Raw genomic sequence first — 57671 nt, 5'->3', positions numbered from 1 at the left:
CAGGCCCAAGCCGAGCGCAGCGCCCAGGGGCCACTGGTAGCGTTCGATCCGCGGCCTCACCGCCTCGCCGGGCTGCCGGATCGGCTCGAGCCGATCGATTTCGGCGTAGATGCCTGCCAGCTGCGCGGTGTCGCGGGCGCGGAAAAACCGTCCGCCGGTGCTTTCCGCGATCTGCGTGAGCGTTGCCTCGTCGACCTCGTCCTCGCCGGCGGGAACCGGCAGCTGGAACCCGAACACCGACATCGCGCCATCACCTCCAAAGGCGACGGTGTAGACACGCACGCCAGCGTCGCTCGCGAGCTCCGCGGCCTTCAGCGGTTCCAGCATCCCCGCGTTGTTGACGCCGTCGGTGAGCAGGATCAACACGTGCTCGCCGGACTCGCGATCCTCCGCGCCGCTGACCAGGCGCTTTACCGCCAGGCCGATGCCGTCGCCGATCGCGGTTTCGCGACCGGCCAGTCCGACCACGCTGTCGCCGAGCTGTTGGCGTACCGTCGCCAGGTCCAGCGTCGGTGGCGCCAGCACATACGCGCGCTGACCAAACACCAGCAAGCCCACCCGATCGCCTTCGCGGTGGTCGAGGAAGTCCGACAGCACCGCCTTCGCCGCGGTCAGCCGGTCCACCCGGCGCCCGCCGAGCATCATGTCGGGCTCGCTCATGCTGCCGGAAAGATCCAGCGCGACCATCATCTCGCGCCCCGATTGCGGCGGCATGACCGCCTCGCCGACCTGTTGCGGTCGCGCCGCCGCCAGGCACAGCAACACCCATGCGGCCCATGCCAGCCATCCGCCAGCGCTGCGGCCGCTGCCAGCCACGGTCGCAGCCAGACCCGCCAGACGATCACCGAAGGGCACCGCCAGCGCCGGCGCCGAACTCCGCCGGGCCGGCAGCGCCCGACGTGCCAGCCAGGGCAGCGGCAGGGCCAGCAGCAACCACGGCCACGCGAAACCGTCCAGCCACGCACCCACGGTATTCGCCAGCAGACCGCTCATCGGCCCAGCATCCACTGCTGGAACCGCGCGCGCGCCAGCGAGCGCAGCGCTGCGACATCGGCCGGGTCGACCTCGGGCCGGAACGCACCCTCCAGCAGCAGGCGACCGGGCTCACCGGCGAACCGACCTTCCGCCTCGTTGGCCCGGCGTTTGCGCCGCGCACTGCCGGTCGGGCGATCGAGAAATGCCAGCCATGCATCGCCCTGCAGGCGGTCCGCTTCCGGATCGATGCGACGCGCGGCACGGCGCAGAAGCTGGGAGATCGCCGCCACTTCGGCGGTCGGGGTTGCCGCCTCATCCAGCGCATTGTCGAAGATCGCAGCGATCTGCCTCCGGCGCCGCGTGCGTCTCCAGCGCAGCGCCATGACGATGCCCAGCACGAGCAGGAGCGCACCGGCCAACAGCCACCATCCGGGCGCCGGCGGCCAGAACGGCGGCGCCGGCGGCTGATGGATGTCGCGCAGCAGCAGTGTGGGATCCTGCATCACGCGACCAGCGCGGGACGTCGGTCCTGCAGGGCGAGCCAGGATTGGCTGGGGGCATCGCTGGACAGGACGTGGACCCGCACGCCGCGGGTCGGCAGGGTCTTCAGCGCCATCTGCACCGGGGCGGAGAACTCGGCGCCCCAGCGCTGCCGCGCCGCGTCGCCGGCCAGATCGACCTCGACCCGATGGCCGCCTGCCTCGAACGGCAGGACCGCAGGCGGGGGATCGGCTTCAAGCGGATCGGTCAACAGCAGCAGGACCACCTCCTGGTGGCGCGCCAGCGCGGTCCAGCGCGACGCGGGCATGGCCGCGACACTGTCGGGATCGGCCAGCACCAACACCCGCGAACCGGGACGGAGCACCCGCTGGGCATGGTCCAGGGCGACCGCCAGGCCCTTGTCGTCATCGGGCGGTGCGGCATACCAGCGGGCCAGCGCCTCGATCACCCGCAGCGCGCCACGGGCGCCGCCGGCCGGGGAAACCGGTGGCTCGATCGTGGAACCGCGCAGCGCGGCGACGCGGTCGCCGTCGCGTATTGCCGCCCATGCCGCGATGGCGCCGGCGCGCGCGGCCTGCACCGACTTGAAGCGCACGCGGGTACCGAAATACAGGTTGGCCGCGGTGTCGGCGACGATCAAGCTCAAGCGCTCGCGCTCGGCCTGGTAGAGCTTGGTGTGGGCACGCCCGGTGCGGGCGGTGACCCGCCAGTCGATGTGGCGGGAGTCGTCGCCCGCGGCGTATTCACGCGACTCGGCGTACTCCATGCCGCGGCCCCGCATGGGGGAAATCGCCTGGCCGCCGCCGTGGCTGCCCCGGCGCGGCGTCCGGCGCCCGGTCACTGCGGCTCGCAGTGCCACCAGTTCCTCGATCACGGGGATGACCCCATCGCTCACGGCAACGGCACCTTCGCAATGAGTTCGGCGACCAGGCGGTCTCCGTCCCAGCCTTCAGCGGTCGCTTCGTAACTGGGCAGCACGCGGTGGCGCAGCACATCCGGCGCGACGTCGCGCACGTCGTCAGGGGTAACAAAATCCCGCCCCAGCAGCCACGCGCGTGCACGCGCGCAGCGCTCCAGCGCGATCGAACCGCGCGGGCTCGCGCCCCACTCGATCCGCCGCGCGAGCGCGGGGTCGTAGCTGCTGGCGTCGCGCGAGGCCAGCACCAATTCCACCAGATAACGCTCCACCATGGGCGCGACGTGCAGTTCGAGCACCTCGGCGCGCGCCGCGAAGACGTCTTCCAGTGGCAGCTTTTTGAACGCCGACTCGGTGTGGGTCAGCGCCCGCCGCGCCTGGTTCCGTGCCAGCTCCAGGATGCGCGTTTCGGCGTCCACGTCGGGATAGCCGATCCGCACGTGCATCAGGAAACGGTCCAGCTGCGCCTCGGGCAGGGGAAAGGTTCCCTCCTGCTCGATCGGGTTCTGGGTCGCCATTACCAGGAACAGGTCCGGCAGCGGATAGGTCGCCCGCCCCACCGTCACCTGGCGCTCGCCCATCGCCTCCAGCAGCGCCGACTGCACCTTGGCCGGCGCCCGGTTGATCTCGTCGGCCAGCAGGATCGGGTGGAATACCGGGCCAGGCATGAACTCGAAGCGGCCGTCCTGCGGCCGCCAGATCTCGGTGCCGGTGAGGTCGGAGGGCAGCAGGTCCGGCGTGAACTGCACACGGGCAAACTCCGCGTCCAGCCGCGATGCCAGCGCCCGGACCGCCGTGGTCTTGGCCAGGCCGGGCGCGCCTTCCACCAGCAGGTGGCCATCGGCGAGCAGTGCAATCAGCAGCCGTTCCACCAGCCGCGACTGGCCGATGATCTGTTCCGACAGCGCGCCGCGCAGGTCGTCAAACGCGGCCTGCAGCCGGCCTGGCGTGGCATGTTCGGCGGGCTCGGCGGCAGGCGCGAAATGGTCGGTCACATGGTCCATCAACAATCCCGGTTGCGGCCCCGGTTGCGGGCCTCGCACAAGTTTGACCCAAGTGGGCGTGACGGGTTCAACGCGTTGCCGTCGACGTTCAGCGTCCACCAAAAAAAACGGAGCCCGAAGGCTCCGTTTTCCGTTCCACCGCCGGATCAGTTGCGGTGGTTGCGCTGCGACACTTCCAGCACCTTGGGGGTGACGAAGATCAGCAGCTCCGCCTTCTCCTTCTGGCGACCCTTCTTCTTGAACAGGTTGCCAAGGAAGGGGATGTCGCCCAGGAACGGCACCTTGCTCGCGTCTTCGCGGTCGCGGAACTCGTACACGCCGCCGACCACGACGGTCTGGCCGTCTTCCACCAGCACCGCGGTGTTGACTTCGCGGGTGCTGATCTGGGGCACGTCGCCGATACCGGTCTTGACGAAGCCCTCGATCTCGTCCTTCTTGACGTTGAGGTTGAGGAACACGCGGCCGTCGTTGGTGATGGTCGGGGTCACCTTCATCTCCAGCACGACTTCCTTGAACTGCACGCTCGGGGTCGCCACGCCGCCTGCCGTCGCCGGCTGGATGGTCACGTAACCCACTTCCTGACCCTGCTTGATGATCGCCTCACGCTGGTTGCTGGTGACGATGCGCGGGTTGGAGATCACCTCACCACGTCCCTGCGTCTGCATCGCCGACAACTCGATGTCGAGCAGGTAACCGGCATTGAGGATCGACAGCGCAACCGCGCCGGCGGGGTTGGCGACGGCCAGGTTGCTCATCAGGGCGCGCTCGATGATCGTGCCCGGATCTGCGTCATTGACCGAGTTCAGGTTGTCCTTGTTCGTCTCAAGTTTGCCGCTGAAACCCACGTTATTCTTGGTGCCGCTGACCCCAAACCGTGCTCCCAACTCACGCGAGAAGCTCTCCGTCGCCACCACGACGCGCGCCTCGATCACCACCTGGTCGACCGGACGGTCGATCACGGCGATGAGTTCCTTCATCTCGGCGACCTTCTTCGGGGTGTCACTGACCATCAGGGTATTGGTGCGATCGTCGGCGACCAGCCGGCCACGGGGTGACAGGAAGCCGGTGTCGGTGTTGCTGCTGCCACCGCTGCCGCCACCGCCGCCGCCCGAACCGCCCACGCCCTTGGCCTCGGTCAGCGCCGTGTAGATCTGGCCCGCGTTGTGGTAGTTGATCTGGATGTACTCGGTGACCAGCTCGACGCGGTTGGACATGGCGATCCGCGCGTCTTCACGGGCCTGCTCATGCTGGGCCAGTTCGGCCTGCGGAGCGACCCAGACCACGTTGCCGCTGCGGCGCTTGTCCAGACCCTTGGCCTGCAACACGATGTCCAGCGCCTGGTCCCACGGCACGTTGATCAGGCGCAGGGTGACGTTGCCCTGCACGGTGTCCGCGGCAACGATGTTGAGGTTGGATTCCTCGGCGACCAGCTGCAGCACGGTGCGCACGGGGACGTCCTGGAAGTTGAACGTGACCGGACGGCCACCGTAGACCTTTGTCTCCGTCGTCGCCATGCCCGTGGTTGCGCCCATCGCCGGCGCACGGCTCGACTTGGCCGCCGTGGCCACCTCGGCGCGCGGCACGATCTCGACCACGTAGTCCTTGCCGGTCTGGTAGGCCATCGACTCGAACGGACCGCCGGTGTTGAGTACCAGGGTGGTGCCACCGCCGCTGCTGCGCGCCTCGATGTTGTCCACCGGAGTGGCGAAGTCGGACACGTTCAGCGGTCGCTGCAGGTTCGCCGGCAGCGAGGCGTTGGCCACGTTGATGACCACCGAGTTGCCCTGGCTGCGCATGTCCGGCGCAGCACCTTCGCCGGTGAAGCTCAGGATCAGGCGACCCGCGCCCCCGTCGCCCCGCTTGAAGTCGATGTTGGACACCGACACGGTTCCCGGCACCTGTTTGGCGGGATCCGGGCTGGAGGCCGGGGCGACGTGCGCACCGGTCACCTGACCCGGTTCGGCGCCCACCGGTCCGGCGGCATGGACACCGCTGACGGCGGCCATCGCCCCCAGCAGCAGGCCCAAACCTGTATTGCGGAGCACCATGGGGCGCTGCGCACGTGGCGATCGTATGGCTTTGTAAACGGTCATCGTGCTAATTCCCCAATCCTTATTGATCTTCCAAGGTGAGCGACGCCGGACGTTCCAGCCAGCCCCCCGCACCGTCCGACACCAGTTCCACCAACTCGATGCGGTCCTCGAACACGCCGGTTACCCGGCCGTCGCTCTGACCCATGTACTCACCCCGGGTCACTTTGTAGGTCACCTTGTCGGGCGCCATGACCAGGGCGACGGTTGCACCGCCGCGGCCCAGCGTTCCGACCATGTCCAGCGAATCCAGCGGGAACTGCTCCAGCGGCACCTTGCGCCGGTCCGAGTCCGGCCGCGGGCCGCCGCCGTTGTCGCGGTCGGTAAATGCATTGCTGAAAGGATCCCGCAGGCCGTGCGCGGCATATTCGAAGGTTTCGAACTGCTGCATGATCGGCAAGGGATCCAGCGGTGGAGCCGGTCGCGTCTTGACGTCGGCGACCCAGCCCTCCAGGTTCGGCGCGTCGCCGTAGGTGCTGGTCACGCCGCGGGTGCAGCCGGCCACGGCCACCAGGGCCACGGCCACCAGCAACAGGCGTGGCGCTCCCGCACGGCGGCGGATGGTCGAGTTGCCCATCATTTTGCCCCCTTCTTTTCAGCATCCGCGGCAGCGCTTTGCTCCGCCATTTCTTCCTCGTCCAGGTAGCGGTAGGTCTTCACCGTTCCGGCCAGTTCCAGCGGCGAGTTGGCGGTGATGCCGGTCTCTTTCGCGGCGCCGCGCGGCTTCAGCGAGATGTCGTGCATCGTCATGATCACCACCCGTGGCAGCGAGGCCACGCCGCTGACGAATCCGCCGAACTGGTGGTACGAACCCACCATGCGCAGGGAAATGGGCTTCTCGGCGTAGAACTCCTTGGGCTGCTCGGGACCGGGCTGGAACAGCTCGTTGGTGATGCCCGTCGCCAGCGCGGTCTGCGAGATGTCCACGATCAGGTCGGGCATCTCGGTCTTGCTTGGCAACTGGCGCAGCATCTGCTGCAGCTGCTGCTCCATCTCGGCCAGCTGCAGCTTCAGCGGCTCCAGGTTGGACGCCCTGCCCTGCTTGGTCTCGAAGGTGCTGCGCAACTCGGTTTCGGTCCGCTCCAGGCCCTCCAGGGTGTCGCGCTTGTCACGCACGAACAGCCACCAGCTGAGGCCCACGATCAGCAGGACCAGGATCACGCACAGGCCGACCTTGGCCTGTTGCGGCCAGCCGCCGATGTTGTTGAAGTCCAGTTCCTTGATATTGATTTTCTTGCTCACGACGCGGCTCCACTCTCAGGGGCATCGACCGGTTCGGCGGCGTCCTCGCTGGTCTCATCCGCGGGTGCGGCAAGGTCGGCAGCGTCTTCGCCGCGAGCGGCGTCGCTCAGCGGGGTGATCGTCGCGGCCGCCGGGACCGCGACGCCGTCGACGGCGGGCTCGGCCTGGGCGATCGGACCGTCGGCAATGCCATCGCCGTCCTCGTCACTGGGCGCGCTGGGGTTGGCCAGCTTGACCTGCAACTTGAACTCGTACGGCAGACCCTGTTCGAAGCCCTTGGCCTCGATGATCGAGAGCTCGGGGCGGGTCATCCAGCCCGAACCCTCCAGGTTGCGCATGTAGGTACTGACGCGTGCATTGGACTGCGAGCGTCCTTCCAGGGTGAGCGTCTCGTTGTCCTGCTTGATCGAGGTCAGCACGACCCCGTCAGGGATGGTGCGCACCAGTGAATCGAACAGATGGACCATCTGCGAACGGTTGGCCTGCAGCTCCTCGATCACTTCCTTGCGCGCCAGCAGCTGGGACTTCTTGCGGTCCAGCTCGTCGATCTCCTCGATCTTCTTGTCGACCTCGGCGATCTGCGCCGTGAGGTAATCGTTGCGCTCGGTCTGGCCCTCGATCTGGGCGTTGTGGTACCAGATGATCAGGAACGAAAGCACGACGGCGCCCAGCGCCGACAGCGCCAGCAGCATCATGGTGTCCTTCTGGCGCTGCTTGCGGCGCTCGGCGCGCCACGGAAGAAGGTTGATCCGTGCCATCAGTCGAAACTCCTCAATGCCAGGCCGCACGCGATCATCAACGCCGGAGCGTCCTGAGCCAGCGCATGCGCCTGCACCCGCGGCCCCAGCGTCATGTGGGCGAGCGGGTTGGCAACCATCGTCGGCACGCCCAGCTGCTCCTCGACCAGTGGCGCGATGCCGGCGATCGCCGCGCAGCCGCCGGCCAACACGATCTGGTCGACGCGGTTGTGCTCGCTACCGGCATAGAAGAACTGCAACAGGCGGCTGACCTGCTGCACCAGGGCCTCCTTGAACGGATCCAGGGTCTCTGTCTCGTAGGTCTCCGGCAGTCCGCCCTGACGCTTCGCCAGACCGGCTTCCTCATAGCTCAGGCCGTAACGGCGCATGATCTCGTCGGTCAGCTGTTTGCCGCCGAAGACCTGCTCGCGGCTGTAGATGCTGCGGCCCTGGCGGATGACGTTGAGCGTGGTCATCGTCGCGCCGGCGTCGATCAGCGCCACCAGCCCGTCGCGCGGGATGGGCAGCTGATCGGCAATCAGGGCGAAGGCGTTCTCGATCGCGAACGCTTCCACGTCCATGACCTGGGGGATGAGCCCCCCAAGCTCGAGCACGGAGGCACGGACCTCGACGTTCTCCGAGCGCGAGGCGGCCAGCAGCACCTGCACCGACTCCGGGCTGCCGGGCATCGGCCCGAGCACTTCGAAGTCGAGGTTCACTTCCTCGATCGGGTACGGCACGTAGTTGACCGCTTCCAACTCGACCTGGGCTTCCAGATCATCGCCGTCCAGCTCGGCCGGCATCGGGATCACCTTGGTGATCACCGCCGATCCGGAGACTGCTGCTGCGGCGTGTTTGGCGCGGGTGCCCGAGCGCGCCATGGCGCGCTTGATCGCCTCGCCAACCGCCTCGGGTTCCACGATGTTCATCTCCACCACCGCGTTGGGCGGCAACGGTTCCACCGCGTAGTGCTCCACGCGATACCGGTTGCCTGCCCGCGACAGCTGCAGAAGCTTGACCGCAGTCGAACTGATATCCACGCCGACGAGTGCCGGCTGGCTCTTCTTGATGACGCCCAAAGTTATCTCCCCTTGCCATCAGATGCTGTACGCACCGCTTGTGGCCGACCCTTAGATAACGGACTTTTCACAAGCCCGCAAGCACTTCCATCCCCAACTGCCCACCAGTGCCCGTTTCTGTCGCAAATGGGCTTGCCCCGGTCCGCAGTATTCCAGACCTGCGCCGCATTGTCTTGAGGCGCAGCAGCCGCAGGATGCTCCTCTATACTTCCCGATTGCCGAAACCGTCATCCGGACTCACTCGATGCTTCTTCGCTTCCGACGTTTCCTGCGCTGGGCCGTGCTGGCGGCAATTGGCCTTGCGGTCCTGGGCGTGCTCGCACTGGCGACCGTCTACTACCTGATCTCGCCCAAGCTGCCCGATGTGGAATCGCTGCACAACGTCGAGCTGCAGGAGCCGATGTACGTGTACGCGCGCGACGGTCGACTGATGGCGGTGTTCGGCGAGACCCGGCGCTACCCGGTCGATATCGCCGATGTGCCCGAGCACCTGAAGCAGGCGTTCATCGCGATCGAGGACAGCCGCTTCTACGAGCACAACGGCGTTGACTACCGGGGCGTCGCGCGCGCCGTGTGGCTGCTGGCCACCACCGATGACAAGCGCGTCCCCGGCGGCTCGACGATCACCCAGCAGGTCGCGCGCCAGTTCTTCCTGAGCTCGGAGTACAGCTACACGCGCAAGATCGCCGAAATGATGCTCGCCTGGCGCATGGAAAACGAGCTGTCCAAGGACGAGATCCTCGAGCTTTACCTCAACAAGAGTTTCTTCGGCAACCGCGCGTACGGCGTGGCTGCGGCGGCGGAGTTCTATTACGGCAAGAAGCTCGACGAACTGGACCTGGACGAGATTGCCTCGCTGGCCGGAATCCCCAAGTTCCCGTCCAGCGGCAATCCCCTCAGCAATCCGGACCGCGCGAAGATCCGTCGCGACTACACCCTGCAGCGCATGGCCGAACTGGGCTTCATCAGCGCTGCCGATGCCGCGTCGGCGCGCGCGGTGGCCATGCATGCCAGCCCGCACGAGCCGCCGCTGCAGATGTATTCGCCGTACGTGGCCGAGATGGTGCGGCAGGAGATGATCGCCCGCTACGGCGCCGAAGCGCTGACCCGCGGCTACCACGTCATCACCACCATCGACCCGCAGATGCAGGCCGCGGCCAACCAGGCGGTCCGCGACGGGCTGGTGATCTACGACAAGCGCCACGGCTGGCACGGCGTGGAGCAGCACTTCGATCTGGCCGAGGATGAAGACGTGGCGACGGTGCATGCGCGGCTGCGCACGGTCCCGGTGCAGTCGGACATGCTTCCCGCCATCGTCCTGTCCACGGCCGGCAACGGCGCGAGCGTGGTCCTGCCCAGCGGACGCGAAGTCACGCTGGAGAAGGGCCAGGGCTGGGGCGGGCGCACACCGGCGCAGCTGCTCAAGCGCGGCGACCTGGTCCGGGTACACCGGGTCGCAACGCCTGCGAAGGACGCCGACGGGGATGCGGCGGAACCGGAACTGCCGAAATACGAGTTGACCCAGCTGCCGCGCGCGGAAGCGGCGCTGGTGTCGCTGGAAGCCGACACCGGCGCATTGCGCGCGCTGTCGGGCGGCTTCAGCTTTGCCGGCAGCAAGTTCAACCGCGCCACCCAGGCGCGGCGCCAGCCGGGCTCCAGCTTCAAGCCCTTCCTCTACGCCGCCGCGCTGGAGCAGGGCTTCAACCCCGCATCGGTGGTGCTGGACGCGCCGGTGGTGTTCAAGGACCGCCGCGGACGCGAGTGGCGCCCGCAGAACGACGACGGCCGCTTCTCCGGACCCATGCGCCTGCGCGAGGCCCTGGTGCGCTCGCGCAACCTGGTCTCGGTGCGCCTGCTGGACACCATCGGCGTCAACTACGCGCGCAAGTACATCAGTCACTTCGGCTTCGAGGAGGCGAGCCTGCCGCCCAACCTGTCGATGTCGCTGGGCACCGCTTCATTGACCCCGCTGTCGGTCGCGCGCGGTTATGCGGCGTTTGCCAACGGCGGCTTCCTGGTCGAGCCGTGGTTCATCGAAGAGGTTCGCGATCGCGACGGCGCGGTGGTGTTCAAGGAGAACCCGGCCACGGCCTGCCGCAGCTGTCGCGGCACGGATGCGGCATCGGCGGCGCCGGTCTCGGCGGTCGTGGGCGGATTCAATCTGGGGCCTGCCACCGCCGCCCCGGTCGAGAGCGCACCCGAGGCGGAAAAAGAACCGGCAGCGCCTCCGCGCGAGGACATGATCGTCGCCCCACGGGCCATTGACGGCCGCGTCGCCTACCAGATGGTCTCGATGATGCGCGACGTCGTCCAGCGCGGTACCGGCGTGCGCGCCAAGGTGCTGGGTCGCGAGGACGTGGGCGGCAAGACCGGGTCCACCAACGAGCATCGCGACGCGTGGTTCTCCGGATTTGGCGGCGAGCTTGCAACGACCGTCTGGGTCGGCCGCGACAACTTCAAGCCGCTTGGGCGTGGCGAGTACGGCGGCGCGGCGGCACTGCCGATCTGGATCGACTTCATGCGCGCGGCGCTGGAGGATCGTCCCGTCAGTCCCAACACTCCGCCCGATGGCATGGTGCAGGTGCAGGTCGCGGCCAACGGCACGCTGATCCCGGGCGGAAGCGGCGGCCTGACCGAGTGGGTGAAGGTCGAGGACCTGGAGCGCATGCAAACCGACACCGCGTACTATGACGAGTCAAACGAGCCCGCCGAGGAAACCTTCGACATCTTCTGACGCACCGCGCGTCGCAATGGGAGGCAGACCGTGTCAAAGCGCCCCCTGAAAACCGCCCGCTCCGGCCGCCGCGAATCGCACTCGCGCATCCGCGATGGCGTCGCCCGCGAAGCGGCACGACTGATCAGCACCGGCGAGGCCGGCAACTATCCGCAGGCCCGGCGCAAGGCCTCCGAGCGACTGGGCGTGATGGACAGGACCCTGCTGCCGGCAAATGAGGACATCGCGCAGGCGCTGCAGGACTACCAGCGCCTGTTCCGGCCGGACACTGCGGCGTTGTCGCGGCGCTACCGTGAGGCGGCGCTGGAAGCCATGGAGTTCCTCGCCCCCTTCCAGCCAAGACTGACCGGACCGGTGCTGGAGGGCACCGCCGATGCGCAGAGCGTGGTCACCCTGCACCTGCACGACGATGACGCCGACGCGGTCGCCCACCACCTGCAGCAGCACGACATCCCTGCCGACGCCGATCGGGTCCGGTTACGGCTGGACGCGCACCGCGAGGACACCTTTCCGGTCTGGCGGTTCTTCGCCGGCGATGTCGCCTTCGAGCTGGTCGGCCTGCCATCGCTGCAGGTCCGTCAGGCGCCATGGGCGCGCGGCGACGACCAGCCGATGCGCCGCGCCAGCGCGGCCCAGCTGCGGCGCCTGCTGCAGGATCCCGACGTGGCGCCGGACACCGCTGCGGGCAGCTCACCGCACGCATGAAAAACCCCGCTCGGGGCGGGGTTTCATTGACAGCGTGAAGTCAGCGGGCGGCCGGTAGACCGGTCAGCGCTTGTCCACGCCCACGTAGTCACGGTTGGCCGGACCGGTGTAGATCTGCCGCGGACGACCGATCTTGTTCTCCGGATCGTCCTGCTGCTCCAGCCAGTGCGCGACCCAGCCGGCGGTGCGTGCGATGGCGAACATCACGGTGAACATCTCCACCGGGATACCCAGCGCCTTGTAGATGATGCCGGAGTAGAAGTCGACGTTGGGATACAGCTTGCGCTCGACGAAGTAATCGTCCTGCAGCGCCGCCTCTTCCAGCTTCATCGCCACGTCCAGCAGCGGGTCGTTGATGCCGAGCTCGCCGAGCACCTCGTGGGTCATCTTGCGCACCAGGGCGGCGCGCGGATCGTAGTTCTTGTAGACGCGGTGGCCAAAACCCATCAGGCGGAAGCCCGAATCACGGTCCTTGGCGCGGTCCACCGCCGACTGCACGTTCTCCGGGCGGCCGATCTCGGTGAGCATCTTCAGCACCGCCTCGTTGGCACCGCCGTGCGCGGGGCCCCACAGCGCGGCAACGCCAGCGGCGACGCACGCGTAGGGGTTCGCGCCGGTGGACCCGACCAGGCGGACCGTCGAGGTGGAAGCATTCTGCTCGTGGTCGGCGTGCAGGATGAACAGCAGGTCCATCGCCTTGGCCGCAATCGGGTTGAGCTCCAGCGGCTCGCTCGGCACCTCATAAAGCATGTGCAGGAAGCGGGTGGTGTACTCGAGGTTGTTGCGCGGATGGTTCAGCGGCCAGCCGACCGAATGGCGGTAGCACGCGGCCGCGATCGTCGGCACCTTGGCGATCAGGCGGATGGCGGCCAGGCGGCGCTGCGCCGGATCCTCCAGGTCGAGTTCGTTGTGGTAGAAGCTCGCCATCGAGCCGAGCATGCCGACCAGCATCGCCATCGGATGGGCGTCATGGCGGAAGCCGCCCAGGAAGCCGGTAAAGGCCTCATGGATCATCGTGTGATGGGTGACGTCGTGCTCGAAAGCGGCGAAGCCGGCCTTGTCGGGCAGCTCGCCGTTGATCAGCAGGTAGGCAACTTCGAGGAAATTGGACTTCTCGGCGAGCTGCTCGATCGGGTAGCCGCGATACAGCAGCACGCCTTCTTCGCCATCGATGTAGGTGATGGCCGACTTGCAGCTGGCGGTGGCGGTGAAGCCGGGGTCGTAGGTGAAGCAACCGGTGGCGCGCGGCACCTTGGCGATATCGATGCACGGAGCGCCCAGGGTCGGGTGCTGGACCGGCAGCTCGACGGTCTTGCCGCCAACGGAGAGAGTGGCCTGATCGGCTGAGGCGTTCAGGCTGGACGACGAATCGGACACAAAATGCTCCTGCTGTCTGCACGTTCGCGCACGGCGCGAAACGGGAGGGGGACAAAGGATCGCAACCAATGGCGAACACCCAATTATCGCACAATGCCCTACCGCATGGACGCGGCAGCGGTCGCCACGGGTGGCCCGATGCGTTGCGCAGGAGTCGCTGAAAGCAACAACGGCCGCCTCTCGGCAGCCGTTGTCATAACCCGTTATACAGCGCGTTGCGCCGCCGATGCTTACTTGGCGTAGCGCTTGCGGAACCTGTCCACGCGGCCACCGGTATCCATGATCTTGTGCTTGCCCGTGTAGAACGGGTGCGAGGCCGACGAGATGTCGATCTTGATCAGCGGGTACTCGTTGCCGTCTTCCCACTTCACCAACTCCTTGCTGCCAAGGGTCGAGCGGGTCAGGAACTGGAAATCGCTGGTCACGTCCTGGAACACGACTTCGCGGTATTCGGGATGGATGCCGGCTTTCATTGGCACTCACCAATCTATGCGGAAGGAAGCTGACAATAATAGCGGGCTTTGCATGGACGGTGCAAGTCGCGCGGCTCAGGTCGCGGCCAGGGCAGCCTGCACGCGCCGCTGGAAGCGGGGTCGGTCGTAGCGCAACAGGATCGACGCGTTGCCGCCTGCGTCGGACTGCTCAACGCGCCAGTCTACCACCGTCGCCCCGCGGGTGTGACGCCCTTCCGTCTCCACCACCAGCACGCGCCGGGCGACATCGAGCGCGCCTTCGGGCTCCAGTGCGTGGGCCATGGCGAGCGCGTCGGCGGCGTACCAGTCATCGCCGCGCCGATCGGCGGACCACTCCCGGGTCTTGCGAGAGATCGCGTCAAAGAATTTCGCGCGCGGGCTGCCGGCGGCGAGCCACTGCAGCACCTCGCCGTGCGGGAGACCGTGGGAAATCGTCGCCTCCCAGTCGACCAGCTCGAAGTGCGGGAACGCGGACAGCACGATATGCGCTGCCTCCGGATCGAAGCCGATGTTGAACTCGGCGTGTGCGGTCATGTTGCCGTGGCCGGTGACCGCCCCGCCCATCACCACCAGCCGGCCGATCCGCGAGGGCAGGCCCGGGTCGAGCTTGAGCGCCACCGCCAGGTTCGTCAGCGGGCCGAGCGCGACCAGCAGCAATTGGCCTGCGTACTGGTGCGACAGGCGCAGGATCGCCAACGCGGCATGTTCGGATTCGGCCTGGCGCTGCGAGGGCGCGTGGCCGACATCGCCCAGGCCGTCCTGGCCGTGCACATACGCCGCGTCCACTGCGGCGTGCAGCAGGGGCGATGCGCAACCGGCAAACACCGGGACATCGACGCCCACCACGTCGCAGATCTTCAGCGCGTTGGCGACGGTGTGCGCCAGGCCGACGTTGCCGGCAGCGATCGTCAGGCCGACGACCTCGTGCCGCGGATCGTTGAAGGCCATCAGCAGGGCGAGGGCGTCATCCACGCCGGGATCGGTGTCGATGAGCAGGGGGATGCGTTGGTCAGTCATGGTGTGGCTTGGTTTTCCTTGATGGGTTCGCGCGCTGCCGTCTGATAGCCGCCAAAACTGCCGGCGGCGCCGGGGAACACCACCGGGCTTTCGGCGCCGTCGGTGGACACGGCGGCAACGCCGAAGAAGTAGTTGTCGATGACGACGTTGCTGAGGGTGTACTGGGAGACGTTGCCGACGTAGCGGCTGTGGCTCCACTGGGGCTCGGTGGTGAGCCGCCAGTACACTTTGTAGCCGGCCAGGTCGGGCGCCTGCGCGGCCGGGACGGGCGACCAGCGCAGGGTGGTGTCGGCCGTTACAGCGCCCTCGATCTCGACATCCGCCGGCGGTGGTGGCGCGCCGGTCAGCCCGGCCAGCGTCACCGCATTGAGCGCCGTCAGCTTGGCGGCGTAGGCGAAATCGACGCCGTCGATGGTATCGCCGTAGACAACGCCGTCCTCGGTGCGCAGATCCTGGTGCTGGCGATGGTAGTGCTCGTTGGTTTCCATCACCCGCACGGCCGGTGCGCCGATGTCGTTGAACGGGCGATGGTGGCCGCCACGTCCGAAGCGGTCCAGCCGGTAGACCATCATCACGTCCAGGTTGGGCACGTAGAGGTCGGCCATCCGGTCGATGTAGCGGGCCAGGTTGCGCGAGGGCGAGTCCACCTCGCCGCCGGTGAAGCGCCGCGCGGTGGCCTGCTCCGGGGTTTCATTGAAACGCGTGCCCTCGGCGAACACCCGCGCGGTCGTGTTGTCGATTACGCCGTTGATTCCGGCGATGTTGCCGATCATGTCGTTGTTGAGGACCGCCTCGATCCGCCAGCCGTTGTCGATCGCGTGCCGGGCAAGGATCTTGCCGCCGAACAGGCCCTGCTCCTCGCCGGCGAGCGCGGCGTAGACGATCGAGCCGGCAAACCGATGCTTCGACAGCACCCGCGCCGCCTCCAGGGTGCCGGCGACACCGGATGCGTTGTCGTTGGCGCCCGGAGCGTCGGAGGTCGCGTCCATCACGTCCGATACGCGTGAATCAATATCGCCGCTCATGATGACGTAGCGGCCCGGGTCGCTGCTGCCGCGCTGTATCGCGATCACGTTGACGATCTCGACCGGATCCGCGATGCGATTCTCGCCGGAGACCACTTCGCTGACGTAGCGCACCTCCAGGCAACCGCCGCACTGGGCCGAGATGCGCTCGAACTCGGCCTTGATCCAGCGCCGCGCCGCACCGATGCCGCGCGTGTCGGACGTCGTATCGGACAAGGTGTGGCGGGTGCCGAACCCCACCAGGGTGCGGATGTCGGCCTCGATGCGTTGGGCCGAGGGCGCGGTGCCGATCTGTTCAAGCTCGGGCTGGGTGGCCGGCGGCACCGGCGCGGCCGCGAGCGCGGACAGCGGCAGGCACAGCAGCAAGGCAGACATCAGCTTGGACCGCATGCGTGGATCTCCGGGGCAGGCGTGGTCAGGACTGGGTGGCGCTGATTGGCAGCGTCGCGGGCCGATCACCATAACGCTGAATCCGCGTCGCGGCACCGGAGATCATGCGCCGGCATAGCGCACGGCGGTACCGATCCAGCGCGCCACGATGCGTTCGGCGAGCTCGGGCGAATCGCGCAGCAGCCGCTCGGCCAGCTCATGCACCTGCGGCAGCAGGTCGGCGTCGCGCGCGAGGTCGGCGAGGCGGAATTCGGCAAGGCCGGTCTGGCGGGTGCCCAGCAGCTCGCCGGGGCCGCGCAGCTCAAGGTCCTTTTCCGCGATCAGGAAACCGTCGTTCGTCGCGCGCATGGTTTCCAGGCGCTGCCGGGCCAGCATCGACAACGGCGAGCGGTACATCAGCACGCAGCTGGAGGCCTCGCTGCCGCGCCCTACCCGGCCGCGCAACTGGTGCAGCTGGGCCAGGCCGAGGCGCTCGGCGTTCTCGATGATCATCAGCGAGGCGTTGGGCACGTCCACGCCGACCTCGATCACGGTCGTTGCCACCAGCAGGTCGATGCGCCCGGCCTTGAAGTCGGCCATGGTCGCCTGCTTCTCGGCGGCCTTCATGCGCCCGTGAACCAGGCCGACCCGCAGTTCCGGCAATCCGGTCGCCAGCGTCTCGAACGTGGTCTGCGCGGCCTGCGCCTCGATCTTCATCACCGCGCCGGGCTTGGCGTCCTCGTCGGGCTCGTCGATCAGGGTGCACACCCAGTAGGCCTGGCGACCCTGCGCGCAGGCGGCGCGGATGCGCTCGACCAGTTCGGGCCGCCGCTCACTGGCCAGCACCACGGTCTGCACCGGAGTCCGGCCGGGCGGGAGTTCATCGATCGACGACACGTCCAGATCCGCATAGGCCGACATCGCCAGGGTGCGCGGGATCGGCGTGGCGGTCATGACCAGCTGGTGCGGCACCGTGCCTGCGTTGCCGCCGGCCGCCCCGCCCTTGTCGCGCAGCGCCAGCCGCTGGTGCACGCCGAAGCGGTGCTGCTCGTCGATGATCGCCAGCGCGAGGTCATCGAAGACGACACTCTCCTGCATCACGGCGTGGGTGCCGACCACCACCCGGGCCGCACCGGAGGCGACGTCCGCCAAAGCCTGCTGCCGCGCCTTGCCGGTGACCTTGCCCGCCAGCCACGCCAACGAAACGTCCAGCGGATCCAGCCACTCGCGCAGGTTGGCCAGGTGCTGCTCGGCGAGCAGCTCGGTGGGCGCCATCAGGGCCACCTGGCGGCCGCTGGCGACCGCCACCAGCGCGGCCAGCGCGGCGACGACGGTCTTGCCCGAGCCCACATCGCCCTGCACCAGGCGCAGCATCGGCGAGGACCGGGCCAGATCGGCGCATATCTCCGCAAAGACGCGCTGCTGGGCCCCGGTCAACCGGTACGGCAGTTGTCCCAGCAACTTGCCAGCGAGTCTCTGGTCCGCCAGCGCAGGCGCGCGATGGGCCTGCTGGGCGATCCGCTGCCGGCGCAGGCTGAGGTGGTGGGCGAGCAGTTCTTCCAGCGCCAGCCGACGCTGGGCCGGATGGGTGCCGGCCAGCAGGGCGCTGACGTCGGCTTCGCGCGGGGGGCGGTGCACGGTCAACAGCGCTTCGCGCAGCGGCGGCAGTTCGGCGGCGTCGGCGAGCAGCTCCAGCGTCGCGCTGTCGGGCAGCCGGTCCAAGGCCAGGCCGATCAAGCGGCGCAGGGTGACCGGACCGATGCCTTCGACGGTCGGATACACGGGATCGAGCGCATCGCCGAGCTCGTCCCCGCCCGAGGCTTCAAGGACTTGGTAGCTGGGATGCACGATCTCCAGGCCCTGCTGGCCCGGGCGCGGCGTCCCGTAGCAACGCAGCGGCGCGCCGACCGCGAACTGCGCCACCTGCGCGGCGCGAAAGTGGAAAAACCGCAACACCAGTCCGGATCCGGAATCATCGGTGATCGCGACGCGCAGCACGGGGCGGCCGCGGAAGCCACGCTCGACGGCCACCACCCGGCCCTCGACCTGCGCCGCCACGCCCGGTCGCAGGTCGCGGATCAGGGTCAGGCGGGTGCGGTCCTCGTATTGCCGCGGCAACTGGAACCACAGGTCCTGCAGGGTATGCAGATCGCGGGCGGCGAGCTTCTCGGCCATCCGCGGTCCGCAGCCGGCCAACGCGGTCAGCGGGGTCTCGCCCGCTGCCGCCAGCGCCGGAGGTCGACGGGCGGTTCTAGCCAAGGACGAGGATCGCGTCGACCTCGAATGCCGCGCCCTTGGGAAGGCCGGAGACCTCGATGGTGGAGCGCGCCGGGTACGGGGCCTGGAAATACTCGGCCATCACCGCATTGACCGCGGCAAATTCGCCCAGGTCGGTGAGGTAGAGCCCCAGTCGGGCGACTTGGGCCAGCGATCCGCCGGCCGCTTCGCAGACGGCCTTGAGGTTGTCGAACGACTGCCGCGCCTGCGCGGCCACGTCGCCGTCGACGAGCTCACCGGTCGCGGGGTCCAGCGGGATCTGGCCGGACAGGAACACGGTCTGGCCCATGCGCACGGCCTGGGAATAGGGACCAATCGCCGCCGGGGCGTGGTCGGTATGGATCGGGGTGCGGGACATGCAGGCTCCAGAATCACGGGGGACAGCCGGCATTGTAGAAGCGCCGGCTCAGATGCGCTGCACGCCGAGCACCACGCTGAGCCGGCGCACCTTGCGGATCACGTTGGCCAGGTGGCGCCGGTCCTTCACCTCGATCGAGAACCGCAGCACCGCGACGTTGATGTCGCGCTCCAGGTATTCCACCCGGTCGATGTTGGATTTGGCGTCCGCGATGGCGGCCGCGACCTGCGCCAGCGCGCCGGGGCGGTTGTCGACCTCGATGCGCAGCGCCGCGCTGAAATCGCCGCTGACCGTGTGGTCCCAGCCGATCGAGACCCAGCGGTCCGGCGACTTGCGGTACTCGGCGACGTTGGGGCATTCCTTGCGGTGCACCACGATGCCCTTGCCGGCGGTGTGGTAGCCCATGATGTCGTCGCCGGGCAGCGGCATGCAGCAGTTGGCGAAGCTGATCACGCCGCGCTCGCTGCCGGTGATGAGGATTTTTTCCTGGGTCAGCGAGGTGTGCGCCGGCGCGGGTGCGGCGTCCTCGCCCGGTGATCGGGCCAATGCGTAGGCGACCTGGCTGGGCATCTTGTTGCCCAGCGCGATGTCGGCCAGCAGCGCTTCCAGGCGCGGGTGGCGGCCCTCGTGCAGATAGGCGTCCAGGCGCGCAGCCGACACCCGCTCCAGCGAGCTGCCCAGCGCCTCCAGTGCCCGATCGAGCATCCGATGCCCCAGCTGGACCGCGTCCTCGTGCCCCATCTGCTTGAGCTGGTGGCGGATCGCGGTGCGCGCCTTGCTGGACACGACGTACTCCAGCCACTGCGGCTTGGGCGTGGACGACTTGGCGGTGATGATCTCCACCCGCTCGCCGTTGGACAGGCGCGTGCGCAGCGGCACCAGCTTGCCGTCCACCCGCGCCGCGACGGCGGTGTTGCCCACGTCGGTGTGGACCGCGTAGGCGAAGTCGAGCGCGATGGCGTTGCGCGGCAGCGACAGGATGTCGCCCTTGGGCGAGAACAGGTAGACCTCGTCGGGAAACAGGTCGATCTTGACGTTTTCCAGGAATTCCAGCGACGACCCGGTCGCGTGCTGGGACTCCACCAGCCCGCTGATCCAGTTGTAGGCGCGGTTCTGGGCACTGTTGGGGGCCTGCCCGCCTTCCTTGTAGGTCCAGTGCGCGGCCACGCCCTTCTCGGCCACCAGGTCCATCTCCTCGGTGCGCAGCTGGACCTCGATCGGCGCGCCATACGGCCCGAACAGCACCGTGTGCAGGGATTGATAACCGTTGGCCTTGGGGATGGCGATGAAGTCGCGGAACCGCGCATCCAGCGGCTTGTACACCGAATGGACGACGCCGAGCGCGTGATAGCAGTCGGCCACCGTGCGCAGCACGATCCGGTAGCCGAACACGTCCATCACCTGGGCGAAGCTCTTCGCTTCGGCGCGCATCTTGGTGTAGATGCTCCACGGTGATTTCACCCGGCTGATCAGGCGGTGCGGTATCTGCTCCCGGGTCAGGCGCTGGGCCAGGTTGGCCTCGATCTGCACCAGCGCTTCGCGGCGGACCATCGGCGCGGCGCGGATGCGTTTTTCCAGCACCGCGTGGCGGTACGGATGCAAGGCGCGGAACCCCAGGTCCTGCAGCTCGCTCTTGATCTGGTTCATGCCCAGGCGCTGGGCGATCGGCGCGTAGATCTCCAGCGTCTCGCGGGCGATGCGCTGGCGCGACTGCGGGTCCTTGGCCCCCAGGGTGCGCATGTTGTGCAGGCGGTCGGCCAGCTTGATCAGGATGACGCGCAGGTCGCGCGACATCGCCAGCAGCATCTTGCGGAAGCTCTCCGCATTGGCCTCCTGGCGGTCACGGAACTGCAGTTTGTCCAGCTTGGTCACGCCATCCACCAGCTCGGCCACCGTGGGACCGAACTGCGAGGCGATGTCGTCCCAGCCCAGCGCGGTGTCCTCGATGGTGTCGTGCAGGATCGCCGCCAGCAGCGTTTCCACGTCCAGGCCCTGCTCGGCGAGGATCCGCGCCACCGCCACGGGATGGGTGATGTAGGGCTCGCCGGAGCTGCGCATCTGCCCGGAATGCGCGGCGGCACCGACGACCCAGGCCTGGCGCAGCTGCGCACGCTGTGCATCGTCGAGGTACGCGGCCGCCCGCTCCAGCTCCAGCATGTACGCGGGAAGGGTCGCGGGATCCACGACCTGCAGGTCGGCGGTGCTGCAGACAGGCTCGAAAGAAGTCATTCAGGCAATTTACGCGTCGGACGGAGTGAAGCGCAACGCGGGCTTGCCCGCACCGGCAAGGCCGCGCGAGCAGCGCCCAGCGGCGCGGCCACGCCGGTGCGCAGCGCGCTTGGAGGAGCAGAAACACAAACGGCCCCGCCAGGGCGGAGCCGTTGCTGGAGGGTCGGCAGGCAGGCCGGCCCGACGCTGGCCTCAGTCGTCGCCCTTGGCCAGGTCCTCGTCGGTGACCACTTCGGCCGCAGCCCACTCCAGCGCCTCGCGCTCCTTGCGCTCGCGCTCGGATTTGTCGACCGCGTCGATAAAGTCGGAGTCGATCACGCGGGCGGCGATCTCGCGCAGGGCGAGCACGGTCGGCTTGTCATTGCCCTCGCTGTTGTCGAGCTTGGGCTCGACGCCGTTGGCCAGCTGGCGCGCGCGCTTGGCGGCCATCATGACGAGTTCGAAGCGGTTATCGACCACTTCCAGGCAATCTTCTACGGTAATGCGGGCCATGGGGCTCCTGGCGGCCGGCGGGCCGTCATGCAGATGCAAAGGGGACGGGATTGTAACGATTCACCGGGCTACAAGCAAGTTGTCGCTTGGGAATCAATCAGTTAGCGGGCTTCGGGTTCATTGGCAAGCAATGCGGTGATCAATTTCCCGTGGCGCGCGACCTGGGCCTCACGGCGCAGCCGGCTGGCGGTGAAGATCGCGCACATCTCATCGACCGCGGTGTCGAAGTCCTCGTTGACGATGACGTAATCGAACTCCGCGTAATGCGACATCTCCTCGCGGGCGGCCGCCAGCCTGCGCGCGATCACCTCCTCGCTGTCCTGGCCGCGGTTGCGCATGCGCTCCTCCAGCGCAGCCCGTGACGGCGGCAGGATGAAGACACTGACCGCCCCGCGCAGCTTGTTGCGCACCTGGCGTGCGCCCTGCCAGTCGATCTCCAGCAGCACGTCCTTGCCGCTGGCCAGTTGCGGCTCCACCGACTGGCGGGCGGTGCCCTTCCAGTCGCCGTGGACACGCGCGTGCTCGAACAGGTCGCCGGCCTCGACCATGCGCTCGAAAGTCGCTTCATCGACGAAATGGTAGTGCTCGCCGTTGACCTCGCGCGGCCGCTCTGGGCGCGAGGTGAACGAGATCGACAGGCGGATGTTGGGATCGCGCGCGAGCACCGCGTTGACGATGCTGGACTTGCCGGCGCCCGAAGGCGCGGCAACGATAAACAGGGTTCCGCGCATGCTCATCGGCTGCTGGCCCTCAAGGGATGGCGGTTATTCAATGTTCTGGATCTGTTCGCGGACCTGATCGATCAGGACCTTCAGTTCGACGGCGGCGGTGGAACTGCGCGCGTCGACGGACTTGGAGCCCAGCGTGTTCGCCTCGCGGTTGAACTCCTGCAGCAGGAAGTCCAGCCGCCGGCCGACGGCCTGGCTCAGCCCGAGCACCCGTCGTGCTTCGATGACGTGCGAATCGAGCCGGTCGAGTTCCTCGTCCACGTCGAGCTTCTGCAGCCACATCACCAGCTCCTGTTCCAGCCGGCCCGGGTCGACCGGCTGGGCCAGCTCGGCCAGGCGATTCTCCAGCTTGGTGCGCTGGCCCTGGCGGATCGCCGGCATCAACGCGCGCACCTGCACCGCGATGGCCTCGATGGCATCCACCCGCTCGGCGATGCCGGCCGCCAGCTTGCTGCCTTCACGCTCGCGCGCGGCGATGAACTCGTCGACCACGTCATCCACCAGCGCCAGGGCCTCGGCCTGCAACGCGACGCCATCCACCGCCGGCGCCTGCAGCACGCCGGGAAATTGCAGCAGCTGGGTGAAATCCACCCGCAGGCCCGGGAATGGCGACGACAGCTGGAGTGCCAACTCGGACAGCTCGCGCAGCCGGGCCGGGTCGGTGTGCAGCCCGCCCTCGCCCTCGGGTGAGCGCAGGCGCAGGCTGATGTCGAGCTTGCCGCGGCTGATCCGGGCGGCAATCCGCTCGCGCAGGACCGGCTCCAGCGAGCGCAGGTCATCGTGCAGGCGCATGCCGATCTCGAGGAAGCGGTGGTTGACCGAGCGCAGCTCGCAACCCAGCGTGCCCCAGGGAGTGACGCGTTCGCCGTTGGCGAAGGCGGTCATGCTGCGGATCATTGGCGGTGCCTTGTGGTGATGTGGAAGGGGATGCCGAAGGGGGCACTCCGGGGTGAATGGTAAACTCGCCGCCCCCAAACCCCCTAACTTCCAACGGCAAGCACAGCATGTCAGCAAGCGGTACGAACGAATTCTCCCGGCCCAGCGGCCGCGCTCCGGACCAGCTGCGCGAGGTCCGCATCGAACGCGCGTTCACCCGCCACGCCGAAGGATCGGTGCTGATCAGCTTCGGCGATACCCGGGTGCTGTGCACCGCCAGCGTGGAGAACCGGGTGCCCGGTTTCCTGCGCGGCAAGGGCGAGGGCTGGGTCACCGCCGAGTACGGCATGCTGCCGCGCGCGACCAGCACCCGCAACGACCGCGAGGCGGCCCGCGGCAAGCAGGGCGGACGCACGCTGGAAATCCAGCGCCTGATCGGCCGTTCGCTGCGCGCCTGCGTGGACCGCAAGATGCTCGGCGAGCGCACCATCACCCTGGACTGCGATGTCCTGCAGGCCGACGGCGGCACCCGCACGGCGGCCATCACCGGCGCCTACGTCGCGCTGGTGGATGCGGTGCACTGGATGACCAAGCGTGGCGACATCAAGCCCAAGTCGGGGCGCAGCGCGATATTCGGCGCGGTCGCAGCAGTCTCGGTCGGCATCTATCGCGGCGTGCCGGTGCTTGACCTGGACTACGCCGAGGACAGCGATTGCGATACCGACATGAACGTGGTGATGAACGACGGCGGCGGCTTCATCGAGGTGCAGGGCACGGCGGAGGGCCACGCCTTCCGCGCCGAGGAGCTCGCCGCGATGACCTCGCTGGCGGCGCGCGGGGTGACCGAGCTGGTCGCAATTCAGCGTGAAGCGCTCGGCCAGTGACCAAGCGGGACTGCAATCCGGGCCCGTCCCCGGCATGACCGCGCTGTCGCGAATCGTCCTGGCCAGCGGGAATCCCGGCAAGCTGGCCGAGTTCAATCGCCTGTTTGCCGAGGCCGGTATCGAGTTCGTGGCCCAGGGCGATCTGGGCGTAGAAGATATCGAGGAGACCGGCCTGAGCTTCGTCGAAAACGCGTTGTTGAAGGCGCGCCATGCGGCGCGCGTCACCGGCTTGCCGGCACTCGCGGATGACTCCGGGCTGTGCGTGGACGCCCTCGGCGGCGCGCCGGGACTGTATTCGGCGCGCTATGCCGGCGAGCCCGGCAATGCAGCCCGCAACATCGACAAGTTGCTGCAGGCGCTGGAAGGCCTGCCCGTGGGTCAGCGCGGCGCGCACTTCCATTGCACGCTGGTCCTGTTGCGCCACGACACGGATCCGGCCCCGGTGATCGCGCAGGGCGACTGGTCCGGGTGCATCCTGGACCGTCCCCGCGGCAGCGGCGGGTTCGGCTACGACCCGGTGTTCATGGACGATACGCACGGCGTCTCCGCGGCCGAGCTGGAACCGTCAGTGAAGAACGCCTGCAGTCACCGCGGCCGCGCCCTGCGCGAGCTGCAACGGCAACTGGCTGCGCTCTAGCGGTTTGCCCGGCGCCGGCCCGGTCGGTGGGACAATGGGCGCATGAGCCTGTCGCCGTCCACGCTGTCCCCGCCGCCGTTGTCGCTGTACGTCCACATTCCGTGGTGCGTACGCAAGTGTCCGTATTGCGATTTCAATTCCCACCAGGGCCGCGGCGAGCTTCCCTTCGCGGCCTATATCGACGCCCTGCTGGCCGACCTGGACCTCGACTTGCCGCTGGTCTGGGGCCGCACCGTGCAAACGGTGTTCTTTGGCGGTGGCACACCGAGCCTGATGCCCGGCGAGCTGATTGACCGTTTCCTGCAGGGCGCCAGCTCTCGGCTGCGTTTCGCGCCCGGTTGCGAGATCACCCTGGAAACCAATCCCGGTACCGTCGAGCACGGCAGCTTCAAGGCTTATCGCGACGCCGGCATCAACCGCCTGAGCTTCGGCGTGCAGAGTTTTGACGACGGCTGCCTGCAACGTCTGGGACGGATCCACGACAGCGCCGAAGCCACGGCCGCGGTGAAGCTCGCGCAGGACGCAGGATTCGACAACATCAACCTGGACCTGATGTACGCCCTGCCCGGCCAGAGCCTGGCGATGGCGGAAAGCGACCTGGCGCAGGCCTTCGCGCTGCAGCCCACGCACATGAGCCACTACCAGCTGACCCTGGAGCCGAACACGGTTTTCGCGGCGCGCCCGCCTGCCGGCCTGCCCGATGAGGACGGCAGCTGGGACATCCAGGAGCATTGCCAGGCGATGCTCGCCGACGCCGGCTACCGCCAATACGAAGTCAGCGCCTACGCACGGCCGGGACGCGAGTGCGTGCACAACCTGAACTACTGGAAATACGGCGACTACCTGGGAATCGGTGCCGGCGCGCACGGCAAGATCACCTCCGGCCACGACCAGTCGATCCTGCGCCGCTGGAAGCTCAAGCACCCCACCGCCTATCTGGAGGCCGCCGGTAACGAGCGCGGCATTGGCGGCGACGAGCTCATCGCGACAGAGCGCCGGCCGTTCGAGTTCATGCTCAATGCCCTGCGCCTGGTCGACGGCTTCAGCCTGACCGGATTCGAAGCCAGCACCGGCGTCCCGCGCAACGCGATCCAGGCGCAGCTGCAAGAGGCGGTGAAGAAGCAGTGGCTGCTCGTCGATGGCGACGCCGTTCGTCCGACGGCCCTGGGGCGGCGCTTCACCAACGACGTCGTCGAGCTGTTCCTGACCGGTTGACGGGGCATCTTGACCGGGCGCGACCGCCGGCACGCGTCCCGCGGCACTGGGTCACAGTTTCTCCGCCTGCCCGCTGCTGCTACGCTCTGCGAAATTGCGTCCCGGAGCGCCACCTGCACATGTCGTCCCTTGATCCAACGCTGAGGCCTCCGCGCCCGGCGGCGGCCTCAACTGCGTTCCCTCTGCGTGTTCGAGTGCTACTGAGCCAGTTGCAGTCCCTTGTCGCCGAGGAGCTGACGCGCGAGCTTGCGCGACTGTTGGAGACGATAGAACGCGACCTCTACCTGCAGGCATCCCAGGCGCGCGGCGCGGCGGCCCAGTCCGAATGGCTGAGCGCGGTGGAGGCACTGCGCGCAAACCGCGACAGACTGCTCGCCGACTTCTCCGCCGATGTCTCCGCCGCGGTGGCCAACCTGCAGGCGCCTTCCGGCGCTCATTCGGAGCCGGAGGGCGCGGCCACGGCCGACAGCCTGCGCCTGGTCAAGCACACGGAAATCGCGGAGATCAACGCACTCACCGCAATATCGCGGCGTCATGAGGCACGCGCGCGCCTGCCGATGCTGCTGCTTTGCCATCGCATGGCAGTGCTCGGCGGGCGTCCGGCGTTCGCCGCGACGGACCTGCCAGTGGGGCCGCGCGCCGTGGGCACGATGGTGGCGCGGGTGGCGGCATCCATCTCGGGCGAAGTGGAAACGCGGCTGCACCTGTACAAACTGTTCGACCGCCAGATGATGACCGGCTATCCGTCGCTGGTGGAAGCGATGAACACGCTGCTGGACAAGGCCAACGTGCTGCCCGGCCTGGAGTTTGTGCCCACCCGCGTCCGCCGTGACAACGGAGCCCGGCGTGCCGGTCCGTCGACGCCGGAAAGCGCGCCGGAAACCACGCTCGAAAAAGTCGCGAGACCGACGACAGCGAATGCAGACAACGATCCGGACCGCACGACCGGTACCGGCAATCCGTCGTCAGGCGCGTTCCAGCAGGTAAGCGGTCGATTCGATGAGGATCGGTCCCACCGGCATCAGCCGACCTTTGGAACCGTCGACACCGCCAGTGAAATGCAGGCCCTTGCCGAGCTCCAGCAGTTGCTGGCGGCAGCACGGCCGGGCGTCGCGCTCGGCAGCGCCGCCACGACGGACGTTCTCGCCACGGACGAGCTGGATGCCTCGCTCGGCGAGTTGCAGTCCGCCGAAGGGGCGACGGCCCCCTGCAATCCGGCGCAGGTCCGCCATGAGCTGCTTGAACACCATCGGCAGGCGCGCGGACGCGTTGCCCACCTTGCCGCGCACGATGAGGAAACCTTCGAGCTGTTCGGTCTGCTCTACAGCGAGATCGGCCGTCAGCTGCGCCAAGGCAGCCGGGCCGCCGCGCAGCTGGAACGGCTGCAGGTTCCGCTGCTCCGCGTTGCGCTGCAGGATCGCGGCTTCTTCGTGCGCAAGCAGCACCCGGCGCGGCAATTGCTGGAGTCCATCGCCGAGGCGGGCTCGCAGTGGCTCGAGGACAGCGAGCCGGCCTCCGACGCGCGCCTGGATGACCTGCTGCATGAGACGGTCAGCCATGTCGTCGACCACTACGACGGTGAGGCGGAGGTGTTCGCCGCCGCGCAGGAAACGCTCGCCGCCCAGCTGGAAGCGCTGGAGCGCAAGGCCGAGGCGGCCCAGCGCCGGCAGGTCGAAGCGGCCCGCGGTCGCGACAAGCTGGAGCGCGCGAAACAGCAGGCGGCGTCGGCGATCAAGGACGCGATCGGCGACGCCGCGGTTCCGCGGTTCCTGGCCACCCTGCTGGAGCAGGCGTGGACCGATGTCCTCAGCCTGGTCCTGTTGCGCCATGGCGAGGACTCGCCGGAATGGCGCGACCATGTGGAGGCGACCTCGCGCATCATCGCCGCCAACCGTGGTGAGCCGGCACCCGAAGCGCTGCAACCGCGGGTGACCGAGGCGCTCGGCCTGGTCGGCTATCAGGGCGATGAGGCGGGCGCGATCGCCGGACGCCTGCTGGCCGCCGACGACGATGCAGACGACCCGGCTTCGCGCACCGAGCTGGCGTTGAAGCTGAAGGCGCGCGCACGCCTGGGCGCCAACGAGATTCCCCCGCTGCCCGCGCTCGAGCCACGCAGCGCGCGCGAGGAAGAATGCTTCGGCCATCTGCGCAGCGTGGCGTTCGGCACGACCATCGAATTCACGATCAACCGCAACGGCGACAGCGTGCGCCAGCGACTGGCATGGTTCAGTCCCACCACCGGGCGGGTGCTGCTGCTCAACCACAGGGGGCAGCGTATCGAGGACCAGCGGGGCCGGGAGACACTGGACCAGATCGCCCGGCTGATCTCCAGCGGCGAGGCGAGGATCGTTCCCGCCGACGATCACTCCAGCCTGGTTGATCGTGCATGGCAGTCGGCGCTGGCGAGGCTGCGCAGCTTCGGCCGCAGCTCATCCAACAACGGGGTGACGAAATGAGCGCTTCACCGCCACGGCCGGCCGATCGCGGTGCGGGCGCCGGTGCCGCGACGGGCAGCGACGCGCGCCGCCGTCGGCGTCGCCCGGTCTCGGGCATCGTCGAGGTCATCGACAGCATGAGCGAGCGCGTCATTGGACAGCTGGGCAACGTCTCGGAAACCGGGATGCTGCTGCTGGCCAGCACGCCGCTGGTGGAGGACGCCCTTTACCAGGTGCGCTTCAAGCTTGCAGGCAGCCAATCGTCAGGCGGCGCGGCTCCAACCGGCGGCGGCCAGGTCGAGGTCGGTGTCCATCTGCTCTGGCAGGAGGACGCAGGCGCCGCCGGCAAATCCTGGGCGGGCTTCCGCTTCATCAACCTGCCCGAGCCCGGTCGCCAGCGCCTGCGCGACTGGCTGGCCAGTTCGCCCTGACGAGCCGCCTCCACTGCGTCTGCCGGGTGCGGCGGCGCGGCATCACCCCGTTCGGCGACTGACCGCCGCTGTGCCAAGGCGGCGAATCAGTCAGACTTGTCGGACTCCCCCAAAGAGGATCGACATGGCAATTTCCGAGCTTGCGCAGGCCTATCCGCAGCACGTGGCAGAACTCGTGCGCCGCAGCACGATCGCCCTGGAGCGCGGCGGCTTCGACCACCTCGTGGTGCCCAGCGGCACGGTGCACTACCAGGTGTTCGACGACCGCGACTATCCCTACGCGGTGAATCCCCAGTTCAAGGCGTGGGCCCCGCTGACCCGCAGCCCGGGCAGCTGGCTGGTGTTCACCCCCGGCAGCAAACCCAAGCTGGTGTATCTGCAGCCCTTCGACTACTGGCACGTGGTCCCGCAGACACCGTCGGGCTACTGGGTCGAACAGTTCGACATCGTGATCATCCGCAAGCCCGAAGAGGCGCTGCAACACCTGCCGGCCGACGTTGCGCGCTGCGCGATCCTGGGCGAGGCCGCCAGCGCACTGGGCGACTACCTGCCCGACAACCCGGCGGCGGTCGTCAACTATCTGGAATACCACCGCGCCTTCAAGACCGACTACGAGATCGCCATGATGCGCGAGGCGACGCGGGTCGGCGTGCGCGCGCACCGGGCGGCCGAGGCGGCCTTCCGCAGCGGTGCCAGCGAGTTCGACATCCACATGGCGTACTGCATCGCGGCGCGCCAGGACGCCAACGAGCTGCCGTACCACAACATCGTCGCCCTCAACGAACACGCCGCGGTACTCCATTACACCGAGCTGGCGACCACGCCGCCGGAGGAGATCCGCAGCTTCCTGATCGACGCCGGCGGCAGCTTCGGCGGCTACGCCAGCGACATCACGCGCACCTACGCGGCCGATCGCGACAGCGAGTTCCAGGCACTGATCGAGGCCGTCGACGTCGCCCAGCGGCAGATGTGCAATGAAGTCCGCGCCGGCTTCGACTACCGCGAACTGCACCTGGGCGCGCACCTCAAGCTGGCCGGCGTACTCAAGGACTTCGGGCTGATCGACATGTCGCCCGAGGCGGCGCTCGAGACCGGCGTCAGCAACGCCTTCTTCCCGCACGGCATCGGCCACGGCATCGGCCTGCAGGTGCATGACGTCGCCGGCTTCGCCGAATCCGACGCCGGCGGCGTGATCCCGCGTCCGGACGGGCAGCCGTTCCTGCGCAGCACGCGGACGCTGGAGCCGGGCATGGTAATGACCATCGAACCGGGCGTTTACATCATCGACATGCTGCTCGACGAGGTCCGCAAGGGTGAGCACGCTGGATCGCTCAACTGGGGCCGGATCGCCGAGTTCCGCCCGTTCGGCGGCGTGCGGATCGAGGACGACGTGGTCTGCACCGATGGCGACCCGATCAACCTGACCCGGGATGAGTTCACCGCGCAGGGCGGATAAGCGGCGTGGAGTGGCGAGGCCCGCGGGCGGAGTTCAACCTTCCGCCATGAAGGCCTCGATCTCGTCCGCGCTGCGCGCCAGCTTGCCGGTCAGCACCTTGTGCCCGGTCCGGGTCACGGCAACATCGTCTTCGGTGCGGATGCCGATGCCGCGCCAGCGCGGCGCGACGCTGGTGTCGTCAGCACGCACGTAAAGCCCCGGCTCGATGGTGAACACCATCCCGGGCTCGAGCAGGCGCGATTCGCCCTCGATGCGGTAATCGCCCACGTCGTGCACGTCCAGGCCGATCCAGTGGCCGGTCTTGTGCGGAAAGAAGCGCCGGCAGCTGCCTTCGGCCAGGTTCTTCGCGAGCGTCCCCTTCAGCAGCCCCAGACTCAGCAGCCCCTCGGTCAACACCTCGGTCGCGGCCAGGTGGCCGGCTTCATAGGGCATGCCCGGCAGCGCCAGGGCGAGCGCAGCGGCATGGGCGGCGCCGACCAGGTCATGCAGCAGGCGTTGCTCCTTGCTGAAGCGGCCACTGACGGGGAACGTGCGGGTAATGTCGGCGGCGTACCCACGGTATTCCGCGCCCGCGTCGATCAACACCAGTTCGCCGTCGTTGACCGGCCCGTTGTTGGCCACGTAATGCAGCACGCACGCGTTGGCGCCCGCGCCGACGATGCTGCTGTAGGCCGGCACGGCGTCATTCGCGCGAAAGACCCGCTCCAGCTCGGCCTGCAATTCGTACTCGAACATGCCGGGGCGGACCGCGCGCATCCCCGCCTGATGCGCGGCGACGGTGATATCGGCGGAGCGCTGCATCATCCGCAGCTCGTCGCGATCCTTGAACAGGCGCAACTCATCCAGCACGTGGCCCAGCTCGAGGAACTCGTGCGGCGGCTTGTTGCCCATCTTCATCATCGCGCGCACACGGTTCACCCAGCCGATCAGCTTGAGGTCGAACTCCGCATCGCGGCCGAAGTGGTAATACACCCGCGAGCGGCCTTCCAGCAGGCTGGGCAGGATGTCGTCCAGGTCGGTGATCGGGTAGGCGTCATCCAAGCCGAACGCATCCACCGCACCCTCGGGACCAAAGCGCGGACCGTCCCATGCCTCACGGTCCGGGTCGCGCTCGCGGCAGAACAGGATGCACTCGCCGTGGGCGCGGCCGGGCACCAGGACCAGCACTGCCTCGGGCTCGGGAAAGCCGGTGAGGTAGAGCAGGTCGGAGTCCTGCCGGTAGGGATAGTGGGTGTCGCGGTTGCGGATGCGCTCCAGCGCTGCCGGCAGGATCAGGATCGAGTCCTCGCCGGCGACTTCCATCAGCTGCCGGCGGCGTCGCGCATAGGCTGCCGGCGGCATGGAGAGGGCTGCGCCCAACTCAGTTCAACCTTTGCCGGTGCTGCGCGCCGAGCACGCAATCGCCGTGCAGCAGCAGGACCGCCACGCGCACGAATTCCTCGATCTCGACCAGCGCCGCTTCGTCCTCTTCATCGCCGTCGTCCTGGGCCTGTGCCCCGGCCAGCTTGGCCAGATCGGCCAGGGCTTCCAGACTTTCCGCCGACAGCGGCGGTTGCGCGCCCGCCGCCAGACCGAAGCCGCCCAGGAATCCTCGACACCAGTCAAACACGGCCCCGCTACGCTCGGCCAAGGACGAGTCCGCATCGGGCAGCAGCAGTTCGAAATCGAAACTGCGGTCCGCCAGCTGGGCCGCGGATGCGGTGCGCAGCTCGTCCAGCGCACTGCCCGTCTCGGGCATGGCGATGTCATCGTCGGCCATTACCCTGGCCAGCCAGTCGGCCTGCGCGCTGCCGCCACCGGCGAGCCAGCCACACAGCGAGCCGTGCAATTCGGATGCGCCTGCGGGCAGCGACAGACGCCCCATCTGCGCGTCCACGGCGGAAATGGTTGGCAATCCGGAGATCGGTTCGCTCGACATGAACAGGCACCAGGATGAGGCGCCCCAGTTTATCAAGGCGCACGGCGACGAGCTTGTTCCGTCCCTACGCGCATGCCTACACTGGGCTCGATTGATCCCGGAGCGATGCTGAAGTGCTGCCGCAAGTGCCCGCCAGCGCCACACTTTCCAGCCGCTCGCGTGCGGTCGCCGGTGCGCGCCCAAGCGCTGACCTGCGGACCGGCCTTCGCTTGCAAATGGGCCTGCTGCTGGGCGTTCTCCTGATCATGACCGCTCCGTGCACCCGTGCGGGCGCGCCCGGTGGCCCCGACCCCTCCCTGCCCTTCAGCAGCGACGCCCCGGGGATGGCAAGCACGGCGCGCAACGATCTGCATGCGCAGCCGGCAGCGTCGTCCACCCGTACCCAATCGGTCGCCCGCAGCAGCCAGACGACCGTGATTCCGACGCCCGCTCCCGGCCTCGCTGCAGGCCTGTGGCGCAGTCCGCTGGGTCTGAGCGTCATCGCTCTGCTGGTACTGATCACCGGGGTCGCACTGGTGGGCTACGTCCGGCTGCGCGGACGCGAAACCCGGCTCTGGGCAAACGGAATCCGCGAGCGCGACGAGCGGCTGATGCTGGCGCTGTGGGCGTCGGGCGAGGAGTTCTGGGACTACGACCTCAGTGCCGAGGAGCTGCACCACACGCGCGTAACCACCAATCCCCAGGACGAGCCCGAGCTGAAGGTGGAGCGCTACCGGCTGGACGAACTCACGATCCACGGCGATGACCTGGCGCAGGTGCAGGAAGCGCTGCGCCAGCATCTGCGCGGCGCCACGCCGGTGTTTGCCAGCGAGTACCGCACCCGGCGCGCCGAGGAAAGCAGCTGGTGCTGGGTCCGCGCGCGCGGCCGCGTCGTGGAATGGGGGCCGGACGGACGGCCTTTGCGTGTCGCCGGCACCGTGCGCACGGTCACCGAGAAGCGCAGCGCGGAACACGAACGGCGGGTTGCGACCGAAGTGCTTCGCAACATGGACGAGGCGGTAGCCGTTTTCGATCGCGACTTTCAATTCATTTCCGTCAACCCCGCCTTTACCCGCATCACCGGGCACGAGCCGGACGACGTGCTCGACCGCTCCACCAGTGTTCTCGACAGCAGTCGCCAAGACATCGAGTATCACCGGCGGCTTCGCCACGACCTGCTGCGCGACGGCCGCTGGTCGGGCGAGTTGTGGATGCGGCGCCGCAACGGCGACGAGTTCCTATGCCTGCTGCGGATCAGCTCGGTGGGCGAACGCGACGGACGGCGCAGCCACTACATCGCGGTGCTGAGCGACATCACCGAGAAGAAGCGCGCCGAGCAGGAGCTCCGCTACCTGGCCAACTACGACCCGCTGACCGGCTTGCCCAACCGGACATTGCTGCTGGAGCGCATCGCCGCCGCGATCGTCCGCGCCCGCGCCGCGCAAAGCAGGATCGGCGTGTTGTTCATCGACCTGGACCGGTTCAAGGACATCAATGATTCGCTCGGGCACGGCGTCGGTGACCTGATCCTGCGCGCGGTCGCCACGCGCCTGCACGCCTTCGCCGGACCGCACCAGACGGCAGCCCGACTGAGCGGCGACGAGTTCATGCTGGTCCTGGAAAACGTCGAGTCCGACGCGCAGATCAGCGAGGCCACGCAGCGCCTGATCGCTGCATTCGAGGCGCCGGTGACCTACGGCGACCGGCAGGAAGCCATCATCTCGCCGTCCATCGGCGTCAGCGTCTACCCCGACGATGCCCGCATCGCCAGCGAACTGATCCGCCACGCCGACACGGCGATGTACCGGGCCAAGGCGGTCGGACGGCGGACCTCGATGCGCTACGACGCAGCCATGGACCTGGACGTGCAGCGCCGCGCCACCCTGTCGGCTGCGTTGCGCACCGTGCTGGATCGCAATGAATTGTCGATGGTGTATCAGCCGCGGCTGTCGCTGAACGGCGGCCACATCGCGGGGGTCGAGGCATTGCTGCGCTGGCACAGCCCCGAGCATGGGCAGATCCATCCCACCCAGTTCATTCCGCTGACCGAAGAGACCGGGATGATCCTGGAGATCGGCGAATGGGCACTTCGGGAGGCCTGCCGCGCCCTCGCCACCTGGCGCTCGGCCGGACTGATGGACATCCCCATCGCGGTGAACGTCTCTTCGCTGCAACTGCTGCGTGGCGATTTCCCGCAGGTGGTGGAGCGTGTGCTGGCGCAAACGGGCATCCCGGCCAACCGCCTTGAGCTGGAGCTCACCGAAAGCGTGCTGATGGACAACCCGGCGGAATCGTCGGTCTCCCTGCAGCAGTTCCGGCGCCTGGGCGTCAACCTCGCCATCGATGATTTCGGCACTGGCTACTCGTCACTGTCCTACCTCAAACGACTGCCCATCACGATGCTGAAAATCGACAAGGAGTTCATTGACGACCTTCCCCAGGACACAGACGACGCGGCGATTACGACCACCATCATTGCCATGGGGCACTCGCTGGGCCTGACCGTGGTGGCCGAAGGCGTGGAGACCGCGTCCCAGGCGCAATGGCTGCGCGACCACCGCTGTGACGAGATCCAGGGCTACTGGCTTGCCGAGCCGATGCCGGCCGAGTCGATTGCACAGTTCGTGCAGGCGCGCTCCTGGGCAGAGACGACTGCTTCCTGACCGTCGGGCGCTCCCGCTCCTTGACCGCCTGTCGAGCGCTGCCTATCGTGCGTTGATGGATCGCGCCGAATTGCTCAACGAGATGCAAGCCCTGCTCGATCGAATGGATCTGCTGGCCGAACGCATGCGCCGTCTCCAGGACGAGAACCGCAGCCTGCGCCAGCAACAGGAAACGCTCTCCGCCGAACGCGCCGCCCTGCTCGCCAAAAACGAACAGGCGAGGTCGCGGGTGGAAGGCATGATCGTCCGCCTCAAGTCGCTGGAGCAACACACATGAGCAGCGCCCAACCGGTCAACATCCGGCTGCTCGACCGCGAATACACGGTGGGCTGCCTGCCAGAAGAGCGCGACAGCCTGCTCGCGGCCGCGCGCATGCTGGACGGCAAGATGCGTGAGATCCGCGGCGGCAACCGCATGGCCGCCTTGGATCGCGTCGCGGTGCTGGCGGCGCTGAACCTTGCGCACGACCTGGAGCAGCTGCGGATGGAGAGCGACCAGCGCGAGAAAGCGCTCTCGCGCAGCGTCGGCGAGCTCAACCGCAAGCTGGACGGTCTCTTCAACGACCCTGCCGCCTGAACGACCCGCGCCCTCCGGTCAGCTGTTGTCGCTCTGCCGCGCTATACTTGTACTTCGTCCTCTGCTGTGGACGACAGCGTGCGCAAACATTCGCCTTGGCCCTTAATTGCGACCGCGGGGATGCAACGGAAGTCCGGAGTGCAAGTCCGCCCTGGTAGCGGAAAGCCCGAAGGCCGCCAAGCGTTCCCACTTGAACCCCGGGTTCAAGGTCGTTTCGCGCGCATCGTCATCGGCGGAGGATCTCTTTTTCGGCAACGGACCCGTCCTGTGTCCATTGGCCTGCTTCCAATTGGCAAGCTTGCAATTGGCAAGAAGGCCTGCCGACGGTGCTGGTGAAGACCTTTCCAGCAGCTCGATCGCGCATGGGTCCGGTGCCCGCATCAAACGGATTTCTGCAGGATGACCGATGAATTCGCGGCCCGGCGTCGCCAACTGCGCGACCGGCTTCGGCAGCAGCGCCGCAATCTGGCGCCCGCGCAACGCGTCGCCGCCGCCGACGCGCTGGCCGTCAACCTGCTCGCGCTCCCTTTCGCGCCGGAGTCCGGGTACGTCGCCGGCTACTGGGCGATGGACGGCGAAATCGCTCTGCACGCATGGCAACTCCAGCTACCCGGCCAGTGCATCTACTGCCTTCCGGTGCTTGACGGGGAGCACCTCGGCTTCGCGCCGTGGCGCCCGGGCGACCCACTGGTAACCAACCGCTACGGCATTCCCGAGCCCGATGTTTCCCGAAGCAGCCTCCTGCGTCCGCAGGCAATGGCGCTTGTCGTCGTGCCGCTGGTTGCCTTCGACCTGCAAGGCGCCCGGCTCGGCATGGGAGCGGGCTGGTACGATCGCAGCTTCGCGTTCCGCAAGAACGGGAATCCTCCACCGTGGTTGGTCGGGGCGGCGTTCCAACTGCAGCAACAGGACGCCATCGCCACCGCCGCCTGGGACGTGCCGCTTGACGCGGTGTGCACGGAAGCGGCAACGCGGACCTTCAACCACCGTGGCGGTCCTGACGAGACGGACCCAGACCGGAGTCACCGATGAGCAAACGACGTCGCTACTGGCTCATGAAGTCCGAGCCGGACGCCTTCTCCATTGATGACCTTGAACGCGTCGGCACCGAACCATGGGACGGCGTGCGCAACTACCAGGCAAGGAACTTCATGCGTGACGGGATGAAGGTCGGTGATGGTGTCCTCTTCTACCACTCCAACACCAAGGTTCCGGGTATTGCGGGGATCGCAAGCGTTGCCAGCACCGCGTATCCGGATGAAAGCCAGTTCGACCCGGACTCGCACTATTACGACCCCAAGGCGACGCGGGAAGAGCCTCGCTGGCAACTGGTCGACATCCGCTTCGAACGCAAACTCCGCCGGGTCATCCCGCTGGAGGAGATCAAGGCACACGCCGAAGAGCTGGGAGAGGAATTTGCGCTGATCCGCAGGGGAAACCGCCTCTCCGTCTTCCCAGTCGCGTCCGACCAGTACGAATTCCTCCTCTCACTCGAGTAAGCAGCAATGACATCAGCCAAACGGCTCGCCGCAGAAAAAGCCATCGAGTACGTCGAAGCGGGCTCCATCATCGGGGTCGGCACCGGCTCGACCGTCGCCCACTTCATCGAAGCACTCGGCCGCATGAGGGACCGCATCAAGGGGGCGGTATCGAGCTCCGAACAGAGCTCCGAGCTGCTGCGAGCCGCAGGGATCGAGATCCACGACCTCAACGCGACTGGCCCGCTTTCGCTGTACGTCGACGGAGCTGATGAGTGCGACCCGCACAAAAGACTGATCAAGGGCGGCGGCGGCGCGCTGACCCGCGAGAAGATCATCGCCGAAGCCAGCGCCAGGTTTGTCTGCATCGTCGACCCCAGCAAGCAGGTCGATGTGCTCGGCAGGTTTCCGCTCCCGGTCGAGGTTATCCCGATGGCGCGCAGTCTGGTCGCCAGGGAAATACTCGCCATGACACGGGCCCAGCCTGTGTGGCGCCAGGACGCGAACGAGCGCGGCGTGGTTACCGACAACGGCAACCTGATTCTCGACATCCACGGACTGTCGATCACCGACCCGGTCGCGCTTGAGAGCGCCCTAAACCAGATACCCGGCGTGGTCGCGGTAGGACTCTTCGCGCGGCGTCCTGCAGACATCGTGATTGTTGGTGGCGAGCCGCCCCAAATCCTCTGAGTTTCAGAGAGCGATAGAGATGGCGCCCAGCAACCCTGCTGCTGCGCCTTTCTTTTGCCTGTACGTAATGCGCCGCTGTGAGCCGCGCGGCATTCGTCTGGTTCATCGGCCTGGCGTGCGTGATCACCCTGCTGGCACAGGCCGCCTTGGCGGTGCCGTAACCCCGCGCGTTCCGCCAGAGTTCCGCCAGAGTTCCGCCAGAGTTCCGCCTGAGTTCCGCCAGAGTTCCGCACGAGTTCCGCCCGAGTTCCGCCCGAGTTTGGCGGGCAACCTCGTTTAGGCGCACAAAGAAAAACGCCGGACCCTTGTGGGATCCGGCGTTTGGTGTAAATGCCCAGCGATGACCTACTCTTGCATGGCTTAAGCCACACTACCATCGGCGCGTGTGCGTTTCACTTCCGAGTTCGGGATGGGATCGGGTGGTGCCACACAGCTATTGTCACTGGGCAAGGGGGTGAAGCAGCGCACGGGTGCGCCAGCTTGCATAGGGTGGGACGTAGCGAGTGAGTTTTTTGGTCTGGAATGTCGTCGACGTATCGTCGAGTCCAAGGCCACTTGAGGTTATATGGTCAAGCCACACGGATCATTAGTACAGGTTAGCTCAATACATTGCTGCACTTACACACCCTGCCTATCAACCACCTGGTCTTGATGGTTCCTTCAGGGGAGTCAAGCTCCCGGGAGATCTCATCTTGAGGCGCGCTTCCCGCTTAGATGCTTTCAGCGGTTATCGCTTCCGAACATAGCTACCCGGCAATGCCACTGGCGTGACAACCGGAACACCAGAGGTTCGTCCACTCCGGTCCTCTCGTACTAGGAGCAGCCCCTCTCAAATCTCCAACGCCCATGGCAGATAGGGACCGAACTGTCTCACGACGTTCTGAACCCAGCTCGCGTACCACTTTAAATGGCGAACAGCCATACCCTTGGGACCGACTACAGCCCCAGGATGTGATGAGCCGACATCGAGGTGCCAAACACCGCCGTCGATATGAACTCTTGGGCGGTATCAGCCTGTTATCCCCGGAGTACCTTTTATCCGTTGAGCGATGGCCCTTCCATACAGAACCACCGGATCACTAAGTCCTAGTTTCCTACCTGCTTGATCCGTCGATCTTGCAGTCAAGCACGCTTATGCCTTTGCACACAGTGCGCGATGTCCGACCGCGCTGAGCGTACCTTCGAGCTCCTCCGTTACACTTTGGGAGGAGACCGCCCCAGTCAAACTACCCACCATACACGGTCCCCGATCCGGATAACGGACCTAGGTTAGAACGTCAAGCACGTCAGGGTGGTATTTCAAGGTTGGCTCCACCAGAACTAGCGTCCTGGTTTCACAGCCTCCCACCTATCCTACACAGACGAACTCAACGTTCAGTGTAAAGCTATAGTAAAGGTTCACGGGGTCTTTCCGTCTTGCCACGGGAACGCTGCATCTTCACAGCGATTTCAATTTCACTGAGTCTCGGGTGGAGACAGCGCCGCCATCGTTACGCCATTCGTGCAGGTCGGAACTTACCCGACAAGGAATTTCGCTACCTTAGGACCGTTATAGTTACGGCCGCCGTTTACTGGGGCTTCGATCAAGAGCTTCGCCTTGCGGCTGACCCCATCAATTAACCTTCCAGCACCGGGCAGGCGTCACACCCTATACGTCCACTTTCGTGTTTGCAGAGTGCTGTGTTTTTGATAAACAGTCGCAGCGGCCTGGTTACTGCGACCCCCGACAGCTATAGCTCGCATGAGCCACCATCAGGGGTGCACCTTCTCCCGAAGTTACGGTGCCATGTTGCCTAGTTCCTTCACCCGAGTTCTCTCAAGCGCCTGAGAATTCTCATCCTGCCCACCTGTGTCGGTTTACGGTACGGTCTGCGTAAGCTGAAGCTTAGGAGCTTTTCCTGGAAGCGTGGTATCGGTAACTTCGTCCTAATGGACTGGTCTCGCTGCTCGGCGTTGATGACCCCCCGGATTTGCCTAAGGGATCCGCCTACCTGCTTTCCCCGGGACAACCAACGCCCGGTATACCTAACCTTCTCCGTCCCTCCATCGCACTTACGCGAGGTGCAGGAATATTAACCTGCTTCCCATCGACTACGCATTTCTGCCTCGCCTTAGGGGCCGACTCACCCTGCGTTGATTAACATTGCGCAAGGAAACCTTGGGCTTTCGGCGTGCGGGTTTTTCACCCGCATTATCGTTACTCATGTCAGCATTCGCACTTCCGATACCTCCAGCAGACTTCTCAATCCACCTTCAACGGCTTACGGAACGCTCCTCTACCGCGCATACAAAGTATGCACCCCAAGCTTCGGTTCAATGCTTAGCCCCGTTAAATCTTCCGCGCAGACCGACTCGACCAGTGAGCTATTACGCTTTCTTTAAAGGATGGCTGCTTCTAAGCCAACCTCCTGGCTGTCTGTGCCTTTCCACATCGTTTTCCACTCAGCACTGATTGGGGACCTTAGCTGTGGGTCTGGGTTGTTTCCCTTTTCACGACGGACGTTAGCACCCGCCGTGTGTCTCCCGGATAGTACGTGCTGGTATTCGGAGTTTGCCATGGGTTGGTAAGTCGCAATGACCCCCTAGCCATAACAGTGCTCTACCCCCAGCAGTATTCGTCCGAGGCGCTACCTAAATAGCTTTCGAGGAGAACCAGCTATCTCCGGGTTCGATTAGCTTTTCACTCCTAATCACACCTCATCCCCTACCTTTGCAACGGGAGTGGGTTCGGGCCTCCAGTACCTGTTACGGTACCTTCACCCTGGGCATGACTAGATCACCCGGTTTCGGGTCTACAGCCCGCGACTATGCGCCCTATTCAGACTCGGTTTCCCTTCGCCTCCCCTATACGGTTAAGCTTGCCACGAACTGTAAGTCGCTGACCCATTATACAAAAGGTACGCAGTCACCCCGAAGGGCTCCTACTGCTTGTACGCACACGGTTTCAGGGTCTATTTCACTCCCTTCACCAGGGTTCTTTTCGCCTTTCCCTCACGGTACTGGTTCACTATCGGTCGGTCAGTAGTATTTAGCCTTGGAGGATGGTCCCCCCATGTTCAGACAGGGTTTCTCGTGCCCCGCCCTACTCGTTTTCATTGAAAGAGCCTTTTCGCGTACCGGGCTGTCACCGTCTATGGCCAACCTTTCCAGGTTGTTCTGCTAAAACTCAATCAACTTAAGGGCTGTTCCCCGTTCGCTCGTCACTACTCAGGGAATCTCGGTTGATTTCTTTTCCTCCGGTTACTTAGATATTTCAGTTCACCGGGTTCGCCTTGCATGGCTATGTATTCACCATGCAATACTGCTTGCGCAGTGGGTTTCCCCATTCGGACATCACGGGATCAATGCTTATTGCCAGCTCCCCCGTGCTTTTCGCAGGCTGTCACGTCCTTCATCGCCTCTGACCGCCAAGGCATCCACCGTGTGCGCTTATTCGCTTGACCATATAACCCCAAGTCGCCTCAGAGTCATACGTTGCACGAACACAACGTCTCACTTCAAATATTAGGGGATCAAGTCCCCCGCCTTAGCCTCTACGACACGTCATGGACATTCCGTCTCAAAACGCTCGCTACGTCCCAATTTTCAAAGAACGCGAATCGGCCACAATGCCCATCCGCTTCAAATCTATGTGTGTGTGCGCAGTCTCATTCAGAGTGTCCAGGAAGCCTGGTTTGGTGGGTCTGGGAGGACTCGAACCACCGGCCTCACCCTTATCAGGGGTGCGCTCTAACCACCTGAGCTACAGACCCAAAAGTCGAGCGCTACAGGACATCAACGTGGTGGAGCTTGTCGGGATCGAACCGACGACCCCCTGCTTGCAAAGCAGGTGCTCTCCCAGCTGAGCTAAAGCCCCGTGCTAATCCACGTGGCGGCCAAGGCCATAACGCAAAAACGGACGCTCCCGCATTGATCTTGCGATCAACCGGAACTCTGAATGCAGGTCACTTGTGCGGACGCCTGACAGGCTTGGTGCTGCCTTTATGTCTCTAAGGAGGTGATCCAGCCGCACCTTCCGATACGGCTACCTTGTTACGACTTCACCCCAGTCATGAATCACTCCGTGGTAACCGTCCTCCCGAGGGTTAGACTAGCTACTTCTGGAGCAACCCACTCCCATGGTGTGACGGGCGGTGTGTACAAGGCCCGGGAACGTATTCACCGCAGCAATTCTGATCTGCGATTACTAGCGATTCCGACTTCATGGAGTCGAGTTGCAGACTCCAATCCGGACTGAGATGGGGTTTCTGGGATTGGCTAGCTCTCGCGAGTTTGCAGCCCTCTGTCCCCACCATTGTAGTACGTGTGTAGCCCTGGCCGTAAGGGCCATGATGACTTGACGTCATCCCCACCTTCCTCCGGTTTGTCACCGGCGGTCTCCTTAGAGTTCCCACCATTACGTGCTGGCAACTAAGGACAAGGGTTGCGCTCGTTGCGGGACTTAACCCAACATCTCACGACACGAGCTGACGACAGCCATGCAGCACCTGTGTCACGGTTCCCGAAGGCACCAATCCATCTCTGGAAAGTTCCGTGCATGTCAAGGCCAGGTAAGGTTCTTCGCGTTGCATCGAATTAAACCACATACTCCACCGCTTGTGCGGGCCCCCGTCAATTCCTTTGAGTTTCAGTCTTGCGACCGTACTTCCCAGGCGGCGAACTTAACGCGTTAGCTTCGATACTGAAGACTCAATTGTCCCCAACATCCAGTTCGCATCGTTTAGGGCGTGGACTACCAGGGTATCTAATCCTGTTTGCTCCCCACGCTTTCGTGCCTCAGTGTCAGTGTTGGTCCAGGTAGTCGCCTTCGCCACGGATGTTCCTCCCGATATCTACGCATTTCACTGCTACACCGGGAATTCCACTACCCTCTCCCACACTCTAGACTGCCAGTATCCAATGCCATTCCCAGGTTGAGCCCAGGGCTTTCACATCAGACTTAACAGACCACCTACGCACGCTTTACGCCCAGTAATTCCGAGTAACGCTTGCACCCTTCGTATTACCGCGGCTGCTGGCACGAAGTTAGCCGGTGCTTATTCTTACGGTACCGTCAGAACAACCGGGTATTAACCGGTTGCTTTTCTTCCCGTACAAAAGTGCTTTACAACCCGAAGGCCTTCTTCACACACGCGGCATGGCTGGATCAGGCTTTCGCCCATTGTCCAATATTCCCCACTGCTGCCTCCCGTAGGAGTCTGGGCCGTGTCTCAGTCCCAGTGTGGCTGATCATCCTCTCAGACCAGCTACGGATCGTCGCCTTGGTGGGCCATTACCCCTCCAACTAGCTAATCCGACGTCGGCTCATCTTTCTGCGCGAAGCCCGAAGGTCCTCCGCTTTCACCCGTAGGTCGTATGCGGTATTAGCGTAAGTTTCCCTACGTTATCCCCCACAAAAAGGCAGATTCCGACGTATTCCTCACCCGTCCGCCACTCGCCACCCGTAAGAGCAAGCTCTTACTGTGCTGCCGTTCGACTTGCATGTGTTAGGCCTGCCGCCAGCGTTCACTCTGAGCCAGGATCAAACTCTTCACTTAAGTATTGCGACGCGACCCGAAGGCCGTGCCTATGCTTTGAGTGCAGTGTCTATCCAGACCCAAACAACTCATTCACACGCATCTTGCGATGCCTGCATCTGTTTCATTTGGACTGTGTCGAACATCTGCTAATGGACAACCGTCCACCGGCCAGACGCCCGCACAAGTCACCTGCGCACACTGTCAAAGATCGTGGAACCGGCCTCAACGCCGCGTTCCGAACCTTGCTGCCGAAGCCGCCAAGGGAGCCGCACATCATACAGCGGATCAAGGGGACGTCAACAACTTCGTCACATCCGGTTTCCGCTGAACCCGCTTCGGCGCTATGCGCTGTGGCGAGCCGACCATCTTAGCGCCTTTTTCCCGTTCGTCAACAACCAAACCTGAACCGGGCGCTTCACCCTGCCGCGTCGTCCAAACCGGGGCGGGCCGCAAAGTATGCACCGATGCGACGGGGTTGTGAAGGGGTGGGAGGAAATATTCCGCGAATCTTGCGTTTCAGGCGCGGATTGCGCCGCCCGGGCTTGCGCAACAGACGCTTGACGCAGCGCCCGAAGGTGCCGGAAGGTCGCCATCGAACTCTATAGGGATGGATCGGCGCATGGCACACGCGGGACGGATGGCATTGGCTGTACTGCTTGGATGGCTGTTGTCGGGTTGCGCATCGGGCATGGACCGGTGGGTCGAACTGGAGGGCACGCGCTACCAGGTGGAGGTCGCGGCGGATGCGGCCAGCCGTGCGCAGGGCCTGATGTACCGGGATTCCCTGGAAGACGGACATGGAATGCTCTTCATCCACGAGGAGCAGGCGCCGCAGGCGTACTGGATGAAAAACACCCGTATACCGCTGGACATCCTCTACTTCGACAACGAGCGCCGCCTTGTATCCCAGCAACGTGACGTGCCGCCGTGCTCAGCCGGCGACCGCTGCCCTCCCTACCCCAGCGAGGCACCCGCGCGGTTCGTTCTGGAGCTCAACGCCGGCGAGGCGGCGAAGATTGGGCTGCGCAACGGGGCCGTGTTGGGCGTTTCGCCGGCGATTGCCGTGCCGGACACCAGCGCGGGCCGAAAGCGCTAGACCTCGATCATCTCGAAGTCATCCTTGGTCACGCCACAGTCCGGGCAGGTCCAGGTGTCGGGGACATCCTCCCAACGGGTGCCAGGAGCAATGCCCTCCTCTGGGAGGCCGTCGGCTTCTTCGTACATGAACCCGCAAACCACGCACATCCAGGTGCGGTATTCGGCGGAAGTCGCGATCTCGGTCATGGTGGGATAATGCTGCGCGGAGAGTCCTGATTGTCCCACTACCGCGCCCGGGGGCAAAGCGCCCTGATGGCGCCCCGCACCAGCACCGACCGATCTTCCGCGCCCAACCCGCTTCCTGTGAGTAAATCGATGATCCACGACCGTTCGCATGCCCTCTTCGCCCGCGCCGCCGAGCTGCTTCCCGGTGGCGTCAACTCGCCGGTACGCGCATTCAAGTCGGTTGGCGGCGAGCCGTTTTTTGCTGCGCGCGCACTGGGGCCGCACCTGTTCGACGTCGACGGCAACCGCTACATCGACTATGTCGGCTCCTGGGGCCCGATGATCGCCGGCCACGCGCATCCGCAGGTGCTGGATGCGGTCGCGCGGACCATGCGTGACGGGCTCAGCTTCGGCGTGCCCAACGCGCTGGAAGTGGAGATGGCCGAGGCGATCAGCCGTATCGTGCCCTCGATGGAGATGCTGCGGATGGTGAACTCCGGCACCGAGGCGACGCTGTCCGCGATCCGGGTGGCGCGCGGCGCCACCGGGCGCTCGCGGATCGTCAAGTTCGAGGGCTGCTACCACGGCCATGGCGACAGCTTCCTGGTCAAGGCCGGCAGCGGCGCACTGACGTTCGGCCTGCCCAACTCCCCGGGCGTGCCCAAGGCGCTGGCCGACCTCACCCTTACCCTGCCCTACAACGATTTCGACGCGGCGACCGCGCTGTTTGACGAAGTTGGCGAGGAAATCGCCGGGCTGATCATCGAGCCGATCGTAGGCAATGCGAACTGCATCCTGCCGCGCGAGGGCTACCTGCAACACCTGCGCGACCTGTGCACGCGCCACGGTGCGCTGCTGATCTTCGACGAGGTGATGACCGGTTTCCGCGTGGCGCTGGGCGGTGCCCAGCAACGCTACGGCATTACCCCGGACCTGAGCACCTTCGGCAAGATCATCGGCGGCGGCATGCCGGTCGGTGCCTACGGTGGGCGGCGCGACCTGATGAGCCAGGTGGCGCCCAGCGGACCGATCTACCAGGCGGGCACGCTGAGCGGCAATCCCGTCGCGATGGCGGCCGGGCTGGCCACGCTGGAGCTGATCCAGGCGCCGGGCTTCCATGCGGCGCTGGAGGCGAGCACCAATGCGCTCTGCGACGGCCTGGAGGCGATTGCGCGCGAGGCGGGCGTCGCGTTCCACACGACGCGTGCGCCAGCCATGTTCGGCCTGTATTTCCGCGAGGGTCCGGTGGAGACCTTCGAGGACTCGGCGGCGTCGGATGCGAAGCGCTTTGGCCGGCTCTTCCACGCCATGCTGGATCGCGGCGTCTACTTGGCGCCGTCGGCGTTCGAGGCCGGCTTCATGTCCAGTGCCCACGGGGAGGCGGAAATCGCCGAGACCCTGGAAGCGGCGCGCGGAGCATTCGCCGAGGTTGCCGCGGCTTGACGGTGTGATTCCGCGGCGGCGGCCTGGGCGTCGTCGCGGGAGTTGCGCGTCATTCTGCCCAGGCCGCTCACGCCCGGTGCCAGCGGCGCGTCACGGTCGAAATATCGCCTGCGGATCTACTTCGTCGTACCCAGCGTCGCGCCCGGTAAGGCACCCGGCGTCGCATCCCGCATCGCACCCACATGCGCCTCAAGCGCCTGCCGCAGGCGCTGCAAGCCCTCGGCCACGTCCTCATCGCGGATGTTCAGTGCCGGCACGAAGCGCAGCACATCCGGTCCCGCCTGCAGCAACAGCAGGCCGTGCTCCAGACAGAGCCCAAGGATGGCGCTCGCCTCGCCGGCCCGGTCCGAGCGCAGCTGGGCACCCACCATCAACCCACGACCGCGGATCTCGTCGAATACGCCCAGGTCCCGGTTGATGTCGTCCAGGCCGGCTCGCAGCGCCTGCGCCTGACGCGCCACGTTCGCCAGCACGCTTGGGGATGCGATTTCCCGCAGCGCCACCAGCGCCACCGCAGCGGCCAAGGGGTTGCCGCCGAAGGTGCTGCCGTGCTGGCCGAAGCCCATGCCTCCGGCTGCGGCGGGGCCGACCAGCATCGCGCCGATCGGAAAGCCGGCTCCCAGCGCCTTCGCCAGGGTCACCACGTCGGGGCGCACGCCGTAGCCGTCGCACGCGAAAAGCGTGCCGGTGCGCCCCATGCCGCACTGGATCTCGTCCAGCATCAGCAACGCGCCGTGGCGATCGCACAGGGTCCGCAGGCCGTGCAGGAAGTCGTCGGTCGCCGGCGTCACCCCGCCCTCGCCCTGGACCGGCTCGACCAGCACCGCGCTCACGTCGCCGGCAGCCATCGCGGCTTCGGCGGCCTGCAGGTCGTTGAAATCGCTGTAGCGGAAGCCGCCCGGTAGCGGCTCGAAACCGGCCTGGCATTTGGGTTGCGCGGTGGCCGTCACCGTCGCCAGGGTGCGTCCGTGAAATCCGCCGCGGAAGGTCAGGATCACGCGCCTGTCGGGCGCGCGGCCTTGCCCGGCCGCCCATTGCCGCGCCAGCTTGATCGCCGCCTCGTTGGCCTCCGCACCGGAGTTGCAGAAGAACACCTGCTCGGCGAAACCCGCCGCGTCCACCAGGGCCTGGGCCAGCTTCAGCGGCGGCTCGCTGACAAACACGTTGCTGGTGTGCCACAGCTTGGCGGCCTGCGCGGTCAGCGCGGCAATCAGCGCCGGATGCGCATGGCCCAGCGCATTGACCGCGATGCCGGCGCCGAAGTCGACGTATTCCCGACCGGCGCTGTCCCACACGCGTGAGCCCTGGCCGCGGTCGAGCACGATCGGATGCGGCCGGTAGACCGGCAGGTAGTAGCGCTCGCTGAGCTGGTGCAGTTGGGCGGGATCGGTCATGGCGCTCGGGTGTGCGGTGGGCGAGCAGGTATTCTCCCCGATACACGCGCCCTCCGGCTTGCCCGACATGCCGGTAGCGGCGCCCTTGGAGGAACGCGATGCGCCTGTTGTTCACGCCTCAACTCAACCCCGCCACCGAAAGCGGCTGGCGGCGGCGCTGGTTCGAGATCATCTACCACCACGACACCCCGCCGGCGCGCAACTTCGACCTGCTGCTGATCCTGACGATCCTCGCCAGCGTGATCGTGATCATGCTCGACAGCGATCCGTGGCTGCACATCGACCACGCCCAGGCCCTGTACCGGATCGAGTGGGGCTTCACCCTGGTGTTCACCGCCGAATACCTGTTGCGGCTGGTGGTGGTAAAGCGCCCGCTTCGATACGCGCTGAGCATGTGGGGCGTGATCGATCTGCTGTCGATCCTGCCGACCTACCTGTCGTTTTTCCTGCCGGGCACGCAGGCCTTGCTGGTGGTGCGGATCCTGCGGGTGCTGCGCGTGTTCCGGATCCTCAAGCTGACCCGCTACGTCGAGGAAGGCAGTGTCCTGACCGGCGCACTGTGGCGCAGCCGGCGCAAGATCTTCCTGTTCGTCAGTGTGCTGCTGACGATCGCGTTGATCTTCGGCGCCCTGATGTACGTCATCGAAGGCCCCGAGTACGGCTTCAGCACCATCCCGACCGGGATGTACTGGGCGATCGTGACCATGGCCACGGTGGGCTTCGGCGATCTCGCGCCACAGACCGGCATCGGCCGCTTGATCACCTCTACCCTGATCCTGATCGGCTACAGCATCATCGCCGTGCCGACCGGGATCTATACCGCCGAACTGGCCACCAGCATGCGCCGGGCAAAAGGCAACGAGCGCGAGCGCCATGACAACCGTGGCTGCCCGGTGTGCGGGCTGGAAGGGCACGAGCCGGATGCGCGCTACTGCCGCCGTTGCGGCGGGGCGCTACCGGAGCTGATGGACTGAGCGGCGAGCCGCTACCACTGGCCGGTATTGGGCATTGAAGCCCACGGCTCCGCAGGCGGCAGGCGCTCGCCTTTCTGCAGCAACTCGATGGAGATCCGGTCCGGTGAGAGCACGAACGCCATCCGTCCATCGCGCGGCGGACGGTTGATGGTCACGCCCAGCGACTGCAGGTGCGCGCAGGTCGCGTAGATGTCGTCGACTTCAAAGGCGAGGTGGCCGAAATTGCGGGCATTGCCGTAATCCTCGTCGGATCCCCAGTTGTGGGTCAGCTCGATCTCGGCGTCCGGATTCTCCGGCGCGCCAAAATACACGAGGGTGAATTGGCCCTCCTCGCTGTCCATCCGCCGGGTCTGCTTCAGCCCCAGGCCTTCGGTGAAAAACCGGCTGGTCGCGTCCAAGTCATGGACGCGCAGCATCGCGTGCAGGTACTTCATCGAATTCTCCTCATTGGCGCGAAAAGCGCGCGATGGATCGGTGTGGACCCGGCTACAGGAACAGGTCGGGCAGGAGTTCGCGCGATGGATCAACCGCGTAGCCGGAGAAGTCCTCCACTCCGGCCTCGGCCAGCACGTCGTCGTCGATCAGGAACTGGCCATGGAACCCGGCGGCCTCGCGCACCAGGACGGCGTGGGCGGCATCGGCGACGATCTCCGGGGTGCGGCAGCCAGCCATGTCGACGCCGGGAATCATGTTCAGCGCGTCGGTGGCGATGATCGTGCGCGGCCAGAGCGCGTTGACGGCGACACCCTGCGGGCCGAATTCGGCGGCCAGGCCGATGGTCACGAAGCTCATCCCCATCTTGGCGAGCGTGTAGCCGGTGTGCGGGCCCCACCACTTGGGGTCCAGGCTGGGCGGCGGCGCGAGACTGAGGATGTGCGGGTTGGGCGCCTTCAGCAGGTGCGGCAGGCAGGCCTGCGCGCACAGGAAGCTGCCGCGCGCATTCACCTGCTGCATCAGGTCGAAACGCTTCATCGGCGTGTCGAGCGTGCCGCGCAGCCAGATCGCGCTGGCGTTGTTGACCAGGATGTCGATCCCGCCGAACGCTTCCACGGTTGCCGCGACGGCGGCCAGGACCTGGTCCTCATCGCGGATATCGCACTTGAGCGCGATCCCTTTGCCGCCGGCGGCGTCCACCTCGGCGGCGACCGAATGGATCGTGCCGGCCAGCTTCGGGTTGGGCGTGGAGGACTTGGACGCGATGGCGACATTGGCGCCGTCACGCGCGGCGCGAAGCGCGATGGCGCGACCGATGCCGCGCGAGGCGCCGGTAATGAACAGGGTCTTGCCGGACAGGCTGGACATGGCAGCTCGACTGGTGAGGGAAGGTGGCCATTGTAGGCCGGCGTCCCGGGATCAGCGCAGTCGATCAGCCGCGTCGATCAGCGGATCGCCCTGTCACGGCTGCGGGCCGCGGCCCTCGTTGTCTTCCCACTTCAGCAAGCGTCGGGTGACGAACCGATAGACCGGCTTGCCGGTGGCGAACCACGCGTCGCGCACCCACGAATGGCGCTTGAGCACGCGCCGCTCCACCGGCGTGATGTGCTGCGGGCAGTAAGTGCGCTTGTGCTTGAGCAGATGGCGCAGGTCCTCGCGTGCAAGCAGGCGCATCCATCGCGAGCGCGGGTTGCCGCGGACCGCCAGCTGGAAGTCGATGATGCCGGGGCGGCCGTCGTCCAGGACCAGCCAGTTGGCCTCCTTGGCCAGGTCGTTGTGGGCCAGCCCGCAGCGGTGCAGTTGCCGCAAAAGCCGGCGCGCCTGACGGAAGTAGGCCAGGTCGTCGTGCGGCGGCGCCAGGTACATCGGCGCGCCTGCCATGTAGCTGCGGTCGAGCCGGCGGCCATCCCAGTTGAGCAGAAGCGGCACATCCTGCATGCCGATGACACGCTGCAAACCGCGCGCCTCGCGCCGCGCCAGCCACCACGCCGGCAATCGCAGCCACAGCGGCACATGGCCCAGATCGCGGCGCACGAACACGCCCTGCGGATCGCGCATCAGGGAGATGCGGCCGAAGCTGTCGGCCTTGAGCGCCTCGATCTCGACGGCTGCGTCGGCGGTATCCAACGGAGGTTTGCTGATGGACATGGAGCGCAAGTCTACGGACTTGCCTCCAGCGCGCGCCATGGCGACCTCTTTGCATGCGCCCGTCGCGCTGGCCGCTGCCATAATGCGGCGATGAATTCCGCGTGGCTCGAAACCATTACCGAGTGGATCGGTACCCATCCCATCGCAGCCGGCGCGCTCATCTTCCTGATCGCCTTCTGCGACGCGCTGGTGATCGTCGGCATCGTGGTACCGGCCCTGCCGCTGCTGTTCGCCGCGGGCGCGCTGATCGGCCTGGGCCACGTCAACGGACCGTATGCCCTGGTATGCGCTGCAGCCGGCGCATTTGCCGGCGATGGCTTGAGTTACTGGTTCGGCCGCCACCTTGGGCCGCAGCGGCTGCGCGCGCATTGGCCGTTCCTGCGCTACCCGCAATGGCTGGATCGCGGCGAGACGATGTTCCGCCGCCACGGCGTCAAAAGCATCCTGATCGCGCGCTTCGTCGGCGCGGTGCGCCCATTCGTGCCCGCCATCGCCGGCATGCTGCACATGCCGGTCAAGCGCTACGCGATCCCCAGCGCGTTCGCCGCGCTGGTGTGGGCCGGGCTGTTCCTCGCCCCGGGTTGGGTGCTCGGCGCTTCCTACGACGCGGTCGCAGCAGTGGCCGACCGGCTTGCGCTCGCCCTGGGCGGACTGGCCGTCGCGGTGGCGCTGGTCTGGGCGATGGTGCTCTACAGCTGGCGCTGGTTCGCCCAGAATGCCGACGTGTCGCTCGCGCGTTTGCTGGCGTGGACCCGCCGCCATCCCAAGCTGGGCCGCTACGCGCGCGCCCTGGTCGACCCGAACCGCCCCGAGTCCGCCTCGCTGGCGATGCTGGCGGTCTCCCTGCTGGCGATCAGCTGGGGCTGCTTTGCGCTGTTGGCGACCCTGCTCGCCAGCGGCGGCCCATTGGTGATCGACCACCACATCAACGCGGTGATGTACGGGTTGCGCAACCCGCTCGCCGATGGGCTGATGGCCGGCCTGGCGAGCCTGGGCGACATGCAGGTGCTGGGCTCCGCCGCGGCCGTGGCGCTGGCCTACCTGTTGTGGCGGCGGCGCTGGATGGCCGCCGCGCACTGGCTGGCTGCGCTGGTGTTCGGTTTGGCATTGACCGCGCTGCTGGAGGCGGTGATCGACATGCCGCGCCCGCCGACCGCGCCCGCAGGTTTCGGATTTCCGTCGGTGACGGTGACGATGACGACCATCGTGTTCGGCTTCTTCGCTGTGCTCATCGCGCGCGAATTGCCGGGGCGCAAGCGCGTCTGGCCCTACCTGCTGGCGGGCGTGATCACCGCGGTGGTGGCCTTCGCGCGACTGTATCTGGGCGCGCACTGGTTCAGCGACCTGATCGGCAGCGCGCTGTTCGGCCTGGTCTGGCTGCTGATCCTGGGGATCGCCTATCGCAGCCATGTCGCCCGCTCGTTCTGGATGCGCCCGCTGGCGGCGGTGTTCTACATCACGTTCATCGCCGCGGGCCTGTGGCACGCACCGGGCGCAGCCGACCGGCTGCTGCCCTTGTTCGAGCCCGCCGCGCCGACCACCTACGTGGAACGCGACACCTGGTGGCGCGACGGCTGGACTAACCTTCCAGCGCAACGCAACGAAAACGACCCCCGCCGCCGCTGGCCGCTGGACGTCCAGGTCGCCGGCTCACTGGCGCCGCTGCAGGCCGCCCTGGAAGCCGCCGGCTGGCAGGTCCAGCCGCAGGCGGACTGGGCCGCGACGCTCAACCTGCTGGACGACGACACGCCGATTGGCGAGCAGGTGGTCCTGCCGGCCACCTTGGATGCGCACGCCGAAAGCCTGCTGATGCTCCATCCCGGGCGCATTCCGCACGAGCGCTATGCGCTGCGGCTGTGGTCGGCGCCGGTACTGCTGGAAGACGGCGCGCCGCTGTGGCTGGGCACGACCCAGACCCTGCACCTGGCCAAGCCGCTCGGCGCGGCGGTGTTGTGGCTGCCGCGACCACACGACGGCGAGGCCCACGCGCTGGTGACTGCCGCCCTGGAGGGCTTCGACATGCAGCAGGGCCTGCACCCAAACAACGGCGTCAACGTGCTGCGCGTGCGCACCGGGCCCTGACCGGCGCTGGACCCGGCCTCAGGTTTCGTCGGGCAACAGCACCAGCAGGCGGTCCAGGCGCTCATCGGGATCGTCGATCTGCAACAGCTGCTGGCGTTGCTCATCCTCCAGCGGCAACAGCTCGGCCAGCCGCCAGCCGATCCACGACGCGTCATCGAACAGGGCCTGATCGGCCTTGGCGTACTCGCCGCCGAAGCGCTCCAGGATGCCGCGCAACAAGGTCGACAGCAGGCCGTGTTCGGGCGACAGCAGGGATACGGGCTCCGGCTCGCACCAGTCGATCCGCGCAACCTGCAGGCCATTGTCGCGGATGCGCACATCGCGCACCCGGAACCGGCGTGTCCCGCGCACCTGCAGCGTGAGCAGGCCGTCTTCACCCAGGTCGAAATCCTCGATGCGCGCTTCGGTGCCGTAAGCCGCCGCGGCGCCCCGGGCCTTGCCGTCGCCCTCGTCCTCCAGGATCAGGCAGACGCCGAATCCCGACTCGTTGCGGCCGCACTCGCGGATCATGTCCAGGTAGCGCGGCTCGAACACCCTCAGTCCCAGCGGCGCGCCCGGCAGGAGCACCGTGGGCAGCGGGAACAGGGGAAGCGTGTCGGGAGCGGCTTCGATGGGCATTGCCCCAGCCTAGCGCATTGGCGGCCGGTCCTGAAGCGCGGCCAGGAAGCGGCGCGGCGCATTGTCAAAACCGCCATTGGACATGAACAACACGTGGTCACCGGGACGGACCCGTGTGATCAGGTCGGCCACCAGGCTCTCGACGTCCGGCGCCGTGCTGCCTTCACCACGCAGCCCCGCGACCACCGCACCCGCGTCCCAAGCCAGCTCGGGACGATGCAGGAACACGACCGCGTCCGCCTGTTCCAGCGACGGCGCCAGCGCATCGGCGTGCGCGCCCAGCCGCATCGAATTGCTGCGCGGCTCCAGCGCGGCGACGATGCGCGCGTCCCCGACCCGCGCGCGCAGTCCGGCCAAGGTAGTCGCGATCGCGGTCGGGTGGTGGGCAAAATCGTCGTGGACGGTGATGCCGGCGCACTCGCCCACCCGCTCCATCCGCCGTTTGACGCTGCTGAACGCTGCCAGCGCCGCGAGCACGTCCGGCAGTTCGACGCCGACCTGGTGCGCCGTCGCCAGAGCGGCCAGCGCGTTCATGACGTTGTGCCGGCCCAGCAGGGGCCAATCGACCTGACCCACTTCCACGCCATCGTGGATGACAACGAAGCGGCTGCTATCGTCGGCCAGCAGGCGGGCCGTCCAGTTGAATGCAAGCGCCGGCGACACCGGAGCGACGGCCGCCGCGGCATCCAGGCCGAAGGTCTGCACCCGCGTCCAGCAGCCCATCGCCAACACCTCGGCCAGGTGCGCGTCCTCGCCATTGACGACCAGGCAGCCGCGGCGCGGCACGGTCCGCACCAGATGGTGGAACTGGCGCTGGATCGCCGCCACGTCGGGAAAAATGTCGGCGTGGTCGAACTCCAGGTTGTTGAGGATCGCGACCAGCGGGCGGTAGTGGACGAACTTGCTGCGCTTGTCGAAGAACGCGGTGTCGTACTCGTCGGCCTCGACCACGAACTCGCGGCCCGTACCGACGCGCGCGGAGACGCCGAAGTCCTCGGCCACGCCGCCGATCAGGAAGCCCGGACCGCGGCCGGCGGCCTCCAGCAGCCACATCAGGATCGAGGTGGTCGTGGTCTTGCCATGCGTGCCGGCGACGGCGAGCGCGTCCCGCCCCGGCAGCACGTTCTCGGCCAGCCACTGCGCACCGGAGGTGTACGCGCGCCCGTCATCGAGCACCTGCTCGACCGCCGGGTTGCCGCGCGAGAGCGCGTTGCCGACGACGACCTGGTCGCAGTCAGCGGAGATGTTGCCCGGCTCGTACCCCTGGCGCAGCTCGATGCCCAGCGTTTCCAGCAGCGTGGACATCGGCGGGTACACCGCCTGGTCGCTGCCTTCCACCTGATGGCCCAACTCGCGGGCGAGCGTTGCCACGCCGCCCATGAACGTACCGGCGACGCCAAGGATATGCAGTTTCATCGCGCGATCAGCCGATCTCGGGCACGGGCTTCAACGCCGAGATGATCCGCGCGAACACGTCGTCCAGCGAACCGACGCCGTCGACGACGCTGAGCTTGCCGCGCTGGCGGAAGAAGTCGACCACCGGCTCGGTCTGGTCCGAGTACACCTTCAGGCGCGTGCGCACCGACTCGGGCGTGTCGTCGGCACGGCCTTCGGCCTTGGCGCGGCCGGCGATGCGCTCCACCAGCAGTTCGGAAGGCACGTCCAGCTGCACGGCCGCGTCCATCGGCTGCCCGATGCGCTCCAGCAGAGCGGTCAACGCATCGGCCTGGGCCAGGTTGCGCGGATAGCCGTCAAGGATGAAACCGCCCTTGGTGTCCTCCTGGGAGAACCGGTTTTCCAGCATGCCCAGCAGGATCTCGTCGGAGACCAGTTCACCGCGGGCCATCACTTCCCTGGCCTCGATGCCCAGCTTGCTTTCGGCGGCCACCTCGGCGCGCAGCAGGTCGCCGGTGGAAATGTGCGGAACCTGCAGGTGTTCCTTCAGGCGCACGGCCTGGGTGCCCTTGCCGGAGCCGGGGGGCCGAGAAGTACCAATCGCATCGCTGTCTCCTGTGTCTGAATATGGCGCTGGCCAGGGCTGTGTACCTGGGCCACACGGGGCCGGCGCTACACTCGCAGCAGCCTCTCAACCAGCCCGGCAAACGGCAATCAGCTTAACGCATCCTTGCCGGCCGCCGGCATTCATATTCCTGGAATCCCCATGCCTTCTGGAACACTGCTATACGCCCAGTCCGGCGGCGTCACGGCCGTCATCAATGCCACCGCCTCGGCGGTCATCCAGACCGCGCGCAAGCGCAAGGTCAAGGTGTTGGCCGCGCGTGACGGCATCCTTGGCGTGTTGCGCGAGCAGCTCATCGACACCTCCAAAGAGTCGATCGCCGACATCCGCGCCCTCGCCCACACCCCCGGCGGCGCATTCGGTTCGTGCCGGCTCAAGCTCAAGTCGCTGGAGGAGGACCGGGCGAAGTACGAGCGCCTGATCGACGTCTTCCGCGCCCACGACGTGCGCTGGTTCCTCTACAACGGCGGCAACGATTCGGCCGACACCGCCTTGAAGGTCTCCCGCCTGGCCGCCGAGTACGACTACCCGCTGCACTGCATCGGCGTGCCCAAGACGATCGACAACGACCTCGCGCTGACCGACTGCAGCCCGGGATTCGGCTCCGCGGCGAAATACACCGCGGTGTCGGTGCGCGAGGCGGCGCTGGACGTCGTGGCGATGGCGGAGACCTCCACCAAGGTCTTCATCTACGAGGCGATGGGCCGCCACGCCGGCTGGCTGGCCGCATCGGCCGGGCTGGCCGGCGACGGTCCCGACCAGGCGCCCCATCTCATCCTGTTGCCGGAACGGAGCTTCGACGAGGCCGACTTCCTGGCCAAGGCGAAAGCCACCGTCGAGCGCGTCGGCTATTGCGTGGTGGTTGCCAGCGAAGGCATCCGCGACGCCGATGGCAGGTTCATCGCCGACGCGGGCGGTCGCACCGATTCATTCGGGCACAAGCAGCTTGGCGGCGTCGCCTCGCATCTGGCCGGTCGCGTGCAGGACACGCTGGGTTACAAGGTCCACTGGGCGCTGCCGGACTACCTGCAACGCTCAGCGCGGCACCTGGCGTCCAAGACCGATCTGGAGCATGCGCAGGCGGTTGGCACCGCCGCGGTGGAATACGCGCTGGACGGAATGAACGCGATGATGCCGGTGATCGTCCGCACCGCCGACGCGCCCTACCGCTGGAAAGTGGAAGCCGCGCCTTTGTCGAAGATCGCCAACAAGGAAAAAACCCTGCCGGCCGGCTTCATTCGCCGCGACGGCTATGGGATTACCGCCAAGGCGCGGGCCTACCTCGGCCCGCTGATCCACGGCGAAGCGCCGCCGCCGTATGGCGCGGACGGACTACCCAGGTACGTCACGCTGAAAAACGTGGCCGTACCCGCATTGCTTGCGCCCTGGCACGAATAAGGGGTTTCACGCTGTGCCATAGTCGCGGGGCAATCGGAAATTCCACGTAGTCCACTTCTATCTGGGGAGGAGTTCATGCTGGAGCATTACGGTCTGTACCTGGCGCTTGGCTGCGCCGTCATCGCGATCCTGTACGGGATCATCTCGGCGCGTTGGATCAACGCGCAACCCGCCGGCAACGAACGCATGCAGGAGATCGCGGGGGCGATCCAGGAAGGCGCACGCGCGTATCTCAACCGGCAATACCTGACCATCTCCGTCGCGGGGGTGGTCCTGTTCGTTGTGATCGCCCTGATGCTGGGCTGGTGGACCGCAGGCGGTTTTGCATTGGGGGCGATCCTGTCGGGCGCGGCCGGCTACATCGGCATGAACGTGTCGGTGCGTGCCAACGTGCGTACCGCCGAGGCCGCGAGGCGCGGCATCGGTCCGGCGATGGACGTGGCGTTCCGCGGCGGCGCCATCACCGGCATGCTGGTGGTCGGACTGGGCCTGCTCGGCGTGGCCGGATACTGGCTGCTGCTGGCCAGCAGGGGCATCGTCGGCGAGCCGGCTTTGCACGCGCTGATCGGGCTGGCGTTCGGCTCCTCGCTGATCTCGATCTTCGCCCGGCTGGGCGGCGGCATCTTCACCAAGGGCGCGGACGTCGGCGCGGACCTGGTCGGCAAGGTCGAGGCCGGTATTCCCGAGGATGACCCGCGCAACCCGGCGGTGATTGCCGATAACGTCGGCGATAACGTCGGCGACTGCGCCGGCATGGCGGCCGACCTGTTCGAGACCTACGCGGTGACGGTGATCGCCACGATGCTGCTGGGCTACCTGATGGTGGACCAGGTCGGCCCCAATGGCGTGCTGTATCCGCTGGTGCTGGGCGGCGTGTCCATCATCGCCTCCATCATTGGCACGCTGTTCGTCAAGGTGAAGGCTGGCGGCTCGATCATGGGCGCGTTGTACAAGGGCGTGATCGTGTCGGCGGTGCTTTCGGCGATCGCGTTCTACCCGGTGACCACGATCCTGATGGCCGATTTCAGCGGCGGCACGATCAACCTGTACTTGTGCGCGCTGGTGGGGCTGGCGCTCACCGGCGCGATCGTCTGGATCACCGAGTACTACACCGGCACCCAGTACAAGCCGGTGCGCCACATCGCCCAGGCATCCACCACCGGCCACGGGACCAACATCATCGCCGGGCTGGGGATCTCGATGAAGTCCACCGCCTGGCCGGTGCTGTCGGTGTGCGCCGCGATCTGGGCCTGCCAGATGCTGGGCGGTCTCTACGGCATCGCGACAGCGGCGACGGCCATGCTCTCGATGG

At 66.6% G+C, this 57671-nt stretch carries 48 protein-coding genes, 2 tRNA genes, 3 rRNA genes, 1 other RNA gene and 1 pseudogene (2 of these 55 cut by a window edge); 21 read left to right on the top strand and 34 right to left on the bottom strand.

The genetic code is table 11. The annotated features are described in order from the left end of the window. From INQ40_RS03190 to INQ40_RS03150, 9 genes are all read right to left on the bottom strand, one after another. Positions 1-993 carry the 5' portion of a VWA domain-containing protein gene (locus tag INQ40_RS03190; RefSeq protein ID WP_194341710.1) on the bottom strand. Its footprint begins 36 nt before the window's first position, so the window shows 993 of its 1029 coding nt (coding positions 1-993); it begins with the start codon at positions 991-993; the stop codon falls past the left edge of the window. Further along, positions 990-1478 (bottom strand): DUF4381 family protein, encoded by a 489-nt coding sequence (locus tag INQ40_RS03185; RefSeq protein ID WP_194341708.1) that lies wholly within the window; start codon positions 1476-1478, stop codon positions 990-992. Before INQ40_RS03185 ends, INQ40_RS03190 begins: the two co-directional genes overlap by 4 nt. Next, a complete protein-coding gene (locus INQ40_RS03180) occupies positions 1478-2371 on the bottom strand; it encodes a DUF58 domain-containing protein (protein WP_228482097.1) in 894 nt (297 codons plus the stop codon). The genes INQ40_RS03185 and INQ40_RS03180 overlap by 1 nt, the downstream gene beginning before the upstream one ends. Beyond that, positions 2368-3396 (bottom strand): MoxR family ATPase, encoded by a 1029-nt coding sequence (locus INQ40_RS03175; RefSeq protein WP_194341706.1) that lies wholly within the window; start codon positions 3394-3396, stop codon positions 2368-2370. Before INQ40_RS03175 ends, INQ40_RS03180 begins: the two co-directional genes overlap by 4 nt. 146 nt (positions 3397-3542) lie before the next feature. Then, positions 3543-5444 carry a type IV pilus secretin PilQ family protein gene (locus INQ40_RS03170; RefSeq protein ID WP_194342390.1) on the bottom strand — a complete coding sequence of 634 codons (1902 nt, stop codon included), beginning with the start codon at positions 5442-5444 and terminating at the stop codon, positions 3543-3545. A gap of 64 nt (positions 5445-5508) precedes the next feature. Next, on the bottom strand, positions 5509-6063 hold the full coding sequence (locus INQ40_RS03165; RefSeq protein WP_194035114.1) for a pilus assembly protein PilP: 555 nt from the start codon (positions 6061-6063) through the stop codon (positions 5509-5511). Further along, the gene (pilO, locus tag INQ40_RS03160; protein ID WP_194341704.1) at positions 6063-6728 is read right to left on the bottom strand and encodes a type 4a pilus biogenesis protein PilO; all 666 of its coding nucleotides are present in this window, start codon (positions 6726-6728) and stop codon (positions 6063-6065) included. The genes INQ40_RS03165 and pilO overlap by 1 nt, the downstream gene beginning before the upstream one ends. Continuing rightward, on the bottom strand, positions 6725-7486 hold the full coding sequence (locus INQ40_RS03155) for a PilN domain-containing protein (RefSeq protein ID WP_194341702.1): 762 nt from the start codon (positions 7484-7486) through the stop codon (positions 6725-6727). The genes pilO and INQ40_RS03155 overlap by 4 nt, the downstream gene beginning before the upstream one ends. After that, positions 7486-8544, bottom strand: a complete 1059-nt coding sequence (locus tag INQ40_RS03150) for a pilus assembly protein PilM (protein ID WP_194341700.1) — start codon at positions 8542-8544, stop codon at positions 7486-7488. Before INQ40_RS03150 ends, INQ40_RS03155 begins: the two co-directional genes overlap by 1 nt. Before the next feature lie 244 nt (positions 8545-8788). Here INQ40_RS03150 and INQ40_RS03145 point away from each other — a divergent pair, with 244 nt between their 5' ends. Further along, a complete protein-coding gene (locus INQ40_RS03145) occupies positions 8789-11278 on the top strand; it encodes a penicillin-binding protein 1A (protein WP_194341698.1) in 2490 nt (829 codons plus the stop codon). 45 nt (positions 11279-11323) lie between these two features. Next, positions 11324-11983: a hypothetical protein gene (locus INQ40_RS03140; RefSeq protein WP_194342389.1), complete on the top strand. Its 660-nt coding sequence runs from the start codon at positions 11324-11326 to the stop codon at positions 11981-11983. A 63-nt stretch (positions 11984-12046) separates the two neighbouring features. Here the strand turns inward: INQ40_RS03140 and INQ40_RS03135 are convergent, their stop codons facing one another. The 10 genes from INQ40_RS03135 to INQ40_RS03090 all read right to left on the bottom strand — a co-directional run bounded on the left by INQ40_RS03135 (position 12047) and on the right by INQ40_RS03090 (position 23225). Next, on the bottom strand, positions 12047-13339 hold the full coding sequence (locus tag INQ40_RS03135) for a citrate synthase (RefSeq protein ID WP_194342388.1): 1293 nt from the start codon (positions 13337-13339) through the stop codon (positions 12047-12049). Between the two features lie 251 nt (positions 13340-13590). Further along, positions 13591-13833 carry a type B 50S ribosomal protein L31 gene (locus tag INQ40_RS03130; RefSeq protein ID WP_194341696.1) on the bottom strand — a complete coding sequence of 81 codons (243 nt, stop codon included), beginning with the start codon at positions 13831-13833 and terminating at the stop codon, positions 13591-13593. Positions 13834-13908: 75 nt separating this feature from the next. Further along, positions 13909-14850: a nucleoside hydrolase gene (locus INQ40_RS03125; protein WP_194341685.1), complete on the bottom strand. Its 942-nt coding sequence runs from the start codon at positions 14848-14850 to the stop codon at positions 13909-13911. Beyond that, positions 14847-16265 carry a M28 family metallopeptidase gene (locus INQ40_RS03120; protein WP_194341683.1) on the bottom strand — a complete coding sequence of 473 codons (1419 nt, stop codon included), beginning with the start codon at positions 16263-16265 and terminating at the stop codon, positions 14847-14849. The genes INQ40_RS03125 and INQ40_RS03120 overlap by 4 nt, the downstream gene beginning before the upstream one ends. A 102-nt stretch (positions 16266-16367) precedes the next feature. Then, on the bottom strand, positions 16368-18503 hold the full coding sequence (gene recG / locus INQ40_RS03115; protein WP_194341681.1) for an ATP-dependent DNA helicase RecG: 2136 nt from the start codon (positions 18501-18503) through the stop codon (positions 16368-16370). After that, entirely contained in the window at positions 18496-18879 is a 384-nt protein-coding gene (locus INQ40_RS03110) for a RidA family protein (RefSeq protein ID WP_194341679.1), read from the bottom strand. Before INQ40_RS03110 ends, recG begins: the two co-directional genes overlap by 8 nt. A 48-nt stretch (positions 18880-18927) precedes the next feature. Beyond that, positions 18928-21108, bottom strand: a complete 2181-nt coding sequence (locus INQ40_RS03105; RefSeq protein WP_194341677.1) for a bifunctional (p)ppGpp synthetase/guanosine-3',5'-bis(diphosphate) 3'-pyrophosphohydrolase — start codon at positions 21106-21108, stop codon at positions 18928-18930. A 192-nt stretch (positions 21109-21300) separates the two neighbouring features. Continuing rightward, entirely contained in the window at positions 21301-21600 is a 300-nt protein-coding gene (gene rpoZ / locus INQ40_RS03100; protein ID WP_043957870.1) for a DNA-directed RNA polymerase subunit omega, read from the bottom strand. Between the two features lie 101 nt (positions 21601-21701). After that, positions 21702-22331, bottom strand: a complete 630-nt coding sequence (gmk, locus tag INQ40_RS03095; RefSeq protein WP_194035103.1) for a guanylate kinase — start codon at positions 22329-22331, stop codon at positions 21702-21704. 33 nt (positions 22332-22364) lie between these two features. Beyond that, complete coding sequence (locus INQ40_RS03090; RefSeq protein ID WP_194341675.1) at positions 22365-23225, bottom strand: YicC/YloC family endoribonuclease; 861 nt, start codon at positions 23223-23225, stop codon at positions 22365-22367. Between the two features lie 107 nt (positions 23226-23332). Between INQ40_RS03090 and rph the strand changes: the two genes are divergently transcribed. The 6 genes from rph (at position 23333) to pepQ (ending at position 30262) form a co-directional block, all read left to right on the top strand. Next, entirely contained in the window at positions 23333-24088 is a 756-nt protein-coding gene (gene rph / locus INQ40_RS03085) for a ribonuclease PH (protein WP_194341673.1), read from the top strand. A gap of 43 nt (positions 24089-24131) precedes the next feature. Further along, entirely contained in the window at positions 24132-24725 is a 594-nt protein-coding gene (gene rdgB, locus INQ40_RS03080; protein ID WP_194342387.1) for an RdgB/HAM1 family non-canonical purine NTP pyrophosphatase, read from the top strand. A gap of 42 nt (positions 24726-24767) precedes the next feature. Next, positions 24768-25940 carry a radical SAM family heme chaperone HemW gene (gene hemW, locus INQ40_RS03075; RefSeq protein WP_194341671.1) on the top strand — a complete coding sequence of 391 codons (1173 nt, stop codon included), beginning with the start codon at positions 24768-24770 and terminating at the stop codon, positions 25938-25940. Between the two features lie 209 nt (positions 25941-26149). Continuing rightward, on the top strand, positions 26150-28396 hold the full coding sequence (locus INQ40_RS03070; RefSeq protein ID WP_194341669.1) for a DUF1631 family protein: 2247 nt from the start codon (positions 26150-26152) through the stop codon (positions 28394-28396). Beyond that, positions 28393-28806: a PilZ domain-containing protein gene (locus INQ40_RS03065; RefSeq protein ID WP_194341668.1), complete on the top strand. Its 414-nt coding sequence runs from the start codon at positions 28393-28395 to the stop codon at positions 28804-28806. Before INQ40_RS03070 ends, INQ40_RS03065 begins: the two co-directional genes overlap by 4 nt. A gap of 124 nt (positions 28807-28930) precedes the next feature. Further along, positions 28931-30262: a Xaa-Pro dipeptidase gene (gene pepQ / locus INQ40_RS03060; protein ID WP_194341666.1), complete on the top strand. Its 1332-nt coding sequence runs from the start codon at positions 28931-28933 to the stop codon at positions 30260-30262. 33 nt (positions 30263-30295) lie between these two features. Here the strand turns inward: pepQ and INQ40_RS03055 are convergent, their stop codons facing one another. Further along, a complete protein-coding gene (locus INQ40_RS03055) occupies positions 30296-31603 on the bottom strand; it encodes an aminopeptidase P N-terminal domain-containing protein (protein ID WP_194341664.1) in 1308 nt (435 codons plus the stop codon). A gap of 19 nt (positions 31604-31622) precedes the next feature. Next, a complete protein-coding gene (locus INQ40_RS03050) occupies positions 31623-32180 on the bottom strand; it encodes a UPF0149 family protein (protein WP_194341662.1) in 558 nt (185 codons plus the stop codon). 215 nt (positions 32181-32395) lie between these two features. On the opposite strand from INQ40_RS03050, the gene INQ40_RS03045 reads away from it, so the two are divergent. From INQ40_RS03045 to rpiA, 7 genes are all read left to right on the top strand, one after another. Next, positions 32396-34822 carry an EAL domain-containing protein gene (locus INQ40_RS03045; RefSeq protein ID WP_194341660.1) on the top strand — a complete coding sequence of 809 codons (2427 nt, stop codon included), beginning with the start codon at positions 32396-32398 and terminating at the stop codon, positions 34820-34822. A gap of 55 nt (positions 34823-34877) precedes the next feature. Then, positions 34878-35099 carry a TIGR02449 family protein gene (locus INQ40_RS03040; RefSeq protein ID WP_193986108.1) on the top strand — a complete coding sequence of 74 codons (222 nt, stop codon included), beginning with the start codon at positions 34878-34880 and terminating at the stop codon, positions 35097-35099. Continuing rightward, positions 35096-35398: a cell division protein ZapA gene (locus INQ40_RS03035; RefSeq protein ID WP_194341658.1), complete on the top strand. Its 303-nt coding sequence runs from the start codon at positions 35096-35098 to the stop codon at positions 35396-35398. The genes INQ40_RS03040 and INQ40_RS03035 overlap by 4 nt, the downstream gene beginning before the upstream one ends. Before the next feature lie 55 nt (positions 35399-35453). Further along, positions 35454-35641: non-coding RNA, 6S RNA (gene ssrS, locus INQ40_RS03030), on the top strand. A 156-nt stretch (positions 35642-35797) separates the two neighbouring features. Further along, a complete protein-coding gene (locus INQ40_RS03025) occupies positions 35798-36430 on the top strand; it encodes a 5-formyltetrahydrofolate cyclo-ligase (protein ID WP_194341656.1) in 633 nt (210 codons plus the stop codon). Next, positions 36427-36897, top strand: a complete 471-nt coding sequence (locus INQ40_RS03020; RefSeq protein WP_193986103.1) for an EVE domain-containing protein — start codon at positions 36427-36429, stop codon at positions 36895-36897. Before INQ40_RS03025 ends, INQ40_RS03020 begins: the two co-directional genes overlap by 4 nt. 6 nt (positions 36898-36903) lie before the next feature. Beyond that, the gene (gene rpiA / locus INQ40_RS03015; protein ID WP_194341648.1) at positions 36904-37566 is read left to right on the top strand and encodes a ribose-5-phosphate isomerase RpiA; all 663 of its coding nucleotides are present in this window, start codon (positions 36904-36906) and stop codon (positions 37564-37566) included. A 332-nt stretch (positions 37567-37898) separates the two neighbouring features. On the opposite strand, the gene rrf is transcribed toward rpiA, so the two are convergent. The 5 genes from rrf to INQ40_RS02990 all read right to left on the bottom strand — a co-directional run bounded on the left by rrf (position 37899) and on the right by INQ40_RS02990 (position 43103). Next, a 5S ribosomal RNA gene (rrf, locus tag INQ40_RS03010) occupies positions 37899-38013 on the bottom strand. A 118-nt stretch (positions 38014-38131) separates the two neighbouring features. Continuing rightward, positions 38132-41009, bottom strand: a 23S ribosomal RNA gene (locus tag INQ40_RS03005). Positions 41010-41241: 232 nt separating this feature from the next. Next, positions 41242-41318: transfer RNA gene (locus INQ40_RS03000), tRNA-Ile, on the bottom strand. Positions 41319-41346: 28 nt separating this feature from the next. Continuing rightward, positions 41347-41422, bottom strand: a tRNA-Ala gene (locus INQ40_RS02995). A gap of 134 nt (positions 41423-41556) precedes the next feature. Then, a 16S ribosomal RNA gene (locus INQ40_RS02990) occupies positions 41557-43103 on the bottom strand. The 16S, 23S and 5S rRNA genes sit together here with 2 tRNA genes alongside, the layout of an rRNA operon. Before the next feature lie 619 nt (positions 43104-43722). Here INQ40_RS02990 and INQ40_RS02985 point away from each other — a divergent pair. Continuing rightward, positions 43723-44181, top strand: coding sequence for a DUF192 domain-containing protein (locus INQ40_RS02985; protein WP_193987179.1), 459 nt, complete (start codon positions 43723-43725; stop codon positions 44179-44181). Here the strand turns inward: INQ40_RS02985 and INQ40_RS02980 are convergent. After that, positions 44178-44369 carry a rubredoxin gene (locus INQ40_RS02980; protein ID WP_193986091.1) on the bottom strand — a complete coding sequence of 64 codons (192 nt, stop codon included), beginning with the start codon at positions 44367-44369 and terminating at the stop codon, positions 44178-44180. The two genes, INQ40_RS02985 and INQ40_RS02980, sit on opposite strands and share 4 nt — an antisense overlap. Positions 44370-44498: 129 nt before the next feature. Between INQ40_RS02980 and hemL the strand changes: the two genes are divergently transcribed. After that, the gene (gene hemL, locus INQ40_RS02975) at positions 44499-45791 is read left to right on the top strand and encodes a glutamate-1-semialdehyde 2,1-aminomutase (protein WP_194341646.1); all 1293 of its coding nucleotides are present in this window, start codon (positions 44499-44501) and stop codon (positions 45789-45791) included. A gap of 116 nt (positions 45792-45907) precedes the next feature. On the opposite strand, the gene INQ40_RS02970 is transcribed toward hemL, so the two are convergent. Further along, on the bottom strand, positions 45908-47185 hold the full coding sequence (locus tag INQ40_RS02970) for an acetylornithine/succinylornithine family transaminase (RefSeq protein ID WP_194341644.1): 1278 nt from the start codon (positions 47183-47185) through the stop codon (positions 45908-45910). A 98-nt stretch (positions 47186-47283) separates the two neighbouring features. Between INQ40_RS02970 and INQ40_RS02965 the strand changes: the two genes are divergently transcribed. After that, the gene (locus tag INQ40_RS02965; protein WP_193986085.1) at positions 47284-48159 is read left to right on the top strand and encodes an ion transporter; all 876 of its coding nucleotides are present in this window, start codon (positions 47284-47286) and stop codon (positions 48157-48159) included. Between the two features lie 11 nt (positions 48160-48170). Here the strand turns inward: INQ40_RS02965 and INQ40_RS02960 are convergent, their stop codons facing one another. The 3 genes from INQ40_RS02960 to INQ40_RS02950 all read right to left on the bottom strand — a co-directional run bounded on the left by INQ40_RS02960 (position 48171) and on the right by INQ40_RS02950 (position 50241). Continuing rightward, positions 48171-48593 (bottom strand): VOC family protein, encoded by a 423-nt coding sequence (locus INQ40_RS02960; protein ID WP_194341642.1) that lies wholly within the window; start codon positions 48591-48593, stop codon positions 48171-48173. A 52-nt stretch (positions 48594-48645) separates the two neighbouring features. Continuing rightward, positions 48646-49461: an NAD(P)-dependent oxidoreductase gene (locus INQ40_RS02955; protein ID WP_194341640.1), complete on the bottom strand. Its 816-nt coding sequence runs from the start codon at positions 49459-49461 to the stop codon at positions 48646-48648. 93 nt (positions 49462-49554) lie between these two features. Next, positions 49555-50241, bottom strand: coding sequence for a serine/threonine protein kinase (locus INQ40_RS02950; protein WP_194341638.1), 687 nt, complete (start codon positions 50239-50241; stop codon positions 49555-49557). A 90-nt stretch (positions 50242-50331) separates the two neighbouring features. On the opposite strand from INQ40_RS02950, the gene INQ40_RS02945 reads away from it, so the two are divergent. Next, positions 50332-52323: a bifunctional DedA family/phosphatase PAP2 family protein gene (locus INQ40_RS02945; RefSeq protein WP_194341636.1), complete on the top strand. Its 1992-nt coding sequence runs from the start codon at positions 50332-50334 to the stop codon at positions 52321-52323. Between the two features lie 18 nt (positions 52324-52341). Here INQ40_RS02945 and INQ40_RS02940 read toward each other — a convergent pair whose 3' ends face one another. The 3 genes and pseudogenes from INQ40_RS02940 to INQ40_RS02930 all read right to left on the bottom strand — a co-directional run bounded on the left by INQ40_RS02940 (position 52342) and on the right by INQ40_RS02930 (position 54942). After that, positions 52342-52941 (bottom strand): LON peptidase substrate-binding domain-containing protein, encoded by a 600-nt coding sequence (locus tag INQ40_RS02940; protein ID WP_194341634.1) that lies wholly within the window; start codon positions 52939-52941, stop codon positions 52342-52344. 9 nt (positions 52942-52950) lie between these two features. Further along, positions 52951-54357: a UDP-N-acetylmuramate:L-alanyl-gamma-D-glutamyl-meso-diaminopimelate ligase gene (mpl, locus tag INQ40_RS02935; RefSeq protein WP_194341624.1), complete on the bottom strand. Its 1407-nt coding sequence runs from the start codon at positions 54355-54357 to the stop codon at positions 52951-52953. Positions 54358-54364: 7 nt separating this feature from the next. Further along, a pseudogene (locus INQ40_RS02930) lies at positions 54365-54942 on the bottom strand (adenylate kinase). Positions 54943-55102: 160 nt separating this feature from the next. Here INQ40_RS02930 and INQ40_RS02925 point away from each other — a divergent pair. Both INQ40_RS02925 and INQ40_RS02920 read left to right on the top strand, forming a co-directional pair. After that, a complete protein-coding gene (locus INQ40_RS02925) occupies positions 55103-56359 on the top strand; it encodes a 6-phosphofructokinase (protein WP_194341623.1) in 1257 nt (418 codons plus the stop codon). A 75-nt stretch (positions 56360-56434) separates the two neighbouring features. After that, positions 56435-57671 carry the 5' portion of a sodium-translocating pyrophosphatase gene (locus INQ40_RS02920; protein ID WP_194341621.1) on the top strand. 791 nt of this gene lie beyond the right edge of the window, so only the first 1237 of its 2028 coding nucleotides appear in the window; the start codon lies at positions 56435-56437; its stop codon lies off the right edge, out of view.

This window comes from Lysobacter sp. H21R4 (assembly GCF_015277535.1).
GTDB lineage: Bacteria > Pseudomonadota > Gammaproteobacteria > Xanthomonadales > Xanthomonadaceae > Novilysobacter > Novilysobacter ciconiae.
This window is presented reverse-complemented; position numbering and strand designations above follow the sequence as displayed.

Coding starts and splice junctions, on each gene's coding strand:
- INQ40_RS03185 (WP_194341708.1), bottom strand. CDS start 1,478: ATGCAGGATCCCACACTGCTGCTGCGCGACATCCATCAGCCGCCGGCG.
- INQ40_RS03175 (WP_194341706.1), bottom strand. CDS start 3,396: ATGGACCATGTGACCGACCATTTCGCGCCTGCCGCCGAGCCCGCCGAA.
- INQ40_RS03170 (WP_194342390.1), bottom strand. CDS start 5,444: ATGGTGCTCCGCAATACAGGTTTGGGCCTGCTGCTGGGGGCGATGGCC.
- INQ40_RS03165 (WP_194035114.1), bottom strand. CDS start 6,063: ATGGGCAACTCGACCATCCGCCGCCGTGCGGGAGCGCCACGCCTGTTG.
- INQ40_RS03155 (WP_194341702.1), bottom strand. CDS start 7,486: ATGGCACGGATCAACCTTCTTCCGTGGCGCGCCGAGCGCCGCAAGCAG.
- INQ40_RS03145 (WP_194341698.1), top strand. CDS start 8,789: ATGCTTCTTCGCTTCCGACGTTTCCTGCGCTGGGCCGTGCTGGCGGCA.
- INQ40_RS03130 (WP_194341696.1), bottom strand. CDS start 13,833: ATGAAAGCCGGCATCCATCCCGAATACCGCGAAGTCGTGTTCCAGGAC.
- INQ40_RS03125 (WP_194341685.1), bottom strand. CDS start 14,850: ATGACTGACCAACGCATCCCCCTGCTCATCGACACCGATCCCGGCGTG.
- INQ40_RS03120 (WP_194341683.1), bottom strand. CDS start 16,265: ATGCGGTCCAAGCTGATGTCTGCCTTGCTGCTGTGCCTGCCGCTGTCC.
- INQ40_RS03110 (WP_194341679.1), bottom strand. CDS start 18,879: ATGTCCCGCACCCCGATCCATACCGACCACGCCCCGGCGGCGATTGGT.
- INQ40_RS03105 (WP_194341677.1), bottom strand. CDS start 21,108: ATGACTTCTTTCGAGCCTGTCTGCAGCACCGCCGACCTGCAGGTCGTG.
- rpoZ (WP_043957870.1), bottom strand. CDS start 21,600: ATGGCCCGCATTACCGTAGAAGATTGCCTGGAAGTGGTCGATAACCGC.
- gmk (WP_194035103.1), bottom strand. CDS start 22,331: ATGCGCGGAACCCTGTTTATCGTTGCCGCGCCTTCGGGCGCCGGCAAG.
- INQ40_RS03090 (WP_194341675.1), bottom strand. CDS start 23,225: ATGATCCGCAGCATGACCGCCTTCGCCAACGGCGAACGCGTCACTCCC.
- rph (WP_194341673.1), top strand. CDS start 23,333: ATGTCAGCAAGCGGTACGAACGAATTCTCCCGGCCCAGCGGCCGCGCT.
- hemW (WP_194341671.1), top strand. CDS start 24,768: ATGAGCCTGTCGCCGTCCACGCTGTCCCCGCCGCCGTTGTCGCTGTAC.
- INQ40_RS03065 (WP_194341668.1), top strand. CDS start 28,393: ATGAGCGCTTCACCGCCACGGCCGGCCGATCGCGGTGCGGGCGCCGGT.
- pepQ (WP_194341666.1), top strand. CDS start 28,931: ATGGCAATTTCCGAGCTTGCGCAGGCCTATCCGCAGCACGTGGCAGAA.
- INQ40_RS03055 (WP_194341664.1), bottom strand. CDS start 31,603: ATGCCGCCGGCAGCCTATGCGCGACGCCGCCGGCAGCTGATGGAAGTC.
- INQ40_RS03050 (WP_194341662.1), bottom strand. CDS start 32,180: ATGTCGAGCGAACCGATCTCCGGATTGCCAACCATTTCCGCCGTGGAC.
- INQ40_RS03045 (WP_194341660.1), top strand. CDS start 32,396: ATGGGCCTGCTGCTGGGCGTTCTCCTGATCATGACCGCTCCGTGCACC.
- INQ40_RS03040 (WP_193986108.1), top strand. CDS start 34,878: ATGGATCGCGCCGAATTGCTCAACGAGATGCAAGCCCTGCTCGATCGA.
- INQ40_RS03035 (WP_194341658.1), top strand. CDS start 35,096: ATGAGCAGCGCCCAACCGGTCAACATCCGGCTGCTCGACCGCGAATAC.
- INQ40_RS03025 (WP_194341656.1), top strand. CDS start 35,798: ATGACCGATGAATTCGCGGCCCGGCGTCGCCAACTGCGCGACCGGCTT.
- INQ40_RS03020 (WP_193986103.1), top strand. CDS start 36,427: ATGAGCAAACGACGTCGCTACTGGCTCATGAAGTCCGAGCCGGACGCC.
- rpiA (WP_194341648.1), top strand. CDS start 36,904: ATGACATCAGCCAAACGGCTCGCCGCAGAAAAAGCCATCGAGTACGTC.
- INQ40_RS02985 (WP_193987179.1), top strand. CDS start 43,723: ATGGCATTGGCTGTACTGCTTGGATGGCTGTTGTCGGGTTGCGCATCG.
- INQ40_RS02980 (WP_193986091.1), bottom strand. CDS start 44,369: ATGACCGAGATCGCGACTTCCGCCGAATACCGCACCTGGATGTGCGTG.
- hemL (WP_194341646.1), top strand. CDS start 44,499: ATGATCCACGACCGTTCGCATGCCCTCTTCGCCCGCGCCGCCGAGCTG.
- INQ40_RS02970 (WP_194341644.1), bottom strand. CDS start 47,185: ATGACCGATCCCGCCCAACTGCACCAGCTCAGCGAGCGCTACTACCTG.
- INQ40_RS02965 (WP_193986085.1), top strand. CDS start 47,284: ATGCGCCTGTTGTTCACGCCTCAACTCAACCCCGCCACCGAAAGCGGC.
- INQ40_RS02960 (WP_194341642.1), bottom strand. CDS start 48,593: ATGAAGTACCTGCACGCGATGCTGCGCGTCCATGACTTGGACGCGACC.
- INQ40_RS02955 (WP_194341640.1), bottom strand. CDS start 49,461: ATGTCCAGCCTGTCCGGCAAGACCCTGTTCATTACCGGCGCCTCGCGC.
- INQ40_RS02950 (WP_194341638.1), bottom strand. CDS start 50,241: ATGTCCATCAGCAAACCTCCGTTGGATACCGCCGACGCAGCCGTCGAG.
- INQ40_RS02945 (WP_194341636.1), top strand. CDS start 50,332: ATGAATTCCGCGTGGCTCGAAACCATTACCGAGTGGATCGGTACCCAT.
- INQ40_RS02940 (WP_194341634.1), bottom strand. CDS start 52,941: ATGCCCATCGAAGCCGCTCCCGACACGCTTCCCCTGTTCCCGCTGCCC.
- mpl (WP_194341624.1), bottom strand. CDS start 54,357: ATGAAACTGCATATCCTTGGCGTCGCCGGTACGTTCATGGGCGGCGTG.
- INQ40_RS02925 (WP_194341623.1), top strand. CDS start 55,103: ATGCCTTCTGGAACACTGCTATACGCCCAGTCCGGCGGCGTCACGGCC.